Source organism: Streptomyces longisporus (genome assembly GCF_039532765.1).
In the GTDB taxonomy this organism is placed as follows: Bacteria; Actinomycetota; Actinomycetes; order Streptomycetales; family Streptomycetaceae; genus Streptomyces; species Streptomyces longisporus.
Map to the genome: position 1 here is coordinate 56,455 of NZ_BAAASG010000021.1, position 51,201 is coordinate 107,655.

General features: G+C 69.8%; 43 protein-coding genes and 1 riboswitch (1 of these 44 only partly in view). Of the genes, 21 read left to right on the plus strand and 22 right to left on the minus strand.

The features are described 5' to 3' along the window. The 6 genes from ABD355_RS36075 to ctaE all read right to left on the minus strand — a co-directional run. Nucleotides 1–549: the beginning of an aminotransferase class V-fold PLP-dependent enzyme gene (locus ABD355_RS36075; RefSeq protein ID WP_344405204.1), read on the minus strand. It extends 828 nt beyond the left edge of the window; only the first 549 of its 1,377 coding nucleotides appear in the window; its start codon is at nt 547–549; its stop codon lies beyond the left edge, outside the window. Nucleotides 550–713: 164 nt separating this feature from the next. Further along, nucleotides 714–830: riboswitch (SAM riboswitch) on the minus strand. 71 nt (nt 831–901) lie between these two features. Next, entirely contained in the window at nt 902–1,966 is a 1,065-nt protein-coding gene (gene trpD, locus ABD355_RS36080) for an anthranilate phosphoribosyltransferase (RefSeq protein ID WP_344405206.1), read from the minus strand. A gap of 131 nt (nt 1,967–2,097) precedes the next feature. Then, the gene (gene qcrB, locus ABD355_RS36085; RefSeq protein ID WP_344405207.1) at nt 2,098–3,732 is read right to left on the minus strand and encodes a cytochrome bc1 complex cytochrome b subunit; all 1,635 of its coding nucleotides are present in this window, start codon (nt 3,730–3,732) and stop codon (nt 2,098–2,100) included. Beyond that, nucleotides 3,729–4,784 (minus strand): cytochrome bc1 complex Rieske iron-sulfur subunit, encoded by a 1,056-nt coding sequence (gene qcrA, locus ABD355_RS36090; RefSeq protein WP_344405208.1) that lies wholly within the window; start codon nt 4,782–4,784, stop codon nt 3,729–3,731. The genes qcrB and qcrA overlap by 4 nt, the downstream gene beginning before the upstream one ends. After that, nucleotides 4,781–5,590: a cytochrome bc1 complex diheme cytochrome c subunit gene (gene qcrC, locus ABD355_RS36095; protein ID WP_344405209.1), complete on the minus strand. Its 810-nt coding sequence runs from the start codon at nt 5,588–5,590 to the stop codon at nt 4,781–4,783. The genes qcrA and qcrC overlap by 4 nt, the downstream gene beginning before the upstream one ends. 80 nt (nt 5,591–5,670) lie before the next feature. Further along, nucleotides 5,671–6,291, minus strand: coding sequence for an aa3-type cytochrome oxidase subunit III (ctaE, locus tag ABD355_RS36100; protein WP_019062389.1), 621 nt, complete (start codon nt 6,289–6,291; stop codon nt 5,671–5,673). 145 nt (nt 6,292–6,436) lie between these two features. On the opposite strand from ctaE, the gene ABD355_RS36105 reads away from it, so the two are divergent. Beyond that, a complete protein-coding gene (locus tag ABD355_RS36105) occupies nt 6,437–6,841 on the plus strand; it encodes a response regulator (protein ID WP_344405210.1) in 405 nt (134 codons plus the stop codon). Nucleotides 6,842–6,948: 107 nt separating this feature from the next. Here ABD355_RS36105 and ABD355_RS36110 read toward each other — a convergent pair whose 3' ends face one another. The 4 genes from ABD355_RS36110 to ctaC form a co-directional block, all read right to left on the minus strand. Beyond that, complete coding sequence (locus ABD355_RS36110; protein ID WP_344405211.1) at nt 6,949–8,211, minus strand: L,D-transpeptidase; 1,263 nt, start codon at nt 8,209–8,211, stop codon at nt 6,949–6,951. Nucleotides 8,212–8,343: 132 nt separating this feature from the next. Next, nucleotides 8,344–8,742 (minus strand): aa3-type cytochrome oxidase subunit IV, encoded by a 399-nt coding sequence (locus tag ABD355_RS36115; RefSeq protein ID WP_115908610.1) that lies wholly within the window; start codon nt 8,740–8,742, stop codon nt 8,344–8,346. Further along, a complete protein-coding gene (gene ctaD, locus ABD355_RS36120) occupies nt 8,739–10,472 on the minus strand; it encodes an aa3-type cytochrome oxidase subunit I (protein ID WP_344405213.1) in 1,734 nt (577 codons plus the stop codon). Before ctaD ends, ABD355_RS36115 begins: the two co-directional genes overlap by 4 nt. Then, nucleotides 10,469–11,431: an aa3-type cytochrome oxidase subunit II gene (ctaC, locus tag ABD355_RS36125; RefSeq protein ID WP_344405214.1), complete on the minus strand. Its 963-nt coding sequence runs from the start codon at nt 11,429–11,431 to the stop codon at nt 10,469–10,471. The genes ctaD and ctaC overlap by 4 nt, the downstream gene beginning before the upstream one ends. A gap of 286 nt (nt 11,432–11,717) precedes the next feature. Here ctaC and ABD355_RS36130 point away from each other — a divergent pair, with 286 nt between their 5' ends. Continuing rightward, nucleotides 11,718–13,097: a cysteine desulfurase/sulfurtransferase TusA family protein gene (locus tag ABD355_RS36130; protein ID WP_344405215.1), complete on the plus strand. Its 1,380-nt coding sequence runs from the start codon at nt 11,718–11,720 to the stop codon at nt 13,095–13,097. A 1-nt stretch (nt 13,098) separates the two neighbouring features. On the opposite strand, the gene ABD355_RS36135 is transcribed toward ABD355_RS36130, so the two are convergent. Then, complete coding sequence (locus ABD355_RS36135; protein WP_344405216.1) at nt 13,099–14,073, minus strand: carbohydrate kinase family protein; 975 nt, start codon at nt 14,071–14,073, stop codon at nt 13,099–13,101. Between the two features lie 137 nt (nt 14,074–14,210). On the opposite strand from ABD355_RS36135, the gene ABD355_RS36140 reads away from it, so the two are divergent. Beyond that, complete coding sequence (locus ABD355_RS36140) at nt 14,211–14,420, plus strand: hypothetical protein (RefSeq protein WP_030932599.1); 210 nt, start codon at nt 14,211–14,213, stop codon at nt 14,418–14,420. Nucleotides 14,421–14,607: 187 nt separating this feature from the next. Then, a complete protein-coding gene (locus ABD355_RS44775; protein ID WP_425585824.1) occupies nt 14,608–17,400 on the plus strand; it encodes a hypothetical protein in 2,793 nt (930 codons plus the stop codon). An 85-nt stretch (nt 17,401–17,485) separates the two neighbouring features. On the opposite strand, the gene ABD355_RS36150 is transcribed toward ABD355_RS44775, so the two are convergent. After that, a complete protein-coding gene (locus ABD355_RS36150) occupies nt 17,486–17,842 on the minus strand; it encodes an iron-sulfur cluster assembly accessory protein (protein ID WP_030582488.1) in 357 nt (118 codons plus the stop codon). Nucleotides 17,843–18,144: 302 nt separating this feature from the next. Between ABD355_RS36150 and nadA the strand changes: the two genes are divergently transcribed. After that, a complete protein-coding gene (nadA, locus tag ABD355_RS36155; protein WP_344405221.1) occupies nt 18,145–19,341 on the plus strand; it encodes a quinolinate synthase NadA in 1,197 nt (398 codons plus the stop codon). A gap of 21 nt (nt 19,342–19,362) precedes the next feature. On the opposite strand, the gene ABD355_RS36160 is transcribed toward nadA, so the two are convergent. Continuing rightward, nucleotides 19,363–21,543, minus strand: coding sequence for a protein kinase domain-containing protein (locus ABD355_RS36160; RefSeq protein ID WP_344405223.1), 2,181 nt, complete (start codon nt 21,541–21,543; stop codon nt 19,363–19,365). A gap of 227 nt (nt 21,544–21,770) precedes the next feature. On the opposite strand from ABD355_RS36160, the gene ABD355_RS36165 reads away from it, so the two are divergent. Genes ABD355_RS36165 through ABD355_RS36180 form a run of 4 tightly spaced genes read left to right on the plus strand, consistent with a single transcriptional unit; the run spans nt 21,771 to nt 27,883 of the window. Further along, a complete protein-coding gene (locus tag ABD355_RS36165; protein ID WP_344405224.1) occupies nt 21,771–22,163 on the plus strand; it encodes an SseB family protein in 393 nt (130 codons plus the stop codon). Then, a complete protein-coding gene (locus ABD355_RS36170; protein ID WP_344405225.1) occupies nt 22,160–22,792 on the plus strand; it encodes a hypothetical protein in 633 nt (210 codons plus the stop codon). The genes ABD355_RS36165 and ABD355_RS36170 overlap by 4 nt, the downstream gene beginning before the upstream one ends. Then, complete coding sequence (locus ABD355_RS36175) at nt 22,792–27,570, plus strand: putative T7SS-secreted protein (RefSeq protein WP_344405226.1); 4,779 nt, start codon at nt 22,792–22,794, stop codon at nt 27,568–27,570. The genes ABD355_RS36170 and ABD355_RS36175 overlap by 1 nt, the downstream gene beginning before the upstream one ends. A gap of 4 nt (nt 27,571–27,574) precedes the next feature. Continuing rightward, a complete protein-coding gene (locus ABD355_RS36180; protein ID WP_344405227.1) occupies nt 27,575–27,883 on the plus strand; it encodes a hypothetical protein in 309 nt (102 codons plus the stop codon). Nucleotides 27,884–28,494: 611 nt separating this feature from the next. Here ABD355_RS36180 and ABD355_RS36185 read toward each other — a convergent pair. The 5 genes from ABD355_RS36185 to ABD355_RS36205 form a co-directional block, all read right to left on the minus strand. Next, nucleotides 28,495–31,626 (minus strand): efflux RND transporter permease subunit, encoded by a 3,132-nt coding sequence (locus tag ABD355_RS36185; protein WP_344405228.1) that lies wholly within the window; start codon nt 31,624–31,626, stop codon nt 28,495–28,497. A 194-nt stretch (nt 31,627–31,820) separates the two neighbouring features. Then, nucleotides 31,821–32,501, minus strand: a complete 681-nt coding sequence (locus ABD355_RS36190) for a response regulator (protein ID WP_344405229.1) — start codon at nt 32,499–32,501, stop codon at nt 31,821–31,823. Further along, nucleotides 32,498–33,721 carry a sensor histidine kinase gene (locus tag ABD355_RS36195; RefSeq protein WP_344405231.1) on the minus strand — a complete coding sequence of 408 codons (1,224 nt, stop codon included), beginning with the start codon at nt 33,719–33,721 and terminating at the stop codon, nt 32,498–32,500. The genes ABD355_RS36190 and ABD355_RS36195 overlap by 4 nt, the downstream gene beginning before the upstream one ends. 192 nt (nt 33,722–33,913) lie before the next feature. Next, nucleotides 33,914–34,192 carry a PspA-associated protein PspAA gene (gene pspAA, locus ABD355_RS36200; protein ID WP_344405257.1) on the minus strand — a complete coding sequence of 93 codons (279 nt, stop codon included), beginning with the start codon at nt 34,190–34,192 and terminating at the stop codon, nt 33,914–33,916. Nucleotides 34,193–34,223: 31 nt separating this feature from the next. Next, a complete protein-coding gene (locus ABD355_RS36205; RefSeq protein ID WP_425585825.1) occupies nt 34,224–34,988 on the minus strand; it encodes a PspA/IM30 family protein in 765 nt (254 codons plus the stop codon). A 251-nt stretch (nt 34,989–35,239) separates the two neighbouring features. Between ABD355_RS36205 and ABD355_RS36210 the strand changes: the two genes are divergently transcribed. The 3 genes from ABD355_RS36210 to ABD355_RS36220 all read left to right on the plus strand — a co-directional run bounded on the left by ABD355_RS36210 (nt 35,240) and on the right by ABD355_RS36220 (nt 37,958). Further along, complete coding sequence (locus tag ABD355_RS36210) at nt 35,240–35,914, plus strand: DUF3043 domain-containing protein (RefSeq protein WP_344405234.1); 675 nt, start codon at nt 35,240–35,242, stop codon at nt 35,912–35,914. 83 nt (nt 35,915–35,997) lie between these two features. After that, nucleotides 35,998–36,699 carry a class I SAM-dependent methyltransferase gene (locus ABD355_RS36215; protein WP_344405236.1) on the plus strand — a complete coding sequence of 234 codons (702 nt, stop codon included), beginning with the start codon at nt 35,998–36,000 and terminating at the stop codon, nt 36,697–36,699. Nucleotides 36,700–36,869: 170 nt separating this feature from the next. Further along, nucleotides 36,870–37,958, plus strand: a complete 1,089-nt coding sequence (locus ABD355_RS36220) for a S1C family serine protease (protein ID WP_344405237.1) — start codon at nt 36,870–36,872, stop codon at nt 37,956–37,958. 57 nt (nt 37,959–38,015) lie between these two features. Here ABD355_RS36220 and ABD355_RS36225 read toward each other — a convergent pair whose 3' ends face one another. Further along, a complete protein-coding gene (locus ABD355_RS36225) occupies nt 38,016–38,228 on the minus strand; it encodes a hypothetical protein (protein ID WP_030932574.1) in 213 nt (70 codons plus the stop codon). Nucleotides 38,229–38,341: 113 nt separating this feature from the next. Between ABD355_RS36225 and ABD355_RS36230 the strand changes: the two genes are divergently transcribed. Further along, nucleotides 38,342–39,544 (plus strand): bifunctional adenosylcobinamide kinase/adenosylcobinamide-phosphate guanylyltransferase, encoded by a 1,203-nt coding sequence (locus ABD355_RS36230; RefSeq protein ID WP_344405238.1) that lies wholly within the window; start codon nt 38,342–38,344, stop codon nt 39,542–39,544. On the opposite strand, the gene ABD355_RS36235 is transcribed toward ABD355_RS36230, so the two are convergent. Beyond that, nucleotides 39,533–40,063, minus strand: a complete 531-nt coding sequence (locus tag ABD355_RS36235) for a methyltransferase domain-containing protein (RefSeq protein WP_344405239.1) — start codon at nt 40,061–40,063, stop codon at nt 39,533–39,535. The two genes, ABD355_RS36230 and ABD355_RS36235, sit on opposite strands and share 12 nt — an antisense overlap. Before the next feature lie 137 nt (nt 40,064–40,200). Between ABD355_RS36235 and cobT the strand changes: the two genes are divergently transcribed. From cobT to ABD355_RS36250, 3 genes are all read left to right on the plus strand, one after another. Continuing rightward, nucleotides 40,201–41,325: a nicotinate-nucleotide--dimethylbenzimidazole phosphoribosyltransferase gene (cobT, locus tag ABD355_RS36240; protein WP_344405240.1), complete on the plus strand. Its 1,125-nt coding sequence runs from the start codon at nt 40,201–40,203 to the stop codon at nt 41,323–41,325. Nucleotides 41,326–41,408: 83 nt separating this feature from the next. After that, nucleotides 41,409–43,160: a phosphatidylglycerol lysyltransferase domain-containing protein gene (locus ABD355_RS36245; RefSeq protein ID WP_344405241.1), complete on the plus strand. Its 1,752-nt coding sequence runs from the start codon at nt 41,409–41,411 to the stop codon at nt 43,158–43,160. 10 nt (nt 43,161–43,170) lie between these two features. Then, complete coding sequence (locus ABD355_RS36250) at nt 43,171–43,872, plus strand: hypothetical protein (protein WP_344405242.1); 702 nt, start codon at nt 43,171–43,173, stop codon at nt 43,870–43,872. Nucleotides 43,873–43,899: 27 nt separating this feature from the next. Here ABD355_RS36250 and ABD355_RS36255 read toward each other — a convergent pair whose 3' ends face one another. After that, nucleotides 43,900–44,655, minus strand: coding sequence for a hypothetical protein (locus ABD355_RS36255; RefSeq protein WP_344405244.1), 756 nt, complete (start codon nt 44,653–44,655; stop codon nt 43,900–43,902). Nucleotides 44,656–44,738: 83 nt separating this feature from the next. On the opposite strand from ABD355_RS36255, the gene ABD355_RS36260 reads away from it, so the two are divergent. Continuing rightward, entirely contained in the window at nt 44,739–45,533 is a 795-nt protein-coding gene (locus tag ABD355_RS36260; protein ID WP_344405245.1) for an adenosylcobinamide-GDP ribazoletransferase, read from the plus strand. Nucleotides 45,534–45,579: 46 nt separating this feature from the next. After that, nucleotides 45,580–46,185: an RDD family protein gene (locus tag ABD355_RS36265; protein ID WP_344405247.1), complete on the plus strand. Its 606-nt coding sequence runs from the start codon at nt 45,580–45,582 to the stop codon at nt 46,183–46,185. Here ABD355_RS36265 and ABD355_RS36270 read toward each other — a convergent pair. After that, nucleotides 46,145–46,933: an endo alpha-1,4 polygalactosaminidase gene (locus ABD355_RS36270; protein ID WP_344405248.1), complete on the minus strand. Its 789-nt coding sequence runs from the start codon at nt 46,931–46,933 to the stop codon at nt 46,145–46,147. The two genes, ABD355_RS36265 and ABD355_RS36270, sit on opposite strands and share 41 nt — an antisense overlap. Nucleotides 46,934–47,177: 244 nt before the next feature. On the opposite strand from ABD355_RS36270, the gene ABD355_RS36275 reads away from it, so the two are divergent. The 3 genes from ABD355_RS36275 to ABD355_RS36285 all read left to right on the plus strand — a co-directional run. Beyond that, on the plus strand, nt 47,178–48,716 hold the full coding sequence (locus ABD355_RS36275; RefSeq protein WP_344405250.1) for a leucyl aminopeptidase: 1,539 nt from the start codon (nt 47,178–47,180) through the stop codon (nt 48,714–48,716). A gap of 254 nt (nt 48,717–48,970) precedes the next feature. After that, nucleotides 48,971–50,359, plus strand: coding sequence for a dihydrolipoyl dehydrogenase (lpdA, locus tag ABD355_RS36280; RefSeq protein WP_344405251.1), 1,389 nt, complete (start codon nt 48,971–48,973; stop codon nt 50,357–50,359). Nucleotides 50,360–50,421: 62 nt separating this feature from the next. Further along, a partial coding sequence (locus ABD355_RS36285; protein WP_344405252.1) for a biotin/lipoyl-containing protein occupies nt 50,422–51,201 on the plus strand: 780 nt, incomplete at its 3' end.

The window sequence follows — 51,201 nt, forward strand, 5'->3', positions numbered from 1 at the left end:
GTTCGAGGCGCCGGTGACGCAGACCAGGGCCGGGCCATGGCTCCCTTCAACGGACACAGTACGGCCGGCGAGGGCCTTCTCCAGCGTCTCGACGGCCTGCTGCGGGGTGCGCGGGGCGTTGAGGTAGGTGACCCGGGCGTCCTTCCAGGGCAGCAGGCTGGCGTGGTGCTCGGTCTCGAAGACGAAGACCTGGCAGTCGGCCGGGAGGGCCCGCGCCAGCAGGTTGAGGGAGTCCGTGGTCGACCGGGTGAAGATCAGCTGGTCGTCGGCGCGGCAGTCGAGGAACTCGGCGACGGTCCTGCGGGCGTTCTCGAAGAGGTCGGTCGACAGCTGGGAGAGATAGCCGGCGCCGCGGTGGACGCTGCCGTAGTAGGGCGCGTAGGCCGCAACGTCGTCCCACACGCGCTGCAGGGCGGGCGCGCTGGCCGCGTAGTCGAGCGCCGCATAGGTGACTTCGCCGCCCGTGACGAGCGGGACGGTGACATCCCGCCCCAGAACGGGCAGCGGGGCACAAACCGAGGTGGCGGCGGCAGCGGTGGAGACAGACATGGCGGAACTCCCGTGTGGGCAGGTGGAATTCGCCCCGCGAGCGGTGGCGCTCCAGCAGGGGCGTGAAGAAGAAAAGGGGATGCGGAGGCGGGGCTCTGCGGCCCTATCGCATTCGCTTGCTCACGGAAGGCTCCTCGACGACCAGGACCCCTGGTTGCTCGAGGGGTCCGCGCTTGCCGTAGACCTCGCTGCCTACGGCCTGGTCTTCACCCGGGGCACCCCGCCACGGACGGAGGGTTGCCGGACAGTCGGCCGGGGCCTCATGACTGTCACTCATGACCTGGACAGGAACGTACGTGAAGTGATCGCGGTCCCGCAACTCGTGTCCGCATTGCGGGACCGCACTGCCCTGCTATGCGTTGCTGGCCGCCACCCAGCGCTCCAGCGCCCGCTTGGCCGCGCCGGAGTCGATCGACTGCGCCGCCTTGTCCATGCCGGCCCGGATCTGCTCGGCCAGCGTCCCGGGGCCCGGGTCGAGGGCGACGAGCGCGGCCGCCGAGTTCAGCAGTACGGCGTCCCGCACCGGGCCCTTCTCGCCGTCGAGGAGCCTGCGGGCGACCTCCGCGTTGTACGACGGGTCGGCGCCGCGCAGGGCCTCCACCGGAACCAGCTCGATGCCGACGTCACGGGGGTCGAAGGTCTCCTCGGTGACCTTGCCGTCCCGGACGACCCAGACGCGTGAGGTGGCCGTCGTCGTCAGCTCGTCGAAGCCGTCGTCGCCGCGGAAGACGAGGGAGGAGTTGCCGCGCTCGGCGAGGACGCCGGCGATGAGTGGCGCCAGGCGCGGGTCTGCGACACCCACCGCCTGTGCCTTCACCTTCGCCGGGTTGGTCAGCGGACCGAGGGCGTTGAAGGTCGTCCGAATGCCCAACTGCCCTCGTGCGGCGGCCACATGACGCAGCGCCGGATGGAACTTGATGGCGAAGCAGAACGTGATGCCGGCTTCCTCCGCGACCTCCGCCACCCGCTTCGGCGTCAGTTCCAGATTGACGCCCAGCTTCTCCAGCACGTCCGAGGCCCCGGACGCCGAGGAGGCGGCCCGGTTGCCGTGCTTGACGACTTTTGCGCCCGTGCCCGCGATGACGATCGCCGACATCGTGGAGATGTTCACCGTCTTCGCGCCGTCGCCGCCCGTACCGACGATGTCGACGGTCCGTCCCGGCACCTCGATCACGTTCGCGTGCTCGTACATCGTGCGGACCAGCCCGGTGATCTCCTCGACGGTCTCGCCCTTGGCGCGCAGCGCCACCGCGAACCCGGCGATCTGGGCGTCGGTCGCCTCACCGCGCATGATCAGGTCCATCGCCCAGGCGGTGTCGTCGGCGCTGAGGTCGTGGCCGTCCAGCAGGCCGTTCAGCAGCCGGGGCCAGGAACGGCCCGCCGCGGTGTCGCCTCCAGCGGGGGTCACAGCGCTCATGAGGCCGCTCCTGGTCGTCGTAGAAGAAGAAAACGAGTGTGAGGCCACCCTATCCAGCTCAGGGCATGGAAAAGGGCCCCCGTCCGAAGACCGGACGGGGGCCCTTGCCGTGGCGTGGCGAGCCGCAGCGATCAGTGGTGGCCGTGGCCGCTCGTGATCTCCCTGTACTCCTCGACGGTGGGCTTCGGAATCTGGGACTCCTCGCCGTAGTACGCCTCGCTGAGCTTGGCGCGCAGTCGCTCGGAGCCCTTGACCTTGCGCTCGACGCCGTTCTCGTCGACCGTCGGGCCGATCTGGGCCGGCTTGTACTGCTCGTGCGCCGTGAGGGTGTGCAGGGCGTCCTGGCTGAGCGGCTCGTGCACCTCGATGAACTCACCGTGCGGCAGGCGCTTGATGATGCCCGACTCGCGGCCGTGCAGCACCTTGTCCTTGTCGCGGCGCTGGAGGCCGAGGCAGATCCGCTTGGTGGCGAGGAACACGAGGACCGGCACGACGAAGAAGCCGACGCGCACGAACCAGGTGATCGCGTTGATCGACAGGTGGAAGTGCGTGGCCCACAGGTCGTTGCCGCCACCGATCATCAGCACGAAGTACCAGGAGATCCACGCGGCGCCGAACGCGGTACGCGTCGGGGCGTTGCGCGGACGGTCCAGGATGTGGTGCTCGCGCTTGTCGCCGGTGACCCAGGACTCGATGAACGGGTAGACCGCGATCGCGACCAGGACCAGCGGGAAGATCACCAGCGGGATGAACACGCCCAGGACGAGCGTGTGGCCCCAGAGGTTGATCTCCCAGCCCGGCATCGTACGGATCAGGCCCTCGGAGAAGCCCATGTACCAGTCGGGCTGGGCGCCGGTGGACACCTGGTCCGGACGGTAGGGGCCCATGGCCCAGATCGGGTTGATCGAGGCGATCGCCGCGATGGCCGTGATGACGCCGAAGACCAGGAAGAAGAAGCCGCCGGCCTTCGCCATGTACACGGGCAGCAGGGGCATGCCGACGACGTTGTTGTTCGTCTTGCCGGGGCCCGCGAACTGCGTGTGCTTGTGGTAGAAGACCAGGATCAGGTGGCCCACCATCAGGCCGAGCATGATGCCCGGCAGCAGCAGGATGTGGACCGAGTAGAACCGGGCCACGAAGTCGCCGCCCGGGAACTCGCCGCCGAAGAGGAACATCGACAGGTACGTACCGACGATCGGCACGGACAGGATCGCGCCCTCCATGAAGCGGACACCGGTGCCGGAGAGCAGGTCGTCCGGGAGCGAGTAACCGGTGAAGCCGGTGAACATGCCCAGGACGAGCAGCAGGAAGCCGAAGATCCAGTTGACCTCACGCGGCTTGCGGAACGCGCCGGTGAAGAACACACGCATCATGTGCACGAACATGCCCGCGAGGAAGATCAGCGCGGCCCAGTGGTGGATCTGCCGGATCAGCAGACCACCGCGCACATCGAAGGAGATGTGCAGGGTCGAGTTGAACGCCTCGGACATCATCTGGCCCTGCAGCGGGATGTAGCTGCCGTGGTACTCCACCTCGTTCATCGACGGGTGGAAGAACAGCGTCAGATACACACCCGTGAGGATGAGGATGATGAAGCTGTACATGCACACTTCGCCCAACATGAACGACCAGTGGTCGGGGAAGATCTTGCGCATGTTGGTCTTGGCCAGGGAGTAGATCCCCAGCCGGCCGTCGGCCCAGTCGGCGACGCGCTCGCCGGCCGGCGCTTTGCCGCGCCGGGACTCGGTGTTCTCGTTGGTGCTCATCCGCGCTCCCAGAATGCAGGACCGACGGGCTCTTCGAAGTCGCCGAGCGCCTCGAGGTAGCCCTGGTCGTTCACGCCGATGCGCAGCTGCGGCAGGGCGTGACCGGCGGGGCCGAAGATCACCCGGGCGCCGTCGGACAGGTCGAAGGTGGACTGGTGGCAGGGGCACAGCACGTGGTGCGTCTGCTGCTCGTACAGCGAGATCGGGCAACCGACGTGGGTGCAGATCTTCGAGTACGCGACGATGCCCTCGTGCGACCACTCGAGCTCGCGCTTGTCCTTGATGTTGTCCGGCTGGATCCGGACGATCATCAGGGCCGCCTTGGCGATCTCGGTCTGGAAGTTCTCGTCGTGCTCCTCCAGGCCCTCGGGCTTGGCGAAGGTGAGCGAGCCGACCGCGACGTCGGAGGCACGCAGCGGCTCGTTGGTGTTCATGTTGACGAGCAGCTTGCCCTTGGACCACAGCGTGTGGCGCAGCTTGGTCCCGGGCAGCGGGCCGAGGTCGCGCAGCAGCATGACGCCGGAGAGCGGGAACAGGGCCAGCGCACCGAACATCGTGTTGCGGATGAGCTTGCGGCGGCCGAGCGCGGACTCCTTGGCGCCCTGCTTGAAGTCGGCCATGACCTTGGCCTTGACCTCGGGGGACGCCTCGATCGGGTGCCGCTCGTCGGCGATCTCCACGTCGGACATCAGGGTGCGGGCCCAGTGGACCGCGCCCGCGCCGATGGCGAACAGCGCGAGGCCCAGGGTCAGGCCCAGCGCGAAGTTCAGCGCGTTGATGTGCCCGAGCGGGAACACGAAGATCGACTTGTCGTGCGGGATCGCCACGTACGAGGCGATGAAGCCGACCGTGGCCAGCATCGAGACCGTGAACAGCATGGCCACCACACGCTCGGACCGCTTGGCGGCCCGCTCGTCGATGTCCTGCACCCGGTGCTCGTGGGGCGGCAGACCGGGGTCCGCGAACGGGTTCTGCTCGTCCGCGAGGCTTACGGTGCCGTGCGCGTCCTGCTCAGCGGGCAGGTTCTCTTCTGGAATGTCTTGGCTACTCATGACTTCTTGGCCTTTGCGGTCCGAGCGGCGACCCAGACGGCGACCGCGATCAGCGCGCCGAGTCCGAAGATCCAGGCGAACAGGCCCTCGGAGACCGGGCCGAGTCCGCCCAGCTCAAGGCCGCCGGGGCTCTCGGTGTCGTCACCGTTGACCGCGTTCAGGTACGCGATGATGTCCTTCTTGTTCTGCTGCGACATCGTGGTGTCGGGGAACGACGGCATGTTCTGCGGGCCGGTCTGCATGGCCTCGTAGATGTGCTTCGGGGCGACGCCCTCGAGGCTCGGCGCGAACTTGCCGTGCGTCAGCGCACCGCCCTTGCCGGTGAAGTTGTGGCACTGCGCGCAGTTGGTGCGGAACAGCTCGCCACCCTTGGCGATGTCGGCACCGTCCGGGCCGTACTGCGCCGCCGTCGGGATGGACGGGCCGGCGCCGAGGGAGGAGATGTACGCGGCGAGCTGGTCGATCTCGGCCTGCGAGTAGATGACCTTCTTCTTCGGGACCTGAGCGCCCGGCTGCTGGGCCGGCATACGGCCGGTGCCGACCTGGAAGTCGACGGCCGCGGCGCCCACGCCCACGAGGCTCGGACCGTCGGAGGTGCCCTGACCGCCGGTGCCGTGGCAGCTGGCGCAGCCCACGGAGTAGAGCTTCTTGCCCTCGTCGATGGCAAGGGACTGGGCGGTGTCATCGGCCTGCGCCTTGCTCGCGGGTGCGAACGCGGCGTACAGCCCCCCTGTGCATGCCAGCGCGAGGAGTAGGACGACGAGAGCCGCCATGGGATGGCGTCGTCGTGCGGAGAGCTTTTTCACGGATTACCCCGGTGTCAGGATCTTCTGCGTCGATGCTTGTGGGTTGTGCGCCGCGCGGGCGCACGCGGGAACGGGCCCGGCTACTTGATCAGGTAGATCGTGGCGAAGAGGCCGATCCACACGACATCGACGAAGTGCCAGTAGTAGGACACGACGATGGCCGCGGTCGCCTGCTCGTGGGTGAACCTCTTGGCCGCGTAGGTGCGGCCGAGAACGAACAGGAAGGCGATGAGGCCGCCCGTCACGTGCATGCCGTGGAACCCGGTGGTCAGGTAGAACACCGAGCCGTACGGGTCGGAGGACAGCGAGATGCCGTCCTTCTTCACCAGCTCCGTGTACTCGAAGATCTGACCGCCGATGAAGATCGCACCCATCACGAACGTGATGATGAACCAGCCCCGGAGCTTCTTCACGTCCCCGCGCTCGGCGGCGAACACGCCGAGCTGGCAGGTCAGGGAGGAGAGCACCAGGATCGTGGTGTTGGTCGCGGAGAACGGAATGTTGAGATGACTCGCCATCTCCTTCCAGTGATCCGGACCGGTCACCGATCGCAGGGTGAAGTACATCGCGAAGAGGGCCGCGAAGAACATCAGCTCGGAACTCAGCCAGATGATGGTTCCGACGCTGGTGAGGTTCGGCCGGTTGACCGACGGGTGCGCGTGCCCGGTTTCTACTGTCGTTGCTGTCGCCACGACCGACATTATGTCGGTCGCTTATCCCGCCCTCACTCCGGGGGGTGCCGTTCGGAGTGTTGCTGCCGTCCATACCGGTGTTGACGTGGTGTTGAACGGAGTAACATCCGCCCCATCGGGCCTTTCCGTACGACGCTGACGTCTCGGAGGAACTATGCAGCCGACCGCCACGGTGCTGGTCTACAGCGACGACTCCAACACCCGCGAACAGGTGCGGCTCGCGACCGGGCGCAGGCCCGCTCCCGACGTTCCCGTCGTCGAGTTCCTGGAGTGTGCGACGCCGGCCGCCGTCATCAAGGAGCTGGACCGGGGCGGGATCGACGTGTGCGTCCTGGACGGTGAGGCCGTGCCCATGGGGGGCATGGGGATGTGCCGGCAGATCAAGGACGAGGTGTTCAACTGCCCGCCGGTGCTTCTGCTCATCGGGCGGCCTCAGGATGCCTGGCTGGCCACGTGGAGTCGGGCGGATGCCGCTGTGACGTTGCCTGTGGAGCCTGTCGAGTTCGCCTCGGCGTTGGCTTCTCTGCTCCGGCGCAAGGCTCTTCAGCAGAGCGCCTGAGAGCTCGGGACGGCCCGTGGTTCGGCGACTGCGGGCCGTTTGTGGCTTGTCGCGCCCACGGCGGCGGAGCCGCAGATCGACACGGCCACGCGCCCCTGAAGGGATGCTCAAACCGCCGTCGGGCGTAGCCGTGCAGCATCGTCCGGGCTCGGGCCGTCGGGTTTGCCGGCCACCAGGGCGCTGCCCTGCCGCCACTCCTTCCAGGCCAGGTTCCAGTCGCCGAAGCCGTTGCCGAAGGGCTCCATGGTCTCGCCGTTGGAGTTGATGACCTTCACCACGTCGCCCTCGTGGACGGTGTTGAAGAACCACTCGGCGTTGGCGGTGCTCATGCCGGTGCAGCCGTGGCTGACGTTGGCGTAGCCCTGGGAGCCCACGGACCAGGGGGCGGCGTGGACGTACTCGCCGCTCCAGGTGAGGCGGGTGGCCCAGTAGACGGGCAGGTCGTAGGAGTCGGCGCTGCCCTCGGCGATGCCCACGGTGGCGCTGCGCATGCGTACGAAGGACTGCTTGCCCAGTACGACCTTGACGCCGTTGCGGGTCTCGAAGCCGGGCTTGCCGGTGGTGACGGGGACCTCCCTGATGTCCTCGCCGTTCTTGTACACCGTCATGGAGTGCGCCGCGGCGTCGGTGACGGCGACGAGGCTGTCGCCGATGGTGAGCTTCAGCGGCTTGCTCCTGGCGCCCCACAGGCGGTCGCCGACCTTGATGCCGTCCAGGTTGCTGTGCACCTGGACGGTGGCGTGAGCGGGCCAGTAGTCCTTGGGGCGGTAGTGGAGTTCCTTGTCGTCCACCCAGTGCCAGGCGCCCTGCACGGCGGGCACGGAGTCCACCCGTAGGGCCCGTTCGACGATGGCGCGCTGTGCCCTGTCCCTGACGGGCTGGTCGAGTTGGGCGGTGACGGGCTGCCCGACGCCGTACTCGCCGGAGTCGGGGCCGAACTTCACATTCAGGCGCTTCTTGGTGGTGGGGGTGCTGGTGTCGAAGGTGAGGACCTTGCGGCCCGGCGCCCCGTCCTCGTCCTCGGTGCTCACCCGGACCGTGTAGTGGGCGTTGGCGGCGAGCGGGGAGGTGCTGTGCCAGTGGGTGCCGTCGGCGGAGAGTTCGCCCGCCACGAAGCGGCCTGCGGCGTCCGTGGCGGTGACGTCCGTGAGGTGGCCGCCGTCCCCGGCGGTGACCTCCAGGGCCTTGTCCGGGTCGGCCTTCTTCCCGTCACCACCCTTGAGGCCGTTGAGGGAGACCTGGTCCGTCGCGTCGTACGGCTTGCCGGCCAGCGGGTTGCCCCCGCTGCTGCAAGCGGTGCCGCCCGCGCCGAGGGCGATCAACAGCAGAGTGCAGCTGACGACGGTGCGGGTGCGCGGAGAGTGGTTCATGTCCCTCACGCTATGGACGTTCGTCAAGGACGGCGCGCGGGGTAATCCGTACGAGGGAACGGTATTGAGGCAAAAGTGGGAGCCCGGACGCTCCTTACGGAGTGTCCGGGCTCCCTGTGGGCCCTGCGCGTGCTACTGGGTGCGGTTCTCACCGCGGTAGTACTCGAAGACCCAGCCGTACAGGCCGATCATGATGATCGGCGCGGAGAAGTACAGCAGCCACCAGCCGATCGCGATCGACAGGAAGGCGAGCGCACCACCGACCCCGAGGGCCAGCGGCTGCCAGCTGTGCGGGCTGAAGAACCCGACCTCGCCGGCGTCGTCCGCGACGTCCGCCTCCTTGTTGTCCATGGCACCCGCGTCGACCCGCTTGGCCGTGAAGCCGAGGTAGAAGCCGACCATGATGCACAGACCGAAGGCCAGGAAGAGCGCCGTGGTACCGGCCGGCTCCTTCGACCACACGCCATAGACCACTGCCATGGCGAGGACGAAGACGCTCAGCCACATGAACATCTTGCCCTGAACCTTCACTTGCCGGCCTCCTTGCCACCAGCCAGAGCCTTCTCACCGTGAGGCGCGTTCTCGAGCTGGTCGAGAGCGGCGATCTCAGGGTGGTGCAGGTCGAACGCCGGGGATTCGCTGCGGATCCGCGGCAGGGTGAGGAAGTTGTGCCGCGGCGGCGGGCAGGACGTCGCCCACTCGAGCGAGCGGCCGTAGCCCCACGGGTCGTCGACGCCCACCGGCTTGCCGTACTTGGCCGTCTTCCACACGTTGTAGAGGAACGGCAGGATCGACATGCCGAGCAGGAACGAGCTGATCGTCGAGATCGTGTTCAGGGCGGTGAAGCCGTCGGCCGCGAGGTAGTCCGCGTAACGACGGGGCATGCCCTCGGCACCCAGCCAGTGCTGGACCAGGAAGGTGCCGTGGAAGCCGACGAACAGCGTCCAGAAGGTGATCTTGCCGAGGCGCTCGTCGAGCATCTTGCCGGTCATCTTCGGCCACCAGAAGTGGAAGCCGGAGAACATCGCGAAGACGACGGTGCCGAAGACGACGTAGTGGAAGTGGGCCACCACGAAGTACGAGTCCGAGACGTGGAAGTCCATCGGCGGCGAGGCCAGGATGACACCCGTCAGACCACCGAAGGTGAAGGTGACCAGGAAGCCGGTCGCCCAGAGCATCGGGGTCTCGAAGGACAGGGACCCCTTCCACATCGTTCCGATCCAGTTGAAGAACTTCACGCCGGTCGGTACGGCGATGAGGAACGTCATGAAGGAGAAGAACGGCAGCAGCACACCGCCGGTGACGTACATGTGGTGGGCCCACACGGTCACGGACAGACCCGCGATGGCGATGGTCGCGCCGATCAGGCCCATGTAGCCGAACATCGGCTTGCGGGAGAAGACCGGGATGACCTCGGAGATGATGCCGAAGAACGGCAGCGCGATGATGTACACCTCTGGATGGCCGAAGAACCAGAAGAGGTGTTGCCACAGCAACGCGCCGCCGTTGGCCGCGTCGAAGACATGCGCCCCGAACTTCCGATCCGCCTCCAGCGCGAACAGCGCGGCGGCGAGGACGGGGAAGGCGAGCAGGACCAGCACCGCGGTCAGCAGCACGTTCCACACGAAGATCGGCATGCGGAACATGGTCATGCCCGGCGCGCGCATGCAGATGATGGTGGTGATGAAGTTGACCGCACCGAGGATCGTGCCGAAGCCGGAGAAGGCCAGACCCATGATCCACAGGTCGGCGCCGACGCCCGGGCTGCGGACCGCGTCCGACAGCGGGGAGTAGGCGAACCAGCCGAAGTCGGCCGCACCCTGCGGGGTGAGGAAGCCGCCCACCGCGATCGTCGAGCCGAACAGGTAGAGCCAGTAGGCGAACATGTTCAGCCGCGGGAACGCCACGTCGGGCGCGCCGATCTGCAGCGGCATGATCCAGTTGGTGAAGCCCGCGAACAGCGGCGTCGCGAACATCAGCAGCATGATCGTGCCGTGCATCGTGAACGCCTGGTTGAACTGCTCGTTCGACATGATCTGCAGGCCCGGACGGGCCAGCTCGGCGCGCATCAGCAGCGCCATCACGCCGCCGATCAGGAAGAACGCGAACGACGTGACGAGGTAGAGCGTCCCGATCGTCTTGTGGTCAGTGGTGGTGAGCCACTTGATGACCACGTTGCCGGGCCGCTTGCGCCGGACCGGCAGCTCGTCCGCGTAGTGGGACTCTGCCGCGGCGCCCTGGGGTTCGTTGACGATGCTCACAGGTTGTTCGTCTCCCGGTTCTTCTCGTGGCTCGTCTGCGCGATGCCGGCGGGAACGTAACCGGTCTGCCCCTTCTTGGCGAGGTCCTTGAGGTGCTGCTCGTAGCGCTCCGGGGAGACGACCTTCACGTTGAACAGCATCCGGGAGTGGTCGACGCCGCAGAGCTCGGCGCACTTGCCCAGGAAGGTGCCCTCCTTGTTGGGGGTCACCTGGAAGGAGTTGGTGTGGCCCGGGATGACGTCCATCTTCATCAGGAACGGCACCACCCAGAAGGAGTGGATGACGTCACGCGAGGTCAGGACGAAGCGGACCGTCTTGCCCTTGGGCAGCCACAGCGTCGGACCCGGGTTGCCGGTCTGCGGGTTCCGCGTGGCCGGCGTGCCGACGTCGTAGACACCGCCTGCGTTGGCCGGGAACTCGTTCTTGAAGCGGTCCGGAATCGCGGCCAGGTTGCTGTCGGTCTTCGCGTCACCGGTGACACCGGGGACCGGCTCGATGTAGTTGAAGCCCCAGCTCCACTGGAAGCCGACGACGTTCACAGTGACGTCGGGCTTCTTGTCGGAGAGGCTGAGCAGCTTCGACTCGTCGCGGGCCGTGAAGTAGAACAGCACCGAGACGATGACGAGCGGAACCACCGTGTACAGCGCCTCGATCGGCATGTTGTACCGGGTCTGCGGAGGAACCTCGACCTTGGTGCGGCTGCGCCGATGGAAGATCGCGCTCCAGATGATCAGACCCCACACCAGCACGCCGACGGCGAGCGCGGCAGCCCAGGAGCCCTGCCACAGGGAGAGGATCCGCGGAGCCTCTTCCGTGGTCGGGGTGGGCATACCAAGGCGGGGGAAGTCCTTGTATGTGCAACCGGTGGCGGTCGCCAGGACCAGGCCCGCGGTCATTGCCTGCAGCAGCTTCCGCCGCATCGGGCGCCGCGGCGAGCGGTCGGAGCCGTTGGGACTCACGTAGCGCCTTCCCGAGAGTCTCGCCCGCGCGGTTGGCTGCGGCCTGCCTTCTTCGGTGGTCGGTCGCCGCCCTGCGTCGGGCAGGGGTTTGGATGTTTATGCGGACCAAACCCTAGCCGACGCCCTCCGGGGGTTCGCGGGGAGGGGGGCCTAGTCACTCCGGGGGTTCGCTGGATTGGCGGCTGCGGGTCGGTGGGGGCTGGTCGCGCCCCGCGGCGGAGCCGCTGATGTCATCGCCCCGCGCCCCTGTAGGCCACTGCAGCCAGGGACGTCATAGCGTTTACGTATGTCCTATTTCGACGCCGCTTCCTCCACGCCTCTCCATCCCGTTGCCCGTCAGGCGCTGTTGGCCTCCTTGGATGAAGGGTGGGCCGACCCTGCACGGCTGTATCGCGAAGGCCGGCGGGCTCGGATGCTGCTGGATGCGGCTCGGGAAGCGGCCGCCGAGGCCGTGGGATGCCGGGCCGACGAGCTGGTTTTCACGTCTTCCGGGACCCGGGCCGTGCATGCCGGGATTGCGGGGGCGTTGGCTGGGCGTCACCGGATTGGGCGTCACCTGATCGTGTCGGCGGTCGAACACTCCTCGGTGCTTCATGCGGCTGACGCGCACGCGGTCGGCGGTGGGAGCGTGACGCAGATCGAGGTGGACCGGCAGGGCAGGGTGACGCCGGCGGCGTACGCGGACGCCCTGCGCCCGGACACCGCGCTGGCCTGTCTTCAGTCGGCCAACCACGAAGTGGGGACCGAGCAGCCGGTGGCCGAAGTGGCTGCGGTGTGCCGGGAGTCCGGGGTGCCGTTGCTGGTGGATGCGGCGCAGTCGCTCGGGTGGGGGCCGGTGGAGGGCGACTGGTCGCTGCTTGCAGCCAGTGCGCACAAGTGGGGCGGGCCCTCGGGGGTGGGGCTGCTGGTCGTACGAAAGGGGGTGCGGTTCGTGTCGCAAGGGCCTGCGGACGAGCGCGAGTCGGGGCGGGCCGCCGGGTTCGAGAATCTGCCGGGGATCGTGGCGGCAGCCGCCTCGCTGCGGGCGGTGCGGGCGGAGGCGGAGCAAGAGGCGGTACGGCTGCGGGAGCTGACGGAGCGGATCCGGGTGCGGGTGCCGCGGTCGGTGCCGGACGTGGAGGTGGTCGGGGATCCGGAGCGGCGACTGCCGGGGATCGTCACCTTTTCCTGTCTCTATGTCGACGGGGAGACATTGCTGCACGAGCTGGACCGGGAGGGTTTCTCCGTTTCCTCCGGGTCGTCCTGCACCAGCAGCACGCTGACGCCCAGCCATGTGTTGAAGGCGATGGGGGTGCTGAGTGAGGGGAATGTGCGGGTATCACTGCCGATGGGGACGCCGGAGGAGGACGTCGAGCGGTTCCTGGCGGTGCTGCCGGGGGCGGTGGCCGGGGTGCGGGAGAAGCTGGGGGCGCCGGTTGCGGCGGCGGCCGTGCGGCAGGACGACGCGCTGGTCGTCGACGCGCTCGGCAAGCGCTGCCCGATCCCCGTCATCGAGCTCGCCAAGGTCATCGGGGACGTGCCGGTGGGCGGCACGGTGCGCGTCCTGTCCGACGACGAGGCGGCGCGGCTGGACATCCCGGCGTGGTGCGAGATGCGGGGCCAGGAGTACGTGGGTGAGGAGCCGGCGGACCACGGTGCTGCGTACGTGGTCCGCCGGGTCTCCTAGCTCAGGCCAGGTGCTTCTGGACCTCGGCGGCGGCCTCGTCGCCGTAGGCCTTCGCGAACCGGTCCATGAAGTGGGCGCGCCGCAGCTGGTACTCCTGGGTGCCGACCGTCTCGATGACGAGCGTGGCGAGCATGCAGCCGACCTGAGCCGCGCGCTCCAGGGAGACGCCCCAGGCGAGACCGGACAGGAAGCCGGCGCGGAAGGCGTCGCCGACGCCCGTGGGGTCGGCCTTGCGCTCCTCCTCCGCGCAGCCGACCTCGATCGGGTCCTCGCCGGCCCTCTCGATGCGGACGCCTCGGGAGCCGAGGGTGGTGACGCGGTGGCCGACCTTGGCGAGGATCTCGGCGTCGCTCCAACCGGTCTTGGACTCGATCAGGCCCTTCTCGTACTCGTTCGAGAAGAGGTACGTGGCGCCCTCCAGCAGTATCCGGATCTCGTCGCCGTTCATCCGGGCGATCTGCTGGGAGAAGTCGGCGGCGAAGGGGATGGACCGGGAGCGGCACTCCTCGGTGTGGCGGAGCATCGCCTCCGGGTCGTCGGCGCCGATCAGGACCAGGTCGAGGCCGCCCACGCGGTCCGCGACGGTCTTCAGCTCGATCTGGCGGGCCTCGCTCATGGCGCCCGTGTAGAACGAGCCGATCTGGTTGTGGTCCGAGTCCGTGGTGCACACGAAGCGGGCGGTGTGCAGGGTCTCGGAGATGCGGACCGAGTCGGTGTCGACGCCGTGCCGGTCCAGCCAGGCGCGGTACTCGTCGAAGTCGAAGCCGGCGGCGCCGACCAGGATGGGGGTGGTGCCGAGCTGACCCATGCCGAAGGCGATGTTGGCGCCGACGCCGCCCCGGCGTACGTCGAGGTTGTCGACCAGGAAGGAGAGCGAGACCGTGTGCAGCTGGTCCGCGACGAGCTGGTCGGCGAAGCGGCCGGGGAAGGTCATGAGGTGGTCGGTGGCGATGGAGCCGGTGACTGCGATGCGCACGGCGAGGACTCTCCTGTGAGAGACGGGAGCGTGGATTGACAGTTCACGCTACCGGGTCGCCGCCAGGCTCTGAAGTGGCCAAAACTACCCGATAGTAGATCTTTCTCGGTCGGCTGCCGCGTGCATACGGTTCCGGTATGACGAACCTGAAGGTCCATGCCCCGGTCCCGGTCGACCTGGAAGGCGACCTTGCGTCGCTGCGCGGCGACTGCGCCCGGATGGTCCCCCACTGGGCCGCCCCCGACCGCATCACTTCCCGCCCGGTCTCCCCGTCACTCATCCACGGCGTCATCGTGCCGCCGAAGTCGGCGCGCCTGCTGGACTCGATGTCGGACTACGGCGACTGAGCACGGTCCGTAGGTCCGCCACGGCCCGGTAGCCGCGCCAGCGCATCCGAAGGGAACCGCGCGCTCCTCCGCTGCGTCCCATCGCCGTCCCCCGCCGAGGGGATGTGCGATACGACCCTCCCGCAGCCCGTTTTGACAGGGTCGGGTCAGGGTCACAGGACAGTTGTGCAGGCGAAGGAGCGATGCGGTGAACACCGAGCGACCCGACAACGACGCCCCGGACGAGAACGGCACCGCCGGCTCCACCGAGGACCAGGGTGCCGTGGCGGAGCAGGGCGCGGCGGGCGCCGGGGCTCCGGGCGACGCGGACGCTCCTGGGGAAGAAGCCGGCGCGGAACGTGGTGGGGCTGCGGAAAAGGGCACCGAGGTCGGGGCGACCGGCGCGGTTGAGGAAACCGGCTTGGGCGGGGCGACCGCCGGGGGCGAGGGACTCGACGCCGGCACGGAGAAGACGGGGGCCGAGGGGCTCGACGCCGGCACGGAGAAGACCGGGGCCCAGGGGCTCGACGCCGGCACGGAGAAGACCGGGGCCGAGGGGCGGGGCGACGAGGCCGAGGCGACCGGCGCAGGAGAGGCGACCGGCGTCGGCGAGGAAACCGCCGAGGTCGGGGCGACCGCCCGGGTTGAGGGACCAGACCCCGGCACGGAGAAGACCGGGGCTCAGGGGGAGGCCGACGAGGCCGAGGCGAGCGGCGCAGGAGAGTCGACCGGCGCCGGCGAGGAAACCGCCGAGGTCGGGGCGACCGCCCGGGTTGAGGGACCAGACCCCGGCACGGAGAAGACCGGGGCTCAGGGGGAGGCCGACGAGGTCGGGACGGCCGGTGCAGGAGAGGCGACCGGCAAGGTCGTTGCGACCGGCGCGCTTGAGGAAGCCCGCTCGGGCGAAGTGACCGCCCAGGTTGAGGGACCAAACCCCGGCACGGAGCAGACCGGGGCTCAGGGGCAGGCCGACGAGGTCGGGACGGCCGGTGCAGGAGAGGCGACCGGCAAGGTCGTTGCGACCGGCGCGCTTGAGGAAGCCCGCTCGGGCGAAGTGACCGCCGAGGCCGGGGCGACCGCCCAGGTCGAGGGACCCGGCGCCGGCGCGGAGAAGACCGGGGCCCAGGGGGAAGGCGACGAGGCCGAGGCGACCGGCGCGGGAGAGTCGACCGGCGCCGGCGAGGAAACCGCCGAGGTCGGGGCGACCGCCCGGGTCGAGGAGCCCGGCGCGGGTGAGGCGACCACCGTGATCAGGGCGACCGCCCCAGAGGAGATCGCCGCGGGCAGGACGACCGCCGCGGCCGAAGCGACCGCCAGGACCGAAGAAACCACCGTGGCCGGAGCAGCCGCCGCGGCCGAAGCGACCGCCGGAACCGAAGAAACCGCCAGGACCGAAGAAACCGCCGCGGCCGGAGCAGTCGCCCCGGTCAAGGTGAACCAGGCCGCCGAGGAGACCCAGGTCGCCAAGGGGCCGGCCATCGCCGGGTCTCCGGCCGCCGCCGGCGATGGCGCCGAGATCCACGACGCCACGCCCGATCCGGACGCGGAGGAGCACCGTCCGTCCCGGCGCCGCTCCCCCGCGCTCATCGCCTCCGTGGCCGCTGCCGTGCTGCTGGTGGGCGGGGGCGGGGCGTACCTCGCCGCATCGGCCTCCGGCGGGTCCGGCGGTCGTACCGACGCCGGGGCCTCCGGTGACGGCACCACTCCCCCGCCGCTCGCGCTCGACGGTTACTCCGAGGGTGGCACGAACGGGATCGCGCCAGGCGAGCCCAACCCGTACGGCGTCCGGTACAAGGCCGACGGCACCCTGCCCGACGGGCCGGACTCGGCGCCCGTGTACCGGGCGGCCGGCGAGGTCACCAAGGACGAGGTGGCGCGGCTGGCCAAGGCGCTCGGGCTGGACGGGACGCCGGTGGCGCAGGGCCAGGCCTGGCAGGTCGGGCCCGCCAAGGACGGATCCGGACCGAGCCTCGTGGTGGACAAGCAGGCGCCGGGGACCTGGACGTTCCACCGGTACGCCGCCGGCACCGACGCCTGTCGGAGCGCCATCGCATGTACGAAGGACCCCGCGAACCCGGCCGGCGCCACGGTCAGCGAGGCCACCGCGAAGAAGGCCGCGGCGCCGGTGCTGAAGGCGGTCGGCCAGGACGACGCGAAGGTGGACGCGAGCCAGGTCATGGGAGCCCAGCGGGTGGTGAATGCGAACCCCCTGGTCGGCGGGCTGCCCACCTACGGCTGGACGACCGGGCTGACCGTCGGCGCCCAGGGCGAAGTGGTGGGCGGCAGTGGGAAGTTGAAGGCGCCGGTGAAGGGCGACACGTACCCCGTGCTGGGTGCGCGGAAGACGCTGGACCTGATGAACGCGGCGCCCACGACCGACCACCGCATGGGCATCGGCGGCTGCGCCAGCCCCGTACCGCTGAAGGACCGGCTGGAGGCGCCGTGCGGGCAGTCGACGTCCGGGGCGGGTGCGACGCCGGCGAAGCAGACCGTCGCCGTGGACGGTGCGGTCTTCGGGCTGGCGGTGCATGCGGTGGACGGGCGGCAGGCACTGGTGCCGTCCTGGCTGTTCCAGGTGAAGGGCGCGGGCGCGCAGAACGGCTTCACGGTGACGTATCCGGCCGTCGACCCGAAGTACCTGGCCTCGAACTCTACGACGCCGTCCGGGCAGCCCACCCCTTCCACGAGCGCGCCGGCCACCCGTGACGTCAAGGTGGACTACTACACCGCCGACGGCAAGGACCTGACCGTGGGCTTCACGGGCGGTGTGTGCGCCGACTACGAGGCGACGGCGAGCGAGAGCTCTGGCCAGGTGACCGTGAAGGTGACCGAGACGCCGTGGAAGGGCAAGATCTGCATCATGATCGCCAAGGCGATCGAGAAGACGGTCCACCTGGACAAGCCGCTGGGCGACCGGAAGGTCGTCGGCACCGACGGCAAGCAGATTCTGCCGCCGAACCCGGGGCAGCGGCTGCCGGGGAAGACGGCCGGGGTGCAGTAAAGCCCGCCGGATACGCGAAGGCGGCGGCCCTGTCGGAGGGGGCCGCCGCCTTCGGTTCGTTCAGTTGTCCAGCAAGCGACAGGGCTTAGCTGAAGGAGTCGCCGCAGGCGCACGAGCCCGTCGCGTTCGGGTTGTCGATCGTGAAGCCCTGCTTCTCGATGGTGTCGACGAAGTCGATCGAGGCGCCGCCCAGGTACGGGGCGCTCATGCGGTCGGTGACGACCTTGACGCCGCCGAAGTCCTTGACCACGTCTCCGTCGAGGGAGCGCTCGTCGAAGAAGAGCTGGTAGCGCAGGCCGGAGCAGCCGCCGGGCTGAACGGCGACACGCAGGGCCAGGTCGTCACGGCCTTCCTGGTCGAGCAGGGCCTTGACCTTCGCCGCGGCGGCGTCGGACAGGATGATGCCGTCGGTGACGGTGCTGGTCTCGTCCGATACGGACATCTACATCTCTCCCGGGTTGTACGGAGACTGCTTGCCGACTGGTGCAACCGGCAAGGCCGCGGATTCATTCCGGGCCGGGCGCCGTTTTTCGGCGTCTCCTTCATGCTCGCACATGCGATGGCGAGCGGAAAACGGCTCATCGGGATTCATGTCACATCGACGCAATGACCATCGTCAAACTGACGTGAAGCGGGTTATGATAGATAGCGTCAGTTCGACGAGAAGGACGAGAAGCGCGTCCTGGAACGTCCATCCGCAGGACCATCAGCAGAACCTCCCGCAGACCAGAAAGGGTGCGTGTCGTGACCACCGCCCAGACCCCGGAGCTCGACGTACAGCCGACTCCTCTCGCCCTGCTGCTGCTCGGCCGCGAGGCCGACCCGAGGAGCGAGCGGGGCGTCGAGTGCCCCGGCGACCTGCCGTCCCCGTCCGACCCGGACCTGGTGGCGCGCGCCCGCGCGGCCAAGGAGAAGCTCGGCGACAAGGTCTTCGTGCTCGGCCACCACTACCAGCGCGACGAGGTCATCCAGTTCGCCGACGTCACGGGTGACTCGTTCAAGCTGGCCCGGGACGCGGCGGCGCGTCCGGAGGCCGAGTACATCGTGTTCTGCGGTGTGCACTTCATGGCGGAGTCCGCGGACATCCTGACCTCCGACGACCAGAAGGTGGTCCTGCCGGACCTCGCGGCCGGGTGCTCGATGGCGGACATGGCCACCGCCGAGCAGGTCGCCGAGTGCTGGGACGTGCTGACGGAGGCCGGAATAGCCGAGCAGGTCGTGCCGGTCTCGTACATGAACTCGTCCGCGGACATCAAGGCGTTCACGGGCAAGCACGGCGGCACGATCTGCACCTCCTCGAACGCCAAGAAGGCCCTGGAGTGGGCCTTCCAGCAGGGGGAGCCCGATTCGACGAAGGTGCTGTTCCTGCCCGACCAGCACCTCGGCCGCAACACCGCCGTCCGCGACATGGGCATGTCCCTGGAGGACTGCGTCGTCTACAACCCGCACAAGCCGAACGGCGGGCTGACGGCGGACGAGCTGCGCGCCGCGAAGATGATCCTGTGGCGCGGCCACTGCTCGGTGCACGGACGGTTCTCGCTGGACTCGGTGAACGACGTGCGCGAGCGCATCCCGGGCGTGAACGTGCTGGTCCACCCGGAGTGCAAGCACGAGGTCGTGGCCGCGGCGGACTACGTCGGCTCGACGGAGTACATCATCAAGGCGCTGGAGGCCGCGCCCGCCGGGTCCAAGTGGGCCATCGGCACGGAGCTCAATCTCGTACGACGGCTCGCGAACCGTTTCGCGCCCGAGGGCAAGGAGATCGTCTTCCTCGACAAGACGGTCTGCTTCTGCTCGACCATGAACCGCATCGACCTGCCCCACCTGGTCTGGACGCTGGAGTCGCTGGCCGAGGGCAACCTGGTCAACCGGATCGAGGTCGACAAGGAGACGGAGGCGTTCGCGAAGCTGGCGCTGGAGCGGATGCTGGCACTGCCGTAGCCACAGCCGTATGCGCCGCTGTCACCCCGAGACGGGTTTCCGCTCGGGGTGCGCGGGGTCCAGGCTGAAGACGGTGCCGTCCGGGGTGCTCACGACCAGCGCGCCGCCGTTCAGCAGCACCTTGGACTTGGTCACGTCGCCGCTCGCCGGCTGGTCGGCGTGGGCGCCCGTCTCCCACAGCAGCGTGCCCTTGCGGGTGTCGAGGGCGGCGACCCGGCCGCTGGTGCTGGCCAGGTAGAGGGTGCGGGTGCGGGCGTCGTACGTGGGTTGTCCCGAGCCCTCGACGTCGGTGCGGGTCTGCCACAGCGGTTTTCCGGTCAGCGGAGACACGGCGGTCACCTGGCCGTTGGCCTGGGTGATCCACAGGGTGTCGGCGGCCAGCCGCACCGAGCCGTCGTATGTCGTCGTCAGCTTCGTCGTGGTGGCCGAGCCGGTGTCCGGGTCGAGCAGCCAGATCTCGCCGAACTTCAGGTCCTCGGGGCGCGCCGGGCCGGTTCCACCGCCGACCACGAAGCCCAACCGGCCGCCGACCGTGCCGAGCAGGCTGCTCGTGTACGGGGTCTTCAGGCGCCGCAGCACCGATCCGTCGGCCTTGTTCAGCTCCAGGAGTACGGCGCCCTTGGCCGCGTCGTCCGGGAAGCACTGGGCATACAGGCGAGAACCGGCCGTGGTGAACTGGCAATAGTCGTCGGAGGGCAGCTGCAGGGTCCAGCGGTCGGTACCGGTGCGCGGGGAACGGGCCGTCACCAGCCGGCCGGTGGGGTCGGGGGTCAGAACTAGGTCGCCGGAGACGATCTGGTCCACGGTGGCATTGTTCCGCTGCCGGGCCCACAGCTGCTCGCCGCTGTTGGTGTCGAGGGCGACGATGCTCGCCCTGGAGCTCCCGTCGGCCCCGTAGACGTAGTGCTGGAGGAGCATCGCGTCGTCCCGCACCCCGAGGAGTTCGAAGTTGTCCCGCGCCTTGTCCGCGCCCTCGGCGGAGGTCGCGAGCGCGGAGCGCCAGACGGTGGCGCCGGTACGGCCGTCCAGACGGACCGGGAGGATGTTGTTGCCCGCGCAGTAGACCGCGTTCTCGTACGTCTGGCAGGTGGCGTCGCCCGCGTCCGCGCTGTCCTTCGCGAGCGGGTCGACCTCGCCCCGCCGTGCCGTCTCGTGCATCGTCGTCTGCCAGGGCTGCCAGCCGGTGGGGAGCGCCGCCCAGCGGGAGTCCGCGGACGAGGCGGAACTCACTGCCGGGGCGCTGTCCGGGAAGCCCGGCCCGAAGCGTATGTACCAGCCCGTCCCCAGGGCCAGCACGCCCACCGCGCAGGCCGCCACCGTCCAGGGGCGGACCCTGCGGCGTCGCGTGCGCCCGGACCGGGTGATCTTTCCGGCCCCCGCGCCGCCGGTCCCGCCACACGTCTCCGCGAAGGCCCCCGGGTCGGCGAGGCGGAGGGTCGCGGTGTCCGGGTCCATGGGATCGGACTCGGGCAGGGCCTCGGCGAACTCCTTGGCCAGTACGTCCAGTCGGGGCCGGTCGGCGGCATCCTTGACCAGACAGCGCTCCAGGACCGCACGCAACGGGCCAGGCACGCCGTTCAGTTCCGGCCGCTCATGGACCACCCGGAAAGCGGTCAGATACGGGCTGTCGGCATCGAAGGGGCCGCGTCCGGTGGCCGAGTAGACCAGGAGCGCGGCGAGCGAGAAGACGTCCGAGGCGGGTCCCACCGTGCGGGCGTCGGTGAACTGCTCCGGTGACATGAAGGGCGGGGTGCCGATCATCTGGCCGGTCTCGGTCAGGGTGTTGTGGTTCTCCACGGCGCGGGATATGCCGAAGTCGATGACGCGGGGGCCGTCCTCGGCCATCAGGACGTTGGCGGGCTTGAGGTCCCGGTGCACCACTCCGGCCCGGTGGATGTCCTGGAGCGCCTCCACCAGCCCCAGGGCCAGTCGCCGCAGTTGGGTGCCCTTGAGGGCGCCGTGGTCGCGGATCCGTTCGGCGAGGGAGCTGCCCGCGACGTACTGGGTCGCCATCCAGGGCCGTACCGCCTCCGGGTCGGCGTCCACGACCGGTGCGGTGAAGGCACCGCTGACCTTGCGGACGGCCTCGATCTCCTGCCGGAAGCGGGCACGGAAGACCTTGTCCTCCGCGTACTGGGCGTGCACCACCTTGACGGCGACGTCACGGCCCGAGCGTGATCTGCCCCAGTAGACGACCCCCATGCCGCTTTCGGGTCGTCCTTGTGCAGCGGCACGCCCGAATCCCCTTCCATGCACAGCAGTTCGAGGCCACAGAATACGTAACGGAGACGGCGGAGACGGGCGGGGCGCCTCCGTGGCCGACACGCCACTGCTGGCGTCCCTTGAACTCGCCCGCATAGCATGATCGTTCACTTGTGCGACGAGCAATGAAACTCTGCGACCTCCACACCATCTACGAAGGGGCTGACGTGGGCGCCGATGCCTTGCGGCTGCGACTGGCGGATCTGACGGCCTCCGGGCAGGGCGATCTACGGGCGGTGGTCGGGGAGTTCCGGCGCAGTGAGGTGTTGGTGCCGGTGGTGGAGGGCTCGTTGGTGTCGGTGGAGGCGGGCGGGATCCGGTGGCTGTTCGTGTTCACGGATGACGCGGCGCTGGCGCGGTTCGCGGCGGCGCGTGGTGAGGCGGTCCCTGAACGGGTGGCGGTGTACGGCGCGCGGTTGCTGGATCGGGTGGTGCCGGAGGTGGGCGGGCCGGTGGGAATCGCGGTGGATGCGGGCAGTGCGGCGGGGATGGTGCTGCCTCCGGTGACGGGGATCGTGCCGGACGCGGTGGCGGTGGATGCGGCGGGGGCGCGGATATGAGCGGCGGCGGGGGCTATCAGGTTGATCCGGAGGCGCTGGAGCGGATCACCCGTGGCATCAACCAGGCGATGGACGAGCTGAAGGACTTCGGCTTCGACATCGAGGCGAACCTGGGCCGTGGCTTCGGTGATCTGGAGCTGGCGGGCCTGGAGGTGGGGGATGCGGGCCTGCATCAGGTCTTCGGCAACTTCTGTGAGCGGTGGGGGTGGGGGGTGCGCTCGTTGATGCAGGACGCCAACGGGTTCGCGGAGCGGCTGAATCTGTCGGCGGGGCTGTATCACGAGCAGGAGCAGTACGTGTCCAACACCTTGAAGGGGGTGTGGACGGCGGCTGCGGGGGATCCGTATCTGACGCCGGAGCAGGTGGAGCAGCGGTCCTGGTCGGACACGTTCAAGGACAATGCCGTCTCGCAGATCGCGGACGCGGACTACAGCGCTGAGTCATTCACCTCGGGCCAGGAAGAGATCCGGCAGGCCTGGTCGCAGGCGGAGGAGGACGTGGAGACGTCGACGGTGACGCCGGACGCGCTGTTCGATCCGCGCACGGACTGGCAGTGGAGCGGCCCGCCCGAGGCCAAGAGCGAATCGTTCCAGCCCAAGGCCGACACCTCCGGCGAGGGTGAGCACTGATGGGTATCGGGGACTGGATCGACAAGGCCGGTGACGGCCTTGAAGGTGTCGCCGAGGGCCTGAACAAGGGCATGGGCGAGGCCGTCAACTGGACTGCGGACCAGGGGGCGGATGTCCTGTCGGCGGTCGGCGCGGACGGTCTGGCCGAGGGGGTGCGCGACTTCGGCGAGGGTGTGAACAACCGGCTGGGCGGCGAGGTCGCCGAGCGCCGGCTGGGCGAGAGCGAGGACCCCAAGGAGCTGGTGCACGGCAGTGCGGGGGCCCTGGAGGCACGGGCGAGGCATCTGCAGAAGTTCTCCCAGGCGTTCGAGAACGTCGGGCAGGGCATGCGGTCGCTGGACGGCGGCAGTTGGCAGGGGGAGGCTGCGGATGCCTTCCGTGCGAAGTTCGAGGTGCATCCCAAGCAGTGGCTGACGGCGGCCGATGCGTGCGAGGCGGCGGCCAAAGCGCTGGACGCCTACGCCGGTATGGTGCGCTGGGCGCAGGGTCAGGCGCAGCTGGCGATCGATGCCTACCGCCGTGCGCAGGAGGTCAGCAGACAGGCGGCGGACGAGTACGGCGCGCGGGTGCAGGCGTACAACCGGGCGGCCGGGCAGTACGACGCGACGCTGCTGGCGGGCCAGGACGCCGGCCCGAGACCGGTCGAGCCGGGCGCCTTCACCGACCCGGGGACACCGGGCCGGGAGGAGGCCGAGGACATCCTGGATCATGCACGCCGCCAGCGCACCGAGGCCGCCCGCGAAGCACAGCGCCGGATCGCCGACGCGCTGGAGTCGGCCCCGCCGAAACCGGAGTTCACCGACCGTCTGGGCGCGGACGCCAAGGACGGCTTCGTGGGCATGCAGCTGAACTCGATGCATGTCGCGGGCGGTCTGCTCCGGGGTGGCACGGACCTGCTGAAGCTGGTGCGTACGGCCAACCCGCTGGACGTCTACAACCTCACCCACCCCGGTGAGTGGATGAAGAACTCCAACATGCTGCTGGCCGGTCTGGTGGGCACCGCCGCCCATCCCGAACGCCTGCCCATGTCGTTGCTGGGCACCGGCTGGAGCCACGACCCGGGGGATGCGGCCGGGTATCTCCTGTCGAACCTGATCGGCGGCAAGGGCGCGGGCGGCGCGGCCCGGGTGGCGGCCGGAGATGCGGCCAGGGCTGCCATTCGCGACGGGGCGCGAGCGGCCGCCAAGGACGCGGGAGAGCAAGCCGCGCGCAGGAGCGTCGGCGAGGCTGCCAGGGACGTCGCCAGGGAACTCAAGTGCAAGCTGTTCGGCGGTGACCCGGTCGACCTGGCCACCGGCCGTATGTCCTTGCCGCAGACCGATGTGACGCTCCCGGCCAAGCTGCCTCTGGTCTTCACCAGGCAGTTCGAGTCGTCGTACCGGGCGGGCCGCTGGTTCGGCCCGAAGTGGACGTCCACCGCCGACACACGCCTGGAGATCGACGCCGAGGGCGTCATCTTCGTCCGCGAGGACGGCTCCCTGCTGGCCTACCCGCACCCGGCGCCGGGCGTACCCACCATGCCCCTGGAGGGCGGCCGCTGTCCCCTCGTCATCGACTCCTACGGCGACTACGCCATCACCGACCCCGAAACCGACCGAAACTGGTACTTCGCAGGCCCGGGCGGCGACGGCAACGGCATCGCCCTCCTGGCGCAGATCACCGACCGCTCCGGCCAGTGGCTCACCTTCGACTACGACGACGAGGCCGCCCCCACCGGGATCGTGCACTCGGCCGGCTACCACCTCAGGATCGAGACGGCCGGGAAACGCATCACCGCCCTGCACCTCGCCGACCCCGACGGCGACATCGAACTGGTCCGCTTCGGCTACGACGAGCACGGCCATCTGGCGGCGGTGACGAACTCGTCGGGCCTGCCGACCCGTTTCACCAACGACGAGCTGGGCCGCATCATCGCCTGGACGGACACGAACAACTCGTCGTACCACTATGTCTACGACGACGAAGGCCGCTGCACCTCCCAGTCGGGCGAGGCGGGCCACCTGCGTAACACGTTCGCCTACGGCGAGGTCGACCCGGACACCGGTCTGCGGGTCATCACGGCGACCAACTCACTTGGCCACAGCACGCGTTACCACGTCAACGGCGCTCTGCAGGTGGTGGCGGAGACCGGTCCCGACGGCGCAACCACCCACACCACCTACGACCGCTACGACCGCCCGCTTACGGTCACCGACCCGCTGGGCCGCACGCTGAGCTACGCCTACGACGAGGCGGGCCGCATGGTGATGGCCGTCCGCCCGGACGGCCGCTACACCAGCATCGGCTACGACGACCAGGGCCTGCCGATCTCCATAGCCGGCGCCGACGGCACGCACACGAGCCAGCAGTTCGACGAGTTCGGGAACCGCACGCAGGTGACCGACTCCTCCGGGGCCACGACCCGCTTCACCTACGACGCCTTCGGCCATCTGTCGGCGATCACAAACGCGACGGGTGCGAGGACCACGGTCCGCTGCAATCCGGCGGGCCTGCCTCTGGAGATCACCGATCCCTTGGGGGCCGTCACCCGCTACGAACGGGACGGCTTCGGCCGCCCGGTGACGATCACCGATCCGCTCGGTGCGGTGACCCGCCTGGAGTGGACGGTCGAGGGTCGCCTGGCGCGGCGCATTGCGGCCGACGGCACCACGGAATCCTGGACGTACGACGGCGAGGGCAACTGCACCAGCCACACCGACGCCATGGGCGCCGTCTCCCGTTACGAATACACGCATTTCGACCTACTCGCCGCCCGCACGGGCCCGGACGGCGTGCGCTACACCTTCGACCACGACACCGAACTGCACCTCACGAAGGTCACCAACCCGCAGGGCCTGACCTGGAGCTACGCCTACGACCCGGCCGGGCGCCTGATCGCGGAGACGGACTTCGACGACCGCACGGTCACCTACGAGCACGACGCGGCGGGCCGGCTGACCACCAGCACCACCGCGTCGGGCGAGACGATCCGCTTCGAACGGGACGTCCTGGGCCGCGTGGTGCGGAAACAAGCGGCCGGAACGGTCACCACGTACGCCTACGACACGACGGGCGGCCTGGCTCGCGCAGCCAACGCAGACGCAGTCCTGGAACTACAGCGGGACGAAACGGGCCGCCTGATATCCGAGACGGTCAACGGCCGCACCCTCACCTACACCTACGACCCGCTGGGCCGCCGCACCGGCCGCACCACACCGACCGGCGCGACCAGCACCTGGACCTACGACGCGGCGGGCAACCGCACGGAACTGACCACCGGCGGCCACACCCTCACCTTCACCCACGACGCGGCAGGCCGAGAACTGACCCGCCACCTCGCGGACACCCTGACTCTGACCAACGCCTTCGACCCGATGGGCCGCCTGACGAGCCAGGAACTCACCGGCCCGGCCGACAGACGCCTCCAGCACCGCGCCTACACCTACCGAGCCGACGGCAACCTGACCGCCATCGACGACCATCTGGGCGGCACCCGCCGCTTCGAACTGGACCCCGCCGGGAGGGTCACCTCGGTCCAGGCCGCCAACTGGACGGAGACCTACGCCTACGACACCGCAGGCAACCAGACCCGCGCCACCTGGCCGGAGTCCATGCCGGGCCAGGAAGCCACCGGCGAGCGCAGCTACACCGGCACCCGCATCACCCGCGCCGGCAACGTCCGCTACGAACACGACGAAGCCGGCCGCGTCACTCTGCGCCAGAAGACCCGCCTGTCCCGCAAACCCGACACCTGGCGCTACACCTGGGACACCGAAGACCGCCTCACGTCGGTGGTCACCCCCGACGGCACGACCTGGCGCTACCGCTACGACCCACTCGGCCGCCGCATCGCCAAACAACGCCTCGCCACAGACGGCGAAACGGTTCTGGAACAAGTGGACTTCACCTGGGACGGCACCACCCTGTGCGAACAAACCACGCACTCCCCCGGCACCCCCGGACCCGCCGTCACCCTCACCTGGGACCACAACGGTCTCCATCCCCTGACCCAGACCGAACGCAAGACGCCGGCCGAGGCCTCCCAGGAAGAGATCGACTCCCGCTTCTTCGCCATCGTCACCGACCTGGTGGGCACGCCCACCGAACTCGTCGACGAACAAGGCGACATCGCCTGGCGAACCCGCACCACCCTCTGGGGCACCACCACCTGGAGCCGCACGGCCACCGCCTACACCCCCCTCCGCTTCCCCGGCCAGTACCAAGACCCCGAAACAGGCCTCCACTACAACTACTTCCGCCACTACGACCCCGAAACCGCCCGCTACCTCACCCCCGATCCCCTAGGGCTCACTCCCGCGCCCAACCCAGAAACGTACATACCCAATCCGCTTATCTGGAGCGACCCCCTTGGCCTGGCACCCGGGATTTGCTCTCGAACGGGTCAGGAGGTTAACCCAAGAGGGTACTCATCACTTTTTGAGATGCAGCTCGACCCATCAGATTTCGGAAGAAGTCGCAGCGTACATTTTAATCGAGCCAATGCCGCACTCGATGAAGCCATAAAGGCCAATCCTGATCTAGGCAAGTATTTGGACCAATTCTCTCCCGGGATCGCTGATCAAGTGAGTGAGGTCGGAGGACGAAGGAATCCCATCGGCCACACGTGGCAGCACGAGCCAGCGGCGAATGCAGAGGGACGTCAGGGAGTAATGCGCCTCGTTCCCACGTACCAACACACCCCCGGATCCCCTTGGTGGGATGTCCTACATCCTGGGAATACAGGGGGGTATGCTGAGTGGGCAGTACCAAACGGCGCACCACCCAATCGTAGAGGATGAACTCGTGTCCTACTTCATGAATAACATCATGGGAGAATCAATTGATGAACCCGACGAGGCGATGATTCGCGAAGTCCTAACAGAACTTCAGGATACCGACAATGAACACTTTGATGTGTCTCTTGTCCATGAATCCGGATGGTCTCTGAGCATCTATCCGGACAAAGCGTTGGTCTGGGAGAACGTCAACGATGACGGGACTCGGCCACGTGAGCTCACACTTGACTCCTGGGAAAGCGTCATCGACGTTGTGTTGAAACTGTCACGGGGGGAGATCTCGGCAGTGCGTTCGCTGAACTGGCGAGAGATTTGAGAAGTCGTCCAAGTATGACATCGAGATCGCCCGGAGAATCCGACCCCAATGCACATGACCTCCCAGGCGCCTGAATTCGCCGAGGCACTTAAGTCGTGTGACTTGCATCCATGCGTTACGGATCTGATCTACTACGACGGCCCAAACCAACGGGGCGACGAAGTGGTGGACCACACTCTCGCCTGTCGCCCGATCGAGCTATAAGTACACTTCCCGACAATCCTGATGTCCGACCCAGGCAATCCCCGGCTCGACACACGAAACGGTTCCCCATCTCGTGAACAGGTGATCTTCCGATGGCCCAGTCTGGCGAGCGACGAAGGAGCGGCGTGGCATGACTGGCATGGCCCATGAACCGCTCATGCAGGCAGAAGTCATGCTGGAGGGCTTGATCGCCGAGCAGGCGTACGGGCGTTCCCGTACGCGCATGCAGTTCTCCAGCCCAGGACCGACCGCGAGGCCAAACGCCGCTACTACGCCCGCGGCGGCATCCCCTGCACGCCCCTCGCCCTCCCGCAGCCGTTCGCCTTCGAACTGGACACCAGCGAGTTCCTCTGACTCGTCGCAGAGGCCCGGCCCGCACGATCGGGCAGGCCGGGCCTCTGCACTGACTACACCCCCGCCGGTTCCAGCACCTCCGCCTCCTCGGCCCCCCGGGCCTCCCTCTTCGCCGCGCGCTTCCGGGCCCGGCGCTCCTTGCGGAGTTCCAGCATCGTGTACAGCGTCGGGACCAGGAGGAGGGTCAGGAGGGTGGAGGTGATCAGGCCGCCGATCACCACCACCGCCAAGGGCTGGGCGATGAAGCCGCCCTCGCCTGTGACTCCCAGGGCCATGGGGAGGAGGGCGAAGATCGTCGCCAGGGCCGTCATCAGGATCGGGCGGAGACGGTGGCGGCCGCCCTCCACCACGGCTTCCACGACGCCGTAACCCTGCTTGCGGTACTGGTTGATCAGGTCGATCAGGACGATTGCGTTCGTCACCACGATGCCGATCAGCATCAGCATGCCGATCATCGCGGGGACGCCCATCGGGGTGCCCGTGGCGATCAGCAGGCCGATCGCGCCCGTCGCCGCGAAGGGGATGGAGACCAGCAGGATCAGAGGCTGGGCCAGCGAGCGGAACGTTGCCACCAGCAGCATGAAGACGATCGCGATCGCCGCCAGCATCGCCAGGCCCAGGTTCTTGAACGCGCTGTCCTGGTCGGAGGTGACGCCGCCGATCTCGGCCGTGGCGCCCGCCGGGAGCTTCAGGGCCTTGATCCTGGACTGGAGCTCGGCGCTGACCGCGCCCGTGTTGTCGCCCGTCGGTTTCGCGGTGATGGTCGCCGCCCGCCGGCCGTCGATACGGGTCATCGAGACCGGGCCGTCCACCAGCTGCACCGTGGCGATGTCGCCCAGCTTCACCGGGCCCAGCCGCAGGTTCTTCAGTTGGTCGAGAGTCGTCGCCGGGGTCGCCGACTTGATGACCACGTCCCGCTCGGTGTCGTCCAGGATCGCCTTGGCTGCCGTGGTGCCCTTCACCGCCTGGGCGACCGCCGCGCCGAGGGTCTGGTCGTTGAAACCGGCCGCCGCGGCGCGGGAGTCGGCCTTGACCGAGATGCGCGGCACGCTCTGCGAGAGGTCGCTGGTGACGTCCGTGACGTGGTCGAGGCCGGCCACCGCCGCGCGCACCTGCTCCGAGGCCTTGCGCAGAACGTCCCCGTCGGCCGCCTTCACGACCACGCTCAGGTCCTGGTTGCCGAAGCCGGCCCCGGCCGAGACCGTCGTCGTACCGATGCCGGAGAGCTTCTTCAGACCCGACTCGACGGCGTCCTGGACCTGCGTGGCCGACGCGTCGTCCTCCAGCATCACCTGGTACGACGCATGGTTGGTGTCCGTGCTGCCGCCGAAGGCCGCCATGAAGCCGGACGAGCCGACCGTCACCTGGTAGTCCTTGACGCCCTTCACCGAGGCGAGCAGCTGCTCGACCTTCTTCGCCTGCTCGTCGGTCGCGGCCAGGCTGGTGCCCGGCTTCAACTCCTGCTTGACGGTGAGGACTTCCTGCTCGCCCTGGTCGAAGAAGTTCGTCTTCAGCAGGGGCGCCATGCCGAAGGTGCCCACCAGGACCACCACCGCCAGCAGCACGCTGGTCAGACGGCGGCGGGTGGCGAAGCGCAGGACGGGGACGTAGACGCGCTGGAGACGGCTTCGTGTCTCCTTCTCCTCCGCCTTGCGGCGGGCCTCCTCCGCATCCTCCGGCGTGCCCTTCGGGGCGCGCAGGAACCAGTACGACAGGACCGGTACGACCGTCAGGGACACGACGAGCGACGCCAGCAGGGCCGCCGTCACCGTCAGGCTGAACGGGCCGAACAGCTGCCCCACCATGCCGCCGACCAGGCCGATCGGCAGGAAGACGGCGACCGTGGTGAGAGTGGAGGACGTCACCGCGCCGGCCACCTCGCGGACGGCGTTCAGGATCGCCACCTGGCGCCCCTCGCCGTAGCCGAGGTGCCGTTTGATGTTCTCCAGGACCACGATCGAGTCGTCGACGACCCGGCCGATGGCGATCGTCAGCGCGCCCAGCGTCAGCATGTTCAGGGACAGGTCGCGCGTCCACAGGACGATCAGGGCCAGGACCACCGAGAGCGGGATGCTCACCGCCGTGACCAGGGTCGAGCGGACCGAGGCCAGGAAGACCAGGATGACGAGGACCGCGAAGAGCAGGCCGAGCCCGCCCTCGGTGGTCAGACCGCTGATGGCCTTCGAGACCGCCGGGCCCTGGTCGCTGACGACCGTGATCCTCGTGCCGGATCCCAAGTCCTTGCGCAGACCCGGGAGTTTGTCCTTGACCGCGTTCGAGATGGCGACCGCGCTGCCGTCGTGGTCCATGGTGACCGTCACGGCGAGGGAGGGCTTGCCGTCGGTGCGGGTGATGGAGTCGGCGGTGGCCTGCTGCTGGGTGACGGTGGCCACGTCACCCAGGCGGACCGGCTGCACCGGTTTGTCGGCCGCGGCCGAGGTGCCCTCGCCGGTGACCATCAGGTCCTTGATCTGGGCGAGCGAGGTGAAGCCGCCGCCGACCTGGACGGTGCGGTTGGTGCCGCCCTCGTCGAAGGAGCCGGCGGGGACGGTCGCGCCGCCCGCCTGCAGGGCCTGCGCCAGCGCCTGCGTGGTCAGGCCGGCCTTCGCCAGCTTCCTGTCGTCCGGGGTGACGGTGACCTGCAGGTCCCGTATGCCGTCGACCGTGACCCGGCCGACGCCGCCGATGCCCTTCAGAGCCGGTACGACGGTCTTGTCGAGCTGGTCGGCGAGGGCCTGCTGGTCCTTGCCGGAGGTGACGGCGAGGACGACGGTCGGCATGTCGTCGGTGGAACCGGCGACGACCTGCGGGTCCACGCCGTCCGGGAGCTGGGCCCGGGAGCGGTTGACGGCCTGCTGGACGTCGGCGACGAGCTGCTTGGTGTCGTTGCCGTAGTCGAAGGACGCCATGATCACGGCGTTGCCCTCACTGGCCGTCGAGGTGACGCCCGAAATGCCGTCCACGGCTTCGAGGTTGTTCTCGAGGGGTTCCACGACCTGCTTCTCGACGACGTCCGGGGACGCGCCCCGGTACGGCGCGAGGACGGACACCACGGGCAGTTCGATCGAGGGCAGCAGCTGCTGCTTGAGCTGGGGTATCGCGATCGCCCCGAAGGCGAGCGCGATGACGGACACCAGCCCGATCAGGGCGCGTTGCGCGAGGCTGAATCTGGACAGCCAGGACATGGGTCAGGGATCTCTCTTCTGTGAGCGGCAGACGAGCGGCAGAACGGCAGGCAGTAAGGCAGGCAGTACGAAGTGCGGCGCACATCTGAGCGCCCGCCCCTACACCCTGTGCCATCGGTGCGCGGTGATCCGTAGGCCCCAGGTCCATTTCCTTGTACGGCGCATACTCCGCCCGCAGTACGGCCGGGTAGAGCTCACTCCACCCTTGGACGTACCAGCCCGGACTCGTACGCGATCACGACCAGCTGGGCCCGGTCGCGGGCGCCCAGCTTGGCCATGGCCCGGTTGACGTGGGTCTTCACGGTGAGCGGGCTGACCTCGAGGCGTTCGGCTATCTCGTCGTTGGAGTGGCCGCCGGCGACCTGGACCAGGACCTCGCGCTCGCGGACGGTGAGCGCCTCCAGGCGTTCGGCGCGGGCCGGGTCGCGGCCGTCGTCCCCGTCGCCCTGGGCGAGGAAGCGGGCGATCAGGCCCTTGGTGGCGGCCGGGGAGAGCAGGGCCTCGCCGCCGGCCGCGATCCGGATCGCGTTCAGCAGCTCCTCCGGCTCGCTGCCCTTGCCGAGGAAGCCGGAGGCGCCGGCCCGCAGGGACTGCACGACGTAGTCGTCGACCTCGAAGGTGGTCAGGATGACGATGCGGACATGGGCGAGGGTGGGATCGGTGCTGATCATGCGGGTGGCGGCAAGGCCGTCGGTACCGGGCATCCGGATGTCCATCAGCACGACGTCGGCCCGCTCCTCCTTGGCCAGCCGTACCGCCTGAGCGCCGTCCGAGGCCTCGCCGACGACCTCCATGTCGGGCTCGGAGTCGACGAGCACACGGAAGGCGCTGCGCAGCAACGCCTGGTCGTCGGCGAGCAGGACGCGGATGGTCATGCGGTTCCCCCGGGGGTGGCCGTACGGGTCTTGACCGGCAGGATCGCATGGACGCGGAAGCCGCCGCCGTAGCGGGGGCCGGTGGTGAGCGTGCCGCGCAGGGCGGTGACGCGCTCGCGCATGCCGAGCAGGCCGTGGCCGCCGCCGCTGTCGGGTGCGTCGTCCTCGCCGGAGCCGTTGTCCAGGACGGTGATCTCCACGTTCGGGCCCACGCGTACGACGCTGACCTCGGCCTTCGCCTCCGTACCGGCGTGTTTCTGGACGTTGGTGAGGGCTTCCTGGATGACGCGGTACGCGGCCAGGCCGACGGCGGCGGGGAGGGTGGTGCCGTTGTCGGCGCGGGCGACCTCGACATGCAGGCCGGCGCTGCGGAAGGTGCCGACGAGTTCGTCCAGGCGGTCCAGGCCGGGAGCGGGTTCGGTGGGGGCCTCGGGGTCGCCGGACTGGCGCAACAGGCCGACCGTGGCGCGGAGTTCGTTCAGTGCGGAGCGGCTGGCCTCACGGACGTGGGCGAGGGCCTCCTTGGCCTGGTCGGGGCGCTTGTCCATGACGTGCGCGGCGACGCCCGCCTGGACGTTGACCAGGGCGATGTGGTGGGCGACGACGTCGTGCAGATCGCGGGCGATCCGCAGGCGTTCCTCGGCGACCCGGCGGCGGGCCTCCTCCTCACGGGTGCGTTCGGCTTTCTCGGCGCGTTCGCGGATGGCCTGGACGACGGCGCGGCGGCTGCGGACGGCGTCGCCGGCGGTGGCGCCGATGCCGGTCCAGGCGAAGATGGCGAGGTTCTCCTGGGCGTACCACGGCAGGGGCCCGAACAGCATGGAGGCGCCGGTGAGGACCGTCATCGTGAGCAGGCCGAGGCGCCAGGTGGTGGGGCGGTCGGTGCTGGCGGCGACGGTGAAGAGGGCGATGACCGCGGACATCGCGACGGGCGCGCGGGGGTCGCCGACGATGCACTCGACCAGGGAGACGGTGCCGGTGAGGGCGAGGACCGTCCTCGGGGCGCGGCGGCGGAAGACCAGGGCGAGGGCGCCGAGGACCATGAGGACGAGGGCGAGGGTGTCGGGGGTGCGGACGCCCCAGGTGACGCCGTTCTTGCCGTGCGGGTCGACGAAGGAACCGGCCACCATGCAGGTGAGTACGCCGGCCGCCAGGGTTGCGTCCAGCGCGAGGGGGTGCGCCGTCAGGCGACATCTCGTTCGTTCCAGGGTGCCGCTCACGTCTGAACAGTACGGCGTCCCTGCGGGGCCGGGAACGGGGGCCGGTTGCGGCTTTGCTTGGCCTGCACCCGGCGGTGACGTGCCCGCACTGGGGCTGCCGCCCCCAGACCCCCGCTTCGGCCCTTGAGGGGCCTCGTCCTCGAACGCCGGACGGGCTGGATCGTGCCGCCCGGCGCCTCAGACCAGCGCGTACTACCCCGGGATCAAGCCGTCGTCGCGCAGCAGATCCCGGACCTGCTCCAAGGTCGCGTCCTGGGACGGAAGGATCAGTTCCGACGGCTCCAGGGAGTCGTCGGGCAGCGGGTCGCCCAGTTCGCGGACCTTGGCGAGAAGGGCCTCCAGGGTGCGGCGGAAGCCGGGGCCGTCGCCGTTCTCCATTTCCTGCAGGAGTACCTCGTCGAGCTTGTTGAGTTCGGTGAGGTGGCTGTCGGCCAGCCTCACCTGCCCCTCCCCCATGATCCTGACGATCATGTCGCCCATGTCGGCCTCCTAGGCGTGGGCCCTACTGCTTGTCGAAGCGCGGGGTGTCCTGCGGCTGCTGCTGGGACTGAGACTGCCCTGTGCCGCCCTCGATCGCCTGCTGGGACGAGCCTCCGGCCAGCTCCGCCTTCATGCGCTGCAGTTCCAGCTCTACGTCCGTACCACCGGAGAGGCGGTCCAGCTCGGCCTGGATGTCGTCCTTGTGCATGCCGGACTGGTCGTCCAGGGCGCCCGAGGCGAGGAGCTCGTCGATCGCGCCGGCGCGGGCCTGGAGCTGGGCGGTCTTGTCCTCGGCGCGCTGGATCGCAAGGCCCACGTCGCCCATCTCCTCCGAGATGCCGGAGAAGGACTCGGCGATGCGGGTCTGGGCCTGGGCGGCGGTGTACGTCGCCTTGATCGTCTCCTTCTTCGTACGGAAGGCGTCGACCTTGGCCTGGAGCCGCTGGGCCGCCAGGGTGAGCTTCTCCTCCTCGCCCTGGAGCGTCGCGTGCTGCGTCTCGAGGTCGGTGACCTGCTGCTGGAGCGCGGCACGGCGGGACAGCGCCTCGCGGGCCAGGTCCTCACGGCCCAGCGCCAGCGCCTTGCGGCCCTGGTCCTCCAGCTTGGTGGACTGCGACTGCAGCTGGTTCAGCTGGAGCTCCAGGCGCTTGCGGGAGGTCGCCACGTCGGCGACGCCCCGGCGCACCTTCTGGAGCAGCTCCAGCTGCTTCTGGTACGAGTAATCGAGGGTTTCGCGCGGGTCCTCGGCCCGGTCAAGGGCCTTGTTCGCCTTCGCGCGGAAGATCATCCCCATACGCTTCATGACACCGCTCATGGGCTTCGCGCGCCCCCTTCTGACGGACTTCCAGCTCCAGCTCTGCGACAGAACCCACAGTACGGGCCCTGCATCCATTGACGCACTGTTCGGGGACGGATGCGCTCATCCCCAAGGACGACTGCAACCGCTCCCGCTCCGGCGTAGGGAGTAGGTGTCCCCCCAAGGAGACCCCCGCGGACTCCGGGGCCGGAAGCACGTGCAACGTCCCCTCTGTCCCTTACATGACGACTGGTGTTGCCGGATCGTTCCCCACGGGGCTGGGGTCCAACCCCGGCCACCCCGTACCCTTGGGTTTTGTGTTCCGTAGCCGTGCCAAGGAAGAGAAGGCAGCCGTCGTCGACAAGGCGTCGCTGACCGACTCCAAGCAGCCCCGTGACCCGCAGGCGAAGAAGGGTCGGCCCACGCCCAAGCGCAGTGAGGCCCAGTCCCAGCGCCGCAGCGTCGCCAACACCTCGATGACGCGCAAGGACGCCGCCAAGCGCCAGCGCGAGGAGCGCCGTGCCGCGCTGGAGCGTCAGCGCCAGGCGCTGGCCGGCGGTGACGAGCGGTATCTGCCCGCCCGTGACAAGGGTCCGGTGCGCAAGTTCGCCCGCGACTGGATCGACTCGCGGTTCAACGTGGCGGAGTTCTTCCTGCCCATGGCCGTGGTCATCCTGGTGCTGAGCATGGTGCGGGTGGGCGCGCTGCAGAGCATCGCGCTGCTCCTGTGGCTCGTCGTGATCGTGCTGATCGTGCTGGACGCGGTCGTCAGCGCCTTCCGGCTGAAGAAGCAGCTCGCCGAGCGGTTCCCGGACCGGAACACCAAGGGCGCCACCCGGTACGCCCTGATGCGCTCCCTCCAGATGCGCCGGCTCCGGCTGCCGAAGCCGCAGGTCAAACGCGGAGAGCGGCCCTGAGCACTACGTCGTTCTCCGGGGGTGCGGCGGATGCCTGGCTGGGCAAACTGGGCGGTCTGCGCAATGCCGTACGGCAGGAGCTGGTGGCCCGGCAGCTCGACGAGCAGATAGCGGGGCGGTTCCCGGTCGGGCAGCGGCTGCGGGTGCTCGACGTGGGCATGGGCCAGGGCACGCAGGCGCTGCGGCTGGCGCGGGCCGGGCATCAGGTGACCGGGCTCGAGCAGGATCCGACGATGGTCGCGACCGCGCGGGAGGCCCTCTCCGGTGAGCCCGAGGGGATCCGGGAGCGGGTGCGGATCATCGAGGGCGACGGCCGGGACACCGGGGTGCACTTCCTGCCGGGCAGCTTCGACCTGGTGTTGTGCCACGGGGTGCTGATGTACGTCGAGGAGCCGGATCCGCTGCTGGCGGGGCTGGCCCGGATGCTGGCCCACGGCGGGCTGCTGTCGCTGCTCGTGCGCAACGGTGACGCGCTGGCGATGCGGCCGGGTCTGTCCGGGGACTGGGCCGGTGCGCTCGGGGCCTTCGACACCGTGTCGTACACGAACCGGCTGGGGCTCGATGTGCGGGCCGACCGCCTGGAGGCGCTGACCGCCACGCTCGCCGGGATCGCCGCGCCGCTGCACGCCTGGTACGGCGTGCGGGTGTTCACGGACACCGCGGCGGACAGGGCGGAGATCCCCGCCGACATGGAGACCTTGCTCGCGGTCGAGGAGCGGGCCGGGCGGACGGATCCTTATCGGGGGGTGGCGGCGCTGCTGCACCTGTGCGGGGTGCGCGGCTAGCGCCGCGGGCCGTCTCGGTTTGCGGCTGCGCCACGGGGCGCCATTGGCACGCGCCCCTGTGGGACGCTGCCGGAACCGCACTGATTTCGCCGAGGGCGCCCAACTCAGACCGCAGCCCGTTCGGGCGTACAGCGCAAGCCGGACATTCACCCCGAGACGAGACTCAGGGCATGGACATTGCCCGTACCCGTGGCTTTCGGCTGCTCGTTCTCGTCGCCGTGCTCTGCTGTGGGCTCGCGCTCGTCCCGGGGTGCTCCGGATCCGGTTCCTCAGGTGAGCCGGAGAGGACGACCGCGCAGGCCGCGCAGCCCGCACAGGCCGTTGCGCCCATGGCGGGCAGCGACCTGCAGAGCGCCTACCAGAAGGTGATCAAGGACGTTCTGCCGTCGGTCGTGCAGATCCAGGCCGACGGCGATCTTGGGTCGGGGATCGTCTACGACGGCCAGGGGCGCATCGTCACCAACGCGCATGTCGTCGGGAACGCGAAGACCTTCAAGGTGACGACCGCCAACAGCGAGGACGCGCTCACCGCCCGGCTCGTCTACTCGTACCCGGACCAGGACCTCGCCGTCATCAAGCTGGACCAGGTGCCGAGCGGGCTGAAGGCGGCCGCCTTCGCGGACTCCTCGAAGGTGGCGGTCGGGCAGATCGTGCTGGCGATGGGTTCGCCGCTCGGGCTGTCGTCCAGCGTGACGCAGGGCATCGTCTCGGCGACCGGGCGCACCGTGAGCGAGGGCCGTACCGACGGAGGCACGGGCGCCACCATCGCCAACATGGTGCAGACGTCCGCGGCCATCAACCCCGGTAACAGCGGCGGCGCCCTCGTCAACCTCGACGGACAGGTCATCGGCATTCCGACGCTGGCCGCCACCGACCCCGGCCTCGGCAACGGTGCGGCGCCCGGCATCGGGTTCGCGATCCCCTCGTCGATGGTGAAGACGATCGCCGACCAGATCATCAAGAGCGGCAAGGTCACCGACTCGGGGCGGGCCGCGCTCGGCATCACGGGCCGTACGGTCGTCGACAACAGCTACCAGGCCGCCGGGGTCGCCGTGGTCGCCGTGAAGAGCGGCGGGGCGGCCGACAAGGCGGGCATCCGGCCCGGGGACGTCATCATCAGGCTGGGTGACACGGACATCACCACCATCACGTCCATGGCGGAGGCGCTGGCGGCACAGAAGCCGGGTGACAGGACGTCGGTGACGTTCACCCGGAACGGGAGTCGGAAGCAGGTCGATGTGACGCTGGGCGAGCAGTGACGGAAGGAGGGGGAGGGAGCGGCCGGATCGCGGCCGCGCCCTCCCCCTCCGTACCGGCTACGCCTCTTCGGCGTGCAGGCTCATCGGCCCGTAGATCTCCGCGGAGTCCTCGAACAGTCGCACCTGGTCGGCGCCGCCGTCCTGCAGGGCCTTCCAGTGCTCCCCGATCCAGGACTCGGCGTCCCCCTGCGTGGTGAACTCCTCGGGCTGGACCGCGGGCTGGACCTCCGCCCCGTCGGCCTTCTCGAACCGCCACGTCCATGACGCCATCTACGCCTCCCGTGTCTGAGCACCTGCAGAGCAGAAGGCGGATCTTGGTCCGCCTCCTGCCAGAAGCCTAGTCGGATGGGCAGCACCTGCGCAGACACGCGAAAATCACTTCCGTGGAAGTGACTCTGCTCGGCACCGGTGCCCCCGCGGGACTGCCCCGCCCCGACTGTCCCTGTGCTGCCTGTGCGACCGCGCTCGGCGGGGATGCCCGGGCGGCGACCGCGGTGCTCGTGGACGGGACCCTGTTGCTGGATCTGACGCCGGGCGCGGCGTTCGCGGCGGCGCGAGCCGGGCATTCGCTCGCCGGCGTACGGCAGGTGCTGTTGTCGCATCCGCACCGCGGGCCCGTGGTCGAGGTACCGGCGGGGCTGCCGCAGCCCGGGCGGGTGCCGGACGGGCGGGAGTTGGCGCTGCTGACGGGGCATCGGGTGCGGGCGGTGGCGATGGACGGTCCGGGCACCGGGTATGCGGTGACCGGGCCGAACGGGCAGCGGCTGCTGTATCTGCCGCCGGGGGGCGCGCCGGCCGGTCTTGAGCACAACGGGGCCGTGGGGTACGACATGCTGCTGACCGATGTGGTGGGGCGGCCGGACGCGCTGGCCAAGCTGCGGGCGGTCGGCGTCGTCGGCCCGACCACGGATGTCGTCGCCGTCCATCTCGACCACGACGTGCCGCCGGGGCCGGAGTTGCGGCGACGGCTCGCCGCCGCGGGGGCGCGGGCCGTGCCGGACGGGGCGACGCTGACGGTGGGGGTGTACGAGGACGTGCCCGATGTGCCGCGGCGGACGCTGGTGCTGGGCGGTGCGCGGTCCGGGAAGTCGGTGGAGGCCGAACGGCGCCTGGAGGCCTTTCCGGACGTGCTGTACGTGGCGACGGGCGGCTCGCGGAACGGGGACACGGAATGGGCGTCCCGGGTGGCCGTCCACCGGGAGCGCCGGCCGGGGTCCTGGCGGACGGCCGAGACCTGCGACCTGGTGCCGCTGCTGGCGGCCGACGGCCCGCCGCTGCTCATCGACTGTCTGTCGCTGTGGCTGACGGACGCGATGGACTCCGTCGGGGCGTGGGACGACGCCCAGTGGGCCGACGGCGGGGAGCGGGCCCTGCGGGAGCGGGTGCGGGAGCTGACGGAGGCGGTACGGGCGAGCCGGCGGACCGTGGTCGCCGTGTCCAACGAGGTCGGCTCGGGGATCGTGCCGGCCACCGCTTCGGGGCGCCGGTACCGCGATGAACTCGGGCGGCTGAACGCGGCGTTCGCCAAGGAGTGCGAGCAGGTGGTGCTGGTGGTGGCGGGGCAGGCGATGGTGCTACGCGGCTGAGGGTCTGCGGCGCGCGATGATCCGGTGCGTGTACGGGAACTGGCCGAGGAGGTGCCGGCTCGTCGCGAGGACCGTGCAGCCGTGGAAGTCGAGTTGGGTGCGCAGGGCGGGCGACTGCGCCGGCTGGGTCTCCACGAGGAGGAGGCCGCCGCGGCGGACGAGCGTGAGGGCGGCGCGGAGTTCGGCGCGGAGGTCCGAGACCGGTGAGCGGTGCTGGAGGAGTGTGACGACGTCGTAGCGGCCGCGCAGGATCGTGGTGATGTGAGGGTCCGTCACATGCCCTACAAAGGCCTCGTCGACGCGCTCGGCATGGCAGGCGTAGGACACCCGCGGGGTGGGGTCGAGGCCGTCGAAGGAGGTGTAGGGGAACAGTTCGCGTGCCGTGCCGGGGAAGTGGGCGTCGCCCGTGCCCACGTCCAGCCAGCTCTCCGGTTCGGGCAGGAGCCGCAGGACCGCGCGGGCCGCCGAGAGGTGCCGGCGCCGGTCGCGAGCGCTGACATGGGTGCTCGGGTAGGTCATGGCGGCTCCCGGAGACGTAGGACAATCCGCTGCAAAACGGAACGTATGGGATCCATCTCCCGGGGGCAAAGACGTCACGCGCGCGTGGTGCCCCTGGGGCGCTGTCCCGTTCGGCCGGTGCCGGTACTGTTCGGCGAATGAGCTCGCTTAATCTCGACGACTTCACCGATCTGATCGAGCGTCCCGACGGCGGGGTGCGCCGCGACGCCGAGGCGCGCAGGGAGCGTCAGATCGTGCCGCCCGGGTCGCTGGGCCGCCTCGACGACCTGGGTGAGTGGCTGTCGGCGGCCCAGTCCGCCGTGCCGGTGCGGCCGATCGAACGGCCCCGGGTGGTCCTCTTCGCCGGCGACCACGGCGTCGCCGAACTGGGCGTTTCGGCAGGGCCGGCGGGTGGCGCCCACCAGTTGGTGCGGGAGGTCCTGGAGGGCGGCCGTCCGGTGTCGGTGCTCGCCCGGCGGCTCGGCGTGCCGGTGCGGATCGTCGACATGGCGCTGGACTGCGACCCCGACACCTTGCCCGCCGAGGTCGTACGGCACCGGGTGCGGCGCGGCAGCGGACGTATCGACCTCGAGGACGCGCTGACGCTCGAAGAGGCGGAGGCCGCCTTCCGGGCCGGTGTCGCGGTGGCCGACGAGGAGGCCGACTCCGGTACGGATCTGGTGGTGCTCGGCGATGTGAGCGTGGGCGGGACGACCCCGGCCGGGGTGCTGATCGCCGCGCTGTGCGGAACCGACGCGTCCGTGGTCACCGGGCGGGGCGGGCTCGCCATCGACGACCTGGCGTGGATGCGCAAGTGCGCGGCGATCCGGGACGCGCTGCGCCGGGCCCGGCCGGTGCTGGGCGACCAGCTGCAGCTGCTGGCGACCGTCGGCGGGGCGGACCTCGCCGCGATCACGGGGTTCCTGCTGCAGAGCGCGGTGCGCAAGATGCCGGTGATCCTGGACGGGGTCGTGACGGCCGCCTGCGCCCTGGTGGCGCAGCGGATCGCCTTCCGGGCGCCGGACTGGTGGCTGGCCGCACACGACAGCGGGGAGCCGGGGCAGGCCAAGGCGCTGGACCGGATGGCCCTGGAGCCGCTGCTCTCGCACGGGGTGACCGTGGGCGAGGGTGCGGGGGCGCTGCTGGCGCTGCCGCTGGTGCAGGCCGCGGCGGCGCTGTCCGCGGAGCTGCCGGAGAAGCCGCAGGCCTCGGGGGTACCTGAGAAGGATGAACCCGGGGACGAGTCGGCCGAGGACGTCGACACGAAGGAGGAGACCGCATAGGCCGCGGGAGGGCCGAAAGTCGACAGAGCCGCAGACAAAGGATGGATGGGTTCATCAAGGCCTCGCCCATATGATCCTCACTCATGGGAGATGCCCGAATTGCCGCGCGGCGCGCTGCCGCATTCGCCGTCTGGTATTTGCGGGCCGTCGCGTTCGTCAATTTCCTCAGTGCCGTCTGGGTCTCTCTGGGGCAGGACGTGCGGCGGCACAACCAGGAGAACTTCTTCACCCCGTATCTGCTGACCGCCGGTTTCGCCTCCGGGGTGTTCACAGCGTTCCTCGCCGTCACCATGCGGCGCCGCAAGCGCGCCGCATGGATCCTCAACCTCGCGCTGGCCGGTTCGTTCCTCGGGCTGTTCGCTTTCGCGATGTCCTACCCGGAGATCCGGCAGTACGCCCAGAACTGGATCTCGTTGGGCCTCACGGCCCTCTTCGTCCTCGCCCTGCTGGTCGGGCGGCGGGAGTTCTATGCCAAGGGCGACCGCTCGAATCCGAAGCTCGCCGCCGCCGTCGCGGTGGGCGGCACGCTGGTCGCCTCGCTGTTCGCCGCGCTGCTGGTGACGGTCACCAACGAGGCGCCAGACGCGGCCGTTTCGACGTTCCCGGAGCGCTGGCGCTACGGCACCCTGCGGCTCGTCTCGGTAGCCGTCGACGAGTCCCGCTTCCCCGGCGTCGACGCGCCGAACTGGGTGAACGTCGCCATCAACGTGCTCAGCACGATCCTCGTCCTCGCCGTCTTGTACGCCGCCTTCCGCTCCCGGCGGGCCGTCGACCCGCTCACCGAGGACGACGAGAAGCGGCTGCGGGAGCTGCTGGGGCGGCACGGCGAGCGGGACTCGCTCGGGTATTTCGCGCTGCGCCGGGAGAAGAGCGTGGTGTGGTCGCCGACCGGCAAGGCGGCCGTCGCGTACCGGGTCGTCGGGGGTGTCTCGCTGGCGTCCGGTGATCCGATCGGGGACCCGGAGGCCTGGCCGGGCGCCATCGAACCGTGGCTCGCCGAGGCCCGCGCGCACGGGTGGATCCCGGCCGTGATGGGGGCGAGCGAGGAGGCCGGCACGGTGTATGCGCGGCACGGGCTGGACGCCCTGGAGCTCGGCGACGAGGCTTTGGTGGAGGTGGCCGACTTCACCCTGGACGGACGGGCCATGCGCACCGTGCGGCAGGCCTACAACCGGGTGAAGCGGGCTGGGTACACGGTGTGCATCCGGCGGCACGAGGACATTCCGGCAGAGGAAATGACGTATCTGCTCAAGCGGGCGGACGACTGGCGCGACGGGGCTACCGAGCGCGGGTTCAGCATGGCGCTGGGCCGGCTCGGGGACCCCGAGGACGGGCGGTGCGTGATGCTCGAGTGCAGGGACAGCCGCGCCGGGGAAGGCGCGGGTGAGCTGAGGGCGCTTCTCTCCTTCGTGCCGTGGGGTCCGCACGGGCTCTCCCTCGACCTGATGCGCCGGGACCGCGCATCCGACAACGGCCTGATGGAGTTCATGGTCATCGAGCTGCTGCGGCGGGCCCGCGAGATCGAGATCACGCAGGTCTCGCTCAACTTCGCGATGTTCCGTTCGGTCTTTGAACGTGGCGCACGCCTCGGTGCCGGGCCGGTGCTGAGGCTGTGGCGCTCGCTGCTCAGCTTCTTCTCGCGCTGGTGGCAGATCGAGTCGCTGTACCGCGCCAACGCCAAGTACCGGCCCATCTGGGAGCCGCGGTTCCTGCTCTTCGAGAAGAGCGCGGACCTGCCGCGCATCGGCATCGCCTCGGCGCGCGCGGAGGGGTTCCTGGAGGCACCGGGGCTGCCGAAGTGGCTGCACCGCACGCACCTGGAGACGCACAGATGAGGACCGACGGATGAACAGGCTCGCCCGCTGGGCCCGTGCCGAATGGGGGCTCCTGTTCGTCACGGCGCGTGAGTCGCTGATGAAGCGGCGCTGGCGGGCGATCCCGATGACTCTCGGGGCGGTGGTGCTGACGACGGTCATACAGGTCGTGCAGAACCAGTCGTGGGGTTATCGGTTCGTGGAGAACACGGGGGGAGTGCGCGCCGAGGACCCGTTGTGGCTGTCGCTGCTGCGCACTCCGCTGTCGCTGTTCGTCCCGGCTCTCGACCTGCCCGTGTGGGGTGCGCTCGCACAGGTCCTGTTCGTGTTCGGCGTCGCGGAGATCTGCCTCGGCCGCTGGCGCACCCTCGTCATCGCCTACTCCGCCACGCTCGCCGGCACGCTCTACGCCCGCCTGGGCATCTGGCTGGGCTTCGACAACGCCTTCGGACTGCCCTCCTCGGACGCCTCGGTCGTGGACACCGGCCCGTCGGCGGCGGTGGTGGGCCTCGCGGTGTTCCTCGGCTGGCGCTACGGCGCGTATGTCACGGCGTGTGCGGTGACGGCGGCGATGGCGGTGGAGGTACTGCTGAAGGGAAATCTCGCCGGCAAGGAGCACATGGCGGCGATCGCGGCGGTGGGGGTGCTGTGTCTGATCTCGGCGGTGCGGCACCGGCACCGTCCGATGGCGCGGATCGAGTCCAGGTCGGGATTTCCTCAGGCCAGATCCTGACCGCTGCGCCGTCGTGGCCGCGCGCCCCTAAGGGGCACGCGGCGGCACTGGGTCGGGCTTGCCGCCCAGCAGGTCCTGGAGTTTACGGCGGGGACCCGCCCACCGGCGGTCGTGGCGATACGCCCGCAGCGCGGACTTGGCCCTGGCGCGCGGGCGGCGGCGGTAGAAACGTCTGGCCCAGGGCGAGCCGGGGCGGGCCAGGCGGATCAGACCGATCAGGCCGATGAGCGGGACGATCACGCTGAAGATCGCCATCCGTGCCTTGCCCTTGCTGAGGACGGCCAGCGAGAACAGGAAGTTGACCACGACGGTCGAGATCACGTCGCCACGGCTGTGCAGTTCCTCCTGGCTCATGTCGTTGACGCCGAACGGCGAGAACCCCGAGAGCAGCAGCCCGACCAGGGCCGCCGTGAGGACGACGACCTCGACGCTCTTGCGGCCCTCCTCGGTCCAGTACACGTCGTCGAGGTGCAGGATCAGCGCGAACTCGTCGAGGACGAGTCCCGCCCCCATGCCGAACAGGACGGCGCAGATGGCCGCGCCGAAGCCGTGCCGGCCGCTGGCCACCGCCCCGAAGCCGCCGACGACGATGAGGACGACGCCGGGCACGACGTGATGGATGTGCAGCCCGCCCGCCTTCACGTTCCCGAAGGGCCCCTTGCCGGCCCGGATGAGGCGGGTGACGAGCCGGGTGATCAGGAACGTCAGCACGAACGCGGTGAGGGCGAGCAACAGCGGCAGCTTGCCGGGCTCGATGATGTTGCGCTGCAACCAATGTCCCATATGCGCACTGTATCCACGGCCGCCTCGGCCCTCCTGCGCACCGCGGTGCGGACATCGCGAGGGAGCCCGGGTAACCTGCGCCGATGCCCGACCCCTCCAAGACCCCCTGGCCGGACGGCCTCCGTTTCGCCTTCGGCACTCTCACCGTGCTGCCGGTGAAGGTGACCCGCTGGGACCGGGACGCAGCGCGCGGCGGCATGCTCTGCGCGCCGCTCGCCGGGCTGGTCGTCGGCGGGTGCGCGGCACTGGCCGGTGTGGTGCTGCTGGCGCTGGGTGCGGACGCGCTGCTCGCCGCCGTCGCCTCCGCCGCCGTACCCGCCGTCCTCACCCGGGGTCTGCATCTCGACGGGCTCGCGGACACCGCGGACGGGCTCGGCAGCGGCAAGCCCGCCGAGGACGCGCTGCGGATCATGAAGCAGTCGGACATCGGGCCGTTCGGGGTGATCACGCTCGTCCTCGTCCTGCTGGCGCAGGTCGCGGCGTTGGCTCAGGCGTACGGCGACTCGTGGGCCCGGGGTGCGCTCGCCGCGGTCGTCTCCGCGACGGCCGCCCGGCTGGCGCTCACCCTGGCCGCGCGGGCCGGGGTGCCGGCCGCCCGGCCCGAGGGGCTGGGGGCGGCGGTCGCGGGCGTGGTGCCGGTGCGGGCGGCGGCGGTGGCGGCGGTCGTGGTGGCCGGTGCGGCGGCCGCCGGGGGTGCGCTCGTGGGGACGTACGACGTGGTCCGTACGGCGGTCGCGGTCGTCGCCGCCCTCGCCGTGGCCGAACTCCTGCTGCGGCACTGCATGCGCCGCTTCGGCGGGGTCACCGGTGATGTGTTCGGGGGGCTTGCCGAGACGGCTGCGACGGTTTCGCTCCTGGTGCTTTCGCTGGGGCAGTAGTCTCTTGCGCCGTACACGGACAAGTGATCGTGATCGGGGGATGTTCGTGCCGAAGCTTCGTCGTGCCGTGGCCTGGTTCATCGACTTCGCGCTGGTGCTCACGCTGGCGTATCTGCTCGCCGTGCTGACCTTCCACCGGATAGCCGGGCTGCTCACCGACGCGCCGGATCTCGCCGTCCACGGCGGCTTCGACCTGCTGACCTCGCAGGGCGACGTCGTCGGCGCCTCGGAGACCCTCGGGCTGTCGCTGTGGCACAAGGCCGTGCTCGACGTGGAGGAGGGCTTCGGGATGCTGGTCGTGGCGACGTTCCTCTACCAGTGGGGCTGCCTCGCCCTCGCCGGCCGGACCCTGGGCAAGGGGCTGCTCGGGCTGCAGGTCAGCCCGTGCGCCCCCTCCCGGGCCGCGGTGCGTGCCGCGGTCACCACGGCCGCCGACATCGCCGTCTACGCCGTCGCCTGCATCCTGCTGGTGGAGGGGCAGTTCGTGGCCTCGGTGCTGGTGTGGGCGCTGGCCGTGGTGATCTTCCTGCTCAACGCACTGCCGGTCTTCTCCCCCACCTGCCGCTCCCTCGCCGACCGGCTGGCGGGCACGGCGGTCACCGTGCTCGGGGTCAGCACGCCCGGCGCCACACCCCCAGTTCGTACTTTTTGAGCATCGAGCTGAGCTTCAACCGGCGGGACTCGGCGCAGAAGCGGCTGGTCGGCAGCTCGTACTCGACGTGGAAGACGGCCTTGCCTGCCTTGATGAAGGGCTTCTCGGCGGCGCACTCGCCGTACTGGGCGCACTGTTCGTTGACCGCGAAGTCGAAGTCCCCGACCAACTGCGGGATCTGGTCCAGGTCGTTCTTCAGGCCGACCGCCATGCCCCGGTCGTGGGCCAGCTTCGCGATCAGGCGGTTGTAGCGGAGCTGGTCGGCGGCCTTGAGCGGGAAGCCGGTGGTGTTCTTGTAGCCGTCCATGTTGTCGGGCTCCACCGCGTCGAAGCCCTTCTTGCGGCACATGTCGAAGCGGGCCGCCATCAGCGGCTCCAATACGTCGGTGCGGCGGATGTCGAACCAGCGCTCGCCCTTCCAGCCGTTGCCCTTGCCGAGCACCGACTCGGGAAACTTCTTCGCGTCGGGGCGCCAGTCCTCCCAGGCGCCGGTGGAGAGGTAGCAGATGACCTTGCGGCCCTTGTCGTGCAGCGTGGTGACGGTGGCCTTCGGCTGGTCGAAGCCGTCGATGTCGTAGACCGGCGCGTCGACGGAGGTGTCGACGCGGCCGCTGAGCTGCCACTGCCAGGCCACGCCGGGGCGCGGCTGCCAACGGCCGCCGGACGTCTGGGAGTCGGGCGCGCTGCCGCAGCCTGCCGTGAGCACGAGCAGCGCGAGCAGGGCAAGCAGGCGTATCGGACGTTTCAACGAACGGGCTCCAGGGTGCGTAGAAGTGTTCCCCACGGATGATCTCCGATGCCGGGCACTGCGTACGCCCGGAGGAATGAGTGAAGGCGCACACACGCGTAGGCTCATCCCGAGTGTTCGCCGTACCGGGGAAGGCCCCGCTGAGACCGCACCCTGAGGCCGGTTCTAGGGTCGGCTGTCGGGCCCGGTCGACCCACACAGATCGACCACAGAAACTTCACATTGGAAGCGAGAATTCACCACCGTGACTGCTCTCACTCTCAGCACCGCCGCGGCGCCCGGTCTTCGGGCCGACGCGATCGTGATCGGTGTGGCCAAGGGCACTGGCTCCAGGTCTGGGGACCTGGTCGTCGCACCCGGCGCCGAGGCCGTGGACAAGGCCTACGACGGCAGGCTCGCCGGCGTCCTGGAGACCCTCGGTGCCTCCGGTGCCGAGGGCGAGGTGACGAAGCTGCCGGCGCCGGCCGGCTTCAAGGCCCCGCTCGTGGTGGCGGTGGGCCTGGGCGCGGAGCCCGAGAAGGACTCCCGCTATGACGGCGAGGCGCTGCGCAAGGCCGCCGGTGCCGCGGCCCGCACCCTCACCGGCGCCAAGAAGGCCGCCTTCGCCCTGCCCGTCCAGGACGCCTCGGACGTCGGCGCGATCGGCGAGGGCGTGCTGCTCGGCGCGTACTCCTTCGACGCCTACAAGAACAACGGCAAGGACCCGAAGGCCAAGAACGGCAAGGCCCCCCTCGCCGAGGCCTCCGTCCTGGGCGCCAGGCCCCGCGACAAGGAGCACAAGGCGGCCGTCGAGCGCGCCACCGCCGTCGCCGAGGAGCTCAACCGCGCCCGCGACCTGATCAACACCCCGCCGAACGACCTGAACCCGGAGGCGTTCGCCGCCGTCGCGCAGGCCGCGGCCAAGGAGCACGGCATCAAGGTGCAGGTGCTCGACGTGAAGGCCCTGGAGAAGGGCGGCTACGGCGGCATCCTCGGCGTCGGCGCGGGCTCCGCGTCCGGTCCGCGGCTGGTGAAGCTGTCGTACACCTCCGCCAAGGCGAAGAAGCACCTCGCGTTCGTCGGCAAGGGCATCACCTACGACTCGGGCGGCATCTCGCTGAAGCCGGCCGGCCACAACGAGACGATGAAGTGCGACATGAGCGGCGCGGCGGCCGTCTTCGCCGCCGTGGTCGCCGCCGCGCGTCTCGGCCTGGAGGTGAACGTCACCGGCTGGCTGGCGCTGGCGGAGAACATGCCGTCGGGTTCCGCGACCCGTCCCGGTGACGTGCTGCGCATGTACAGCGGCAAGACGGTCGAGGTCCTCAACACCGACGCCGAGGGCCGGCTGGTCCTCGCGGACGCGCTGTGGGCCGCCTCCCAGGAGAAGCCGGACGCGATCGTGGACGTCGCGACGCTGACCGGCGCGATGATGCTGGCGCTGGGCAGCCGGACCTTCGGGATCATGGCGAACGACGACGCGTTCCGCTCCGCTGTGCACGAGGCGGCCGAGGAGGTCGGCGAGCCGGCCTGGCCGATGCCGCTGCCGGAGCACCTGCGCAAGGGCATGGACTCCCCCACCGCCGACATCGCCAACATGGGCGAGCGGATGGGCGGCGGCCTGGTCGCCGGTCTCTTCCTGCGCGAGTTCGTGGGCGAGGGCATCACCTGGGCGCACCTGGACATCGCGGGTCCGGCCTTCAACGAGGGCGGACCGTTCGGCTACACGCCGAAGGGCGGCACGGGCACGGCGGTGCGGACGCTGGTACGGCTGGCGGAGCTCACCGCGGCAGGCGACCTCGGGTGAGGTTGCTCTGAGGACGAGGGGGCTCCGCGCGCGGGTAGGGCGGAGCCCCCTCGTTCATACGCCTCGCCCATCCGCTCAACTGAACGTGGGACGTCTCACACACCGGCCCGGCGTCTCGTTGGCCCTCGACAAGTGCGAAGATGGGGCACGGCAGGACAGGGCCCCCACCACAGGGCCGAAGAAAGAGCGGCCGGACACCAGCCGCCGACCGGTCACGGACGACCGGCGTGGCGCACATGCATGGAGGACGTGACGTGGCGAACGACGCCAGCACCGTTTTCGACCTAGTGATCCTCGGCGGTGGTAGCGGTGGTTACGCCGCGGCGCTGCGCGGGGCCCAGCTGGGCCTGGACGTCGCCCTGATCGAGAAGGACAAGGTCGGCGGTACCTGCCTGCACCGGGGGTGCATCCCCACCAAGGCCCTGCTGCACGCGGGCGAGATCGCCGACCAGGCCCGCGAGAGCGAGCAGTTCGGCGTCAAGGCCACCTTCGAGGGCATCGACGTGGCCGCCGTCCACAAGTACAAGGACGGTGTCATCTCCGGCCTGTACAAGGGTCTGCAGGGTCTCATCGCGTCCCGCAAGGTGACGTACATCGAGGGTGAGGGCCGCCTGTCCTCCCCGACCTCCGTCGACGTCAACGGCCAGCGCATCCAGGGCCGTCACGTCCTGCTGGCGACCGGCTCCGTGCCGAAGTCGCTGCCGGGCCTGGAGATCGACGGCAACCGCATCATCTCCTCGGACCACGCCCTCGTCCTGGACCGCGTGCCGAAGTCGGCGATCGTCCTCGGCGGCGGTGTCATCGGCGTCGAGTTCGCCTCCGCCTGGAAGTCCTTCGGTACGGACGTCACGGTCATCGAGGGCCTCAAGCACCTCGTCCCGGTCGAGGACGAGAACTCCTCCAAGCTTCTTGAGCGCGCGTTCCGCAAGCGCGGCATCAAGTTCAACCTGGGCACCTTCTTCTCGAAGGCCGAGTACACCGCCGACGGCGTCAAGGTCACCCTGGCCGACGGCAAGGAGTTCGAGGCCGAACTCCTGCTGGTCGCGGTCGGCCGCGGCCCGGTCTCGCAGGGTCTCGGTTACGAGGAGCAGGGCGTCGCGATGGACCGCGGCTACGTCCTGGTCGACGAGTACATGCGGACGAACGTCCCGACCATCTCTGCCGTCGGTGACCTGGTCCCGACGCTCCAGCTCGCGCACGTCGGCTTCGCCGAGGGCATCCTGGTGGCGGAGCGTCTGGCCGGTCTCAAGACCGTCCCGATCGACTACGACGGCGTGCCCCGGGTGACGTACTGCCACCCCGAGGTCGCCTCCGTGGGCATCACCGAGGCCAAGGCCAAGGAGATCTACGGTGCGGACAAGGTCGTCGCTCTGAAGTACAACCTCGCGGGCAACGGCAAGAGCAAGATCCTGAACACCTCGGGCGAGATCAAGCTCGTCCAGGTCAAGGACGGTGCCGTGGTCGGCGTCCACATGGTCGGCGACCGCATGGGCGAGCAGGTCGGCGAGGCCCAGCTGATCTACAACTGGGAAGCGCTGCCCGCCGAGGTCGCCCAGCTCATCCACGCCCACCCGACCCAGAACGAGGCGATGGGCGAGGCCCACCTGGCTCTGGCCGGCAAGCCCCTTCACTCGCACGACTGATCCCTCGGTCGACGAAGCGACGACACAGACTTCCGCACTTTCCGTAAGGAGCAACCGAAACCATGGCGGTTTCCGTAACCCTTCCGGCGCTCGGCGAGAGCGTCACCGAGGGCACTGTCACTCGTTGGCTGAAGGCCGAGGGCGAGCGTGTCGAGGCCGACGAGCCGCTGCTCGAGGTCTCGACCGACAAGGTCGACACCGAGATCCCCTCCCCTGCCGCCGGCGTCCTGGCGTCCATCAAGGTCGCCGAGGACGAGACCGTCGAGGTCGGCGCCGAGCTGGCCGTCATCGACGACGGCACGGGCGCCCCCGCTGCCGCCCCGGCCCCCGCCGCCGCCGAGGCCCCGGCCCCGGCCGCCGAGGCCCCCGCTCCGGCGCCGGCCGCCCAGCCCTCCACCGAGCAGGCGGCGCCTGCCCCGGCTCCCACCCCCGAGGCCACCGCCGGCGCGTCCGGCGCCCAGGGCACCGACGTGGTCCTGCCCGCGCTCGGCGAGTCCGTCACCGAGGGCACCGTCACCCGCTGGCTGAAGTCGGTCGGCGACTCCGTCGAGGCCGACGAGCCGCTGCTCGAGGTCTCCACGGACAAGGTCGACACCGAGATCCCGGCGCCCACCTCCGGTGTGCTGCTCGAGATCACCGTCGGCGAGGACGAGACCGCCGAGGTCGGCGCCAAGCTCGCCGTCATCGGCGCCCCCGGTGCCGCTCCGGCGGCCGCCCCGGCCCCCGCCGCTCCGGCTCCGGCGCCCGCCGCCGCTGCCCCGGCCCCGGCCCCGGCAGCCCCGGTAGCTCCGCCGGCCCCCGCGCCGACCCCGGCCCCGGCTCCTGCCGCACCGGCTCCCGCG

Bases quoted from the DNA above. Each gene is read 5' to 3' on its own strand.
- ABD355_RS36140 (WP_030932599.1), top strand. From the start codon at position 14,211: ATGACGAACCTGAAGGTCCATGCCCCGGTCCCGGTCGACCTGGAAGGC.
- ABD355_RS36185 (WP_344405228.1), bottom strand. From the start codon at position 31,626: ATGTCCTGGCTGTCCAGATTCAGCCTCGCGCAACGCGCCCTGATCGGG.
- ABD355_RS36150 (WP_030582488.1), bottom strand. From the start codon at position 17,842: ATGTCCGTATCGGACGAGACCAGCACCGTCACCGACGGCATCATCCTG.
- qcrB (WP_344405207.1), bottom strand. From the start codon at position 3,732: ATGAGCACCAACGAGAACACCGAGTCCCGGCGCGGCAAAGCGCCGGCC.
- ABD355_RS36260 (WP_344405245.1), top strand. From the start codon at position 44,739: ATGCCCGACCCCTCCAAGACCCCCTGGCCGGACGGCCTCCGTTTCGCC.
- cobT (WP_344405240.1), top strand. From the start codon at position 40,201: ATGAGCTCGCTTAATCTCGACGACTTCACCGATCTGATCGAGCGTCCC.
- ABD355_RS36175 (WP_344405226.1), top strand. From the start codon at position 22,792: ATGGGTATCGGGGACTGGATCGACAAGGCCGGTGACGGCCTTGAAGGT.
- ABD355_RS36205 (WP_425585825.1), bottom strand. From the start codon at position 34,988: ATGATCTTCCGCGCGAAGGCGAACAAGGCCCTTGACCGGGCCGAGGAC.
- ABD355_RS36255 (WP_344405244.1), bottom strand. From the start codon at position 44,655: ATGGGACATTGGTTGCAGCGCAACATCATCGAGCCCGGCAAGCTGCCG.
- ABD355_RS36110 (WP_344405211.1), bottom strand. From the start codon at position 8,211: ATGAACCACTCTCCGCGCACCCGCACCGTCGTCAGCTGCACTCTGCTG.
- ABD355_RS36220 (WP_344405237.1), top strand. From the start codon at position 36,870: ATGGACATTGCCCGTACCCGTGGCTTTCGGCTGCTCGTTCTCGTCGCC.
- ctaE (WP_019062389.1), bottom strand. From the start codon at position 6,291: ATGTCGGTCGTGGCGACAGCAACGACAGTAGAAACCGGGCACGCGCAC.
- ABD355_RS36130 (WP_344405215.1), top strand. From the start codon at position 11,718: ATGTCCTATTTCGACGCCGCTTCCTCCACGCCTCTCCATCCCGTTGCC.
- pspAA (WP_344405257.1), bottom strand. From the start codon at position 34,192: ATGATCGTCAGGATCATGGGGGAGGGGCAGGTGAGGCTGGCCGACAGC.
- ABD355_RS36225 (WP_030932574.1), bottom strand. From the start codon at position 38,228: ATGGCGTCATGGACGTGGCGGTTCGAGAAGGCCGACGGGGCGGAGGTC.
- ABD355_RS36160 (WP_344405223.1), bottom strand. From the start codon at position 21,543: ATGGGGGTCGTCTACTGGGGCAGATCACGCTCGGGCCGTGACGTCGCC.
- trpD (WP_344405206.1), bottom strand. From the start codon at position 1,966: ATGAGCGCTGTGACCCCCGCTGGAGGCGACACCGCGGCGGGCCGTTCC.
- ABD355_RS36170 (WP_344405225.1), top strand. From the start codon at position 22,160: ATGAGCGGCGGCGGGGGCTATCAGGTTGATCCGGAGGCGCTGGAGCGG.
- ABD355_RS36190 (WP_344405229.1), bottom strand. From the start codon at position 32,501: ATGACCATCCGCGTCCTGCTCGCCGACGACCAGGCGTTGCTGCGCAGC.
- ABD355_RS36210 (WP_344405234.1), top strand. From the start codon at position 35,240: ATGACGACTGGTGTTGCCGGATCGTTCCCCACGGGGCTGGGGTCCAAC.
- ABD355_RS36245 (WP_344405241.1), top strand. From the start codon at position 41,409: ATGGGAGATGCCCGAATTGCCGCGCGGCGCGCTGCCGCATTCGCCGTC.
- ABD355_RS36235 (WP_344405239.1), bottom strand. From the start codon at position 40,063: ATGACCTACCCGAGCACCCATGTCAGCGCTCGCGACCGGCGCCGGCAC.
- qcrA (WP_344405208.1), bottom strand. From the start codon at position 4,784: ATGAGTAGCCAAGACATTCCAGAAGAGAACCTGCCCGCTGAGCAGGAC.
- ABD355_RS36105 (WP_344405210.1), top strand. From the start codon at position 6,437: ATGCAGCCGACCGCCACGGTGCTGGTCTACAGCGACGACTCCAACACC.
- ABD355_RS36250 (WP_344405242.1), top strand. From the start codon at position 43,171: ATGAACAGGCTCGCCCGCTGGGCCCGTGCCGAATGGGGGCTCCTGTTC.